This is a genomic window from Microvirga sesbaniae, assembly GCF_025460805.1.
GTDB lineage: Bacteria > Pseudomonadota > Alphaproteobacteria > Rhizobiales > Beijerinckiaceae > Microvirga > Microvirga sesbaniae.
Window position 1 is genome coordinate 169,222 of sequence record NZ_JAMXFJ010000006.1, and the last position, 55,006, is coordinate 224,227.

Annotated in this window: 46 protein-coding genes and 1 tRNA gene (1 of these 47 cut by a window edge); 26 read left to right on the forward strand and 21 right to left on the reverse strand. The window is 67.3% G+C overall.

The window, feature by feature from the left end; translation table 11 throughout:
* From OCW50_RS11620 to OCW50_RS11635, 4 genes are all read left to right on the forward strand, one after another.
* Nucleotides 1-7,251, forward strand: partial view of a peroxidase family protein gene (locus OCW50_RS11620; protein WP_262297610.1) — the 3' portion only. It extends 1,509 nt beyond the left edge of the window; only the last 7,251 of its 8,760 coding nucleotides appear in the window; its start codon lies off the left edge, out of view; it ends in the stop codon at nucleotides 7,249-7,251.
* Nucleotides 7,252-7,405: 154 nt separating this feature from the next.
* Nucleotides 7,406-9,145, forward strand: a complete 1,740-nt coding sequence (locus OCW50_RS11625; RefSeq protein WP_262297611.1) for a type I secretion system permease/ATPase — start codon at nucleotides 7,406-7,408, stop codon at nucleotides 9,143-9,145.
* A gap of 17 nt (nucleotides 9,146-9,162) precedes the next feature.
* Complete coding sequence (locus OCW50_RS11630) at nucleotides 9,163-10,473, forward strand: HlyD family type I secretion periplasmic adaptor subunit (RefSeq protein ID WP_262268274.1); 1,311 nt, start codon at nucleotides 9,163-9,165, stop codon at nucleotides 10,471-10,473.
* 131 nt (nucleotides 10,474-10,604) lie between these two features.
* Complete coding sequence (locus OCW50_RS11635; RefSeq protein WP_262297612.1) at nucleotides 10,605-11,609, forward strand: GGDEF domain-containing protein; 1,005 nt, start codon at nucleotides 10,605-10,607, stop codon at nucleotides 11,607-11,609.
* A 475-nt stretch (nucleotides 11,610-12,084) separates the two neighbouring features.
* On the opposite strand, the gene OCW50_RS11640 is transcribed toward OCW50_RS11635, so the two are convergent.
* The gene (locus tag OCW50_RS11640; protein ID WP_262297613.1) at nucleotides 12,085-13,695 is read right to left on the reverse strand and encodes an amidohydrolase; all 1,611 of its coding nucleotides are present in this window, start codon (nucleotides 13,693-13,695) and stop codon (nucleotides 12,085-12,087) included.
* A 473-nt stretch (nucleotides 13,696-14,168) separates the two neighbouring features.
* On the opposite strand from OCW50_RS11640, the gene OCW50_RS11645 reads away from it, so the two are divergent.
* The gene (locus OCW50_RS11645; RefSeq protein ID WP_262297614.1) at nucleotides 14,169-14,366 is read left to right on the forward strand and encodes a hypothetical protein; all 198 of its coding nucleotides are present in this window, start codon (nucleotides 14,169-14,171) and stop codon (nucleotides 14,364-14,366) included.
* Entirely contained in the window at nucleotides 14,347-14,745 is a 399-nt protein-coding gene (locus OCW50_RS11650; RefSeq protein ID WP_262297615.1) for a response regulator, read from the forward strand. The genes OCW50_RS11645 and OCW50_RS11650 overlap by 20 nt, the downstream gene beginning before the upstream one ends.
* A 290-nt stretch (nucleotides 14,746-15,035) precedes the next feature.
* Here OCW50_RS11650 and OCW50_RS11655 read toward each other — a convergent pair whose 3' ends face one another.
* Complete coding sequence (locus tag OCW50_RS11655) at nucleotides 15,036-16,103, reverse strand: YsnF/AvaK domain-containing protein (RefSeq protein WP_262297616.1); 1,068 nt, start codon at nucleotides 16,101-16,103, stop codon at nucleotides 15,036-15,038.
* Nucleotides 16,104-16,183: 80 nt separating this feature from the next.
* Nucleotides 16,184-16,546 carry a PepSY domain-containing protein gene (locus OCW50_RS11660; protein WP_262297617.1) on the reverse strand — a complete coding sequence of 121 codons (363 nt, stop codon included), beginning with the start codon at nucleotides 16,544-16,546 and terminating at the stop codon, nucleotides 16,184-16,186.
* 342 nt (nucleotides 16,547-16,888) lie between these two features.
* Here OCW50_RS11660 and OCW50_RS11665 point away from each other — a divergent pair, with 342 nt between their 5' ends.
* Entirely contained in the window at nucleotides 16,889-19,294 is a 2,406-nt protein-coding gene (locus OCW50_RS11665; protein ID WP_262297618.1) for a PAS domain-containing sensor histidine kinase, read from the forward strand.
* 669 nt (nucleotides 19,295-19,963) lie between these two features.
* A complete protein-coding gene (locus OCW50_RS11670) occupies nucleotides 19,964-20,596 on the forward strand; it encodes a response regulator transcription factor (protein WP_262297619.1) in 633 nt (210 codons plus the stop codon).
* A gap of 500 nt (nucleotides 20,597-21,096) precedes the next feature.
* Here OCW50_RS11670 and OCW50_RS11675 read toward each other — a convergent pair.
* The 6 genes from OCW50_RS11675 to OCW50_RS11700 form a co-directional block, all read right to left on the reverse strand.
* A tRNA-Gln gene (locus tag OCW50_RS11675) sits at nucleotides 21,097-21,170 on the reverse strand.
* 159 nt (nucleotides 21,171-21,329) lie between these two features.
* Nucleotides 21,330-21,890: a Holliday junction resolvase RuvX gene (gene ruvX / locus OCW50_RS11680; protein WP_262297620.1), complete on the reverse strand. Its 561-nt coding sequence runs from the start codon at nucleotides 21,888-21,890 to the stop codon at nucleotides 21,330-21,332.
* A 64-nt stretch (nucleotides 21,891-21,954) separates the two neighbouring features.
* Entirely contained in the window at nucleotides 21,955-23,091 is a 1,137-nt protein-coding gene (locus tag OCW50_RS11685; protein ID WP_262297621.1) for an ABC transporter ATP-binding protein, read from the reverse strand.
* An 18-nt stretch (nucleotides 23,092-23,109) separates the two neighbouring features.
* Complete coding sequence (locus OCW50_RS11690) at nucleotides 23,110-23,934, reverse strand: carbohydrate ABC transporter permease (protein ID WP_262297622.1); 825 nt, start codon at nucleotides 23,932-23,934, stop codon at nucleotides 23,110-23,112.
* Nucleotides 23,931-24,902, reverse strand: coding sequence for a carbohydrate ABC transporter permease (locus OCW50_RS11695; protein ID WP_373371375.1), 972 nt, complete (start codon nucleotides 24,900-24,902; stop codon nucleotides 23,931-23,933). Before OCW50_RS11695 ends, OCW50_RS11690 begins: the two co-directional genes overlap by 4 nt.
* A gap of 2 nt (nucleotides 24,903-24,904) precedes the next feature.
* Entirely contained in the window at nucleotides 24,905-26,170 is a 1,266-nt protein-coding gene (locus OCW50_RS11700; protein ID WP_262297624.1) for an ABC transporter substrate-binding protein, read from the reverse strand.
* 130 nt (nucleotides 26,171-26,300) lie between these two features.
* Between OCW50_RS11700 and OCW50_RS11705 the strand changes: the two genes are divergently transcribed.
* From OCW50_RS11705 to OCW50_RS11725, 5 genes are all read left to right on the forward strand, one after another.
* Nucleotides 26,301-27,002, forward strand: coding sequence for a metal-dependent hydrolase (locus OCW50_RS11705; RefSeq protein WP_262297625.1), 702 nt, complete (start codon nucleotides 26,301-26,303; stop codon nucleotides 27,000-27,002).
* A gap of 389 nt (nucleotides 27,003-27,391) precedes the next feature.
* Nucleotides 27,392-27,679 (forward strand): Asp-tRNA(Asn)/Glu-tRNA(Gln) amidotransferase subunit GatC, encoded by a 288-nt coding sequence (gatC, locus tag OCW50_RS11710; protein ID WP_262268259.1) that lies wholly within the window; start codon nucleotides 27,392-27,394, stop codon nucleotides 27,677-27,679.
* An 85-nt stretch (nucleotides 27,680-27,764) separates the two neighbouring features.
* Nucleotides 27,765-29,279, forward strand: a complete 1,515-nt coding sequence (gene gatA / locus OCW50_RS11715) for an Asp-tRNA(Asn)/Glu-tRNA(Gln) amidotransferase subunit GatA (RefSeq protein ID WP_262297626.1) — start codon at nucleotides 27,765-27,767, stop codon at nucleotides 29,277-29,279.
* A complete protein-coding gene (locus tag OCW50_RS11720) occupies nucleotides 29,270-29,584 on the forward strand; it encodes a hypothetical protein (protein ID WP_262268257.1) in 315 nt (104 codons plus the stop codon). Before gatA ends, OCW50_RS11720 begins: the two co-directional genes overlap by 10 nt.
* Before the next feature lie 259 nt (nucleotides 29,585-29,843).
* Nucleotides 29,844-30,761: a DMT family transporter gene (locus OCW50_RS11725; RefSeq protein WP_373371378.1), complete on the forward strand. Its 918-nt coding sequence runs from the start codon at nucleotides 29,844-29,846 to the stop codon at nucleotides 30,759-30,761.
* A gap of 144 nt (nucleotides 30,762-30,905) precedes the next feature.
* Here the strand turns inward: OCW50_RS11725 and OCW50_RS11730 are convergent, their stop codons facing one another.
* Nucleotides 30,906-31,433 (reverse strand): hypothetical protein, encoded by a 528-nt coding sequence (locus OCW50_RS11730; RefSeq protein WP_262297628.1) that lies wholly within the window; start codon nucleotides 31,431-31,433, stop codon nucleotides 30,906-30,908.
* 155 nt (nucleotides 31,434-31,588) lie between these two features.
* Nucleotides 31,589-31,909: an LPXTG cell wall anchor domain-containing protein gene (locus tag OCW50_RS11735; protein WP_262268254.1), complete on the reverse strand. Its 321-nt coding sequence runs from the start codon at nucleotides 31,907-31,909 to the stop codon at nucleotides 31,589-31,591.
* A 337-nt stretch (nucleotides 31,910-32,246) separates the two neighbouring features.
* Here OCW50_RS11735 and gatB point away from each other — a divergent pair, with 337 nt between their 5' ends.
* Genes gatB through OCW50_RS11750 form a run of 3 tightly spaced genes read left to right on the forward strand, consistent with a single transcriptional unit; the run spans nucleotide 32,247 to nucleotide 34,911 of the window.
* Nucleotides 32,247-33,722: an Asp-tRNA(Asn)/Glu-tRNA(Gln) amidotransferase subunit GatB gene (gene gatB / locus OCW50_RS11740; RefSeq protein ID WP_262297629.1), complete on the forward strand. Its 1,476-nt coding sequence runs from the start codon at nucleotides 32,247-32,249 to the stop codon at nucleotides 33,720-33,722.
* Between the two features lie 51 nt (nucleotides 33,723-33,773).
* The gene (locus OCW50_RS11745) at nucleotides 33,774-34,433 is read left to right on the forward strand and encodes an SGNH/GDSL hydrolase family protein (protein ID WP_262297630.1); all 660 of its coding nucleotides are present in this window, start codon (nucleotides 33,774-33,776) and stop codon (nucleotides 34,431-34,433) included.
* Nucleotides 34,405-34,911 carry a GNAT family N-acetyltransferase gene (locus OCW50_RS11750; protein ID WP_262297631.1) on the forward strand — a complete coding sequence of 169 codons (507 nt, stop codon included), beginning with the start codon at nucleotides 34,405-34,407 and terminating at the stop codon, nucleotides 34,909-34,911. Before OCW50_RS11745 ends, OCW50_RS11750 begins: the two co-directional genes overlap by 29 nt.
* Nucleotides 34,912-35,567: 656 nt before the next feature.
* On the opposite strand, the gene OCW50_RS11755 is transcribed toward OCW50_RS11750, so the two are convergent.
* The 3 genes from OCW50_RS11755 to OCW50_RS11765 form a co-directional block, all read right to left on the reverse strand.
* Nucleotides 35,568-36,980 (reverse strand): adenylate/guanylate cyclase domain-containing protein, encoded by a 1,413-nt coding sequence (locus tag OCW50_RS11755; protein ID WP_262297632.1) that lies wholly within the window; start codon nucleotides 36,978-36,980, stop codon nucleotides 35,568-35,570.
* Nucleotides 36,981-37,187: 207 nt separating this feature from the next.
* On the reverse strand, nucleotides 37,188-38,003 hold the full coding sequence (locus tag OCW50_RS11760) for a nickel/cobalt efflux transporter (RefSeq protein ID WP_262297633.1): 816 nt from the start codon (nucleotides 38,001-38,003) through the stop codon (nucleotides 37,188-37,190).
* Between the two features lie 12 nt (nucleotides 38,004-38,015).
* The gene (locus tag OCW50_RS11765) at nucleotides 38,016-38,288 is read right to left on the reverse strand and encodes a metal/formaldehyde-sensitive transcriptional repressor (protein ID WP_262297634.1); all 273 of its coding nucleotides are present in this window, start codon (nucleotides 38,286-38,288) and stop codon (nucleotides 38,016-38,018) included.
* A 548-nt stretch (nucleotides 38,289-38,836) separates the two neighbouring features.
* On the opposite strand from OCW50_RS11765, the gene OCW50_RS11770 reads away from it, so the two are divergent.
* Complete coding sequence (locus tag OCW50_RS11770) at nucleotides 38,837-39,478, forward strand: glutathione S-transferase family protein (RefSeq protein ID WP_262297635.1); 642 nt, start codon at nucleotides 38,837-38,839, stop codon at nucleotides 39,476-39,478.
* Nucleotides 39,475-39,933 (forward strand): GNAT family N-acetyltransferase, encoded by a 459-nt coding sequence (locus OCW50_RS11775; RefSeq protein WP_262268247.1) that lies wholly within the window; start codon nucleotides 39,475-39,477, stop codon nucleotides 39,931-39,933. The genes OCW50_RS11770 and OCW50_RS11775 overlap by 4 nt, the downstream gene beginning before the upstream one ends.
* 387 nt (nucleotides 39,934-40,320) lie before the next feature.
* On the opposite strand, the gene OCW50_RS11780 is transcribed toward OCW50_RS11775, so the two are convergent.
* Entirely contained in the window at nucleotides 40,321-40,575 is a 255-nt protein-coding gene (locus tag OCW50_RS11780) for a hypothetical protein (protein ID WP_262268246.1), read from the reverse strand.
* Between the two features lie 187 nt (nucleotides 40,576-40,762).
* Between OCW50_RS11780 and OCW50_RS11785 the strand changes: the two genes are divergently transcribed.
* Nucleotides 40,763-41,470 (forward strand): glutathione S-transferase N-terminal domain-containing protein, encoded by a 708-nt coding sequence (locus tag OCW50_RS11785; RefSeq protein ID WP_262268245.1) that lies wholly within the window; start codon nucleotides 40,763-40,765, stop codon nucleotides 41,468-41,470.
* A 302-nt stretch (nucleotides 41,471-41,772) separates the two neighbouring features.
* Here the strand turns inward: OCW50_RS11785 and OCW50_RS11790 are convergent, their stop codons facing one another.
* On the reverse strand, nucleotides 41,773-42,177 hold the full coding sequence (locus OCW50_RS11790) for a DUF2147 domain-containing protein (RefSeq protein WP_262297636.1): 405 nt from the start codon (nucleotides 42,175-42,177) through the stop codon (nucleotides 41,773-41,775).
* A 167-nt stretch (nucleotides 42,178-42,344) separates the two neighbouring features.
* Between OCW50_RS11790 and ndk the strand changes: the two genes are divergently transcribed.
* The 5 genes from ndk (at nucleotide 42,345) to OCW50_RS11815 (ending at nucleotide 47,706) form a co-directional block, all read left to right on the forward strand.
* Nucleotides 42,345-42,767 (forward strand): nucleoside-diphosphate kinase, encoded by a 423-nt coding sequence (gene ndk, locus OCW50_RS11795; protein ID WP_262297637.1) that lies wholly within the window; start codon nucleotides 42,345-42,347, stop codon nucleotides 42,765-42,767.
* A gap of 83 nt (nucleotides 42,768-42,850) precedes the next feature.
* A complete protein-coding gene (locus tag OCW50_RS11800; RefSeq protein ID WP_262297638.1) occupies nucleotides 42,851-44,953 on the forward strand; it encodes a molybdopterin-containing oxidoreductase family protein in 2,103 nt (700 codons plus the stop codon).
* 129 nt (nucleotides 44,954-45,082) lie between these two features.
* Nucleotides 45,083-45,277 carry a hypothetical protein gene (locus OCW50_RS11805; protein ID WP_262268242.1) on the forward strand — a complete coding sequence of 65 codons (195 nt, stop codon included), beginning with the start codon at nucleotides 45,083-45,085 and terminating at the stop codon, nucleotides 45,275-45,277.
* Between the two features lie 178 nt (nucleotides 45,278-45,455).
* Nucleotides 45,456-45,821 carry a hypothetical protein gene (locus OCW50_RS11810; RefSeq protein ID WP_262297639.1) on the forward strand — a complete coding sequence of 122 codons (366 nt, stop codon included), beginning with the start codon at nucleotides 45,456-45,458 and terminating at the stop codon, nucleotides 45,819-45,821.
* Between the two features lie 616 nt (nucleotides 45,822-46,437).
* Complete coding sequence (locus OCW50_RS11815; protein WP_262297640.1) at nucleotides 46,438-47,706, forward strand: lytic murein transglycosylase; 1,269 nt, start codon at nucleotides 46,438-46,440, stop codon at nucleotides 47,704-47,706.
* Nucleotides 47,707-47,749: 43 nt separating this feature from the next.
* On the opposite strand, the gene purN is transcribed toward OCW50_RS11815, so the two are convergent.
* The 4 genes from purN to OCW50_RS11835 form a co-directional block, all read right to left on the reverse strand.
* Nucleotides 47,750-48,397, reverse strand: coding sequence for a phosphoribosylglycinamide formyltransferase (gene purN, locus OCW50_RS11820; RefSeq protein ID WP_262268239.1), 648 nt, complete (start codon nucleotides 48,395-48,397; stop codon nucleotides 47,750-47,752).
* The gene (gene purM, locus OCW50_RS11825; protein ID WP_262297641.1) at nucleotides 48,397-49,467 is read right to left on the reverse strand and encodes a phosphoribosylformylglycinamidine cyclo-ligase; all 1,071 of its coding nucleotides are present in this window, start codon (nucleotides 49,465-49,467) and stop codon (nucleotides 48,397-48,399) included. The genes purN and purM overlap by 1 nt, the downstream gene beginning before the upstream one ends.
* A gap of 228 nt (nucleotides 49,468-49,695) precedes the next feature.
* The gene (locus OCW50_RS11830; protein ID WP_262297642.1) at nucleotides 49,696-50,790 is read right to left on the reverse strand and encodes an alginate lyase family protein; all 1,095 of its coding nucleotides are present in this window, start codon (nucleotides 50,788-50,790) and stop codon (nucleotides 49,696-49,698) included.
* A 173-nt stretch (nucleotides 50,791-50,963) separates the two neighbouring features.
* The gene (locus OCW50_RS11835; RefSeq protein ID WP_262297643.1) at nucleotides 50,964-52,130 is read right to left on the reverse strand and encodes a tlde1 domain-containing protein; all 1,167 of its coding nucleotides are present in this window, start codon (nucleotides 52,128-52,130) and stop codon (nucleotides 50,964-50,966) included.
* 301 nt (nucleotides 52,131-52,431) lie between these two features.
* Between OCW50_RS11835 and OCW50_RS11840 the strand changes: the two genes are divergently transcribed.
* The gene (locus OCW50_RS11840; protein WP_262297644.1) at nucleotides 52,432-53,052 is read left to right on the forward strand and encodes a class I SAM-dependent methyltransferase; all 621 of its coding nucleotides are present in this window, start codon (nucleotides 52,432-52,434) and stop codon (nucleotides 53,050-53,052) included.
* Between the two features lie 198 nt (nucleotides 53,053-53,250).
* Here OCW50_RS11840 and OCW50_RS11845 read toward each other — a convergent pair whose 3' ends face one another.
* On the reverse strand, nucleotides 53,251-53,403 hold the full coding sequence (locus tag OCW50_RS11845; RefSeq protein ID WP_373371376.1) for a DUF1127 domain-containing protein: 153 nt from the start codon (nucleotides 53,401-53,403) through the stop codon (nucleotides 53,251-53,253).
* A gap of 572 nt (nucleotides 53,404-53,975) precedes the next feature.
* On the opposite strand from OCW50_RS11845, the gene OCW50_RS11850 reads away from it, so the two are divergent.
* Nucleotides 53,976-54,641: a class I SAM-dependent methyltransferase gene (locus OCW50_RS11850; RefSeq protein ID WP_262297645.1), complete on the forward strand. Its 666-nt coding sequence runs from the start codon at nucleotides 53,976-53,978 to the stop codon at nucleotides 54,639-54,641.
* Nucleotides 54,642-55,006 lie beyond the last annotated feature (365 nt).

Consider the following 55,006-nt stretch of genomic DNA (forward strand, 5'->3'; position numbering starts at 1 on the left):
GCGGCCGACGCCAGGACAGCCGTGACGGAAGCGACCACGGCGCTCGCCGGTGCCAACGCGGCGCTTTCCCTCGCTCAGGATCAGGCCGCGGCGGACCAGGCCCTGCTTGACCAGGCGCGAGCCGACCTCCTTTCCGCCCAGCAGGACCTGGCGGACGCGCAGGCGGTGCTGGAGGGGATCACCGAGCAGGGCGCCGCTTACGCGCAGGCGCAGGCCGACGTCGATGCAGCCCGGCAGATCGTGGACGCGAAGCAGTCCGCCTTCGACGCGGCGGAGGCGCGGGTCGAGCTGTCCGACGCGGCGGTGAGTGCCGCGCAGAGCCAGGTGTCCATCAAGAGCACGGCCCTGGCGAATGCCCAGTCCAGCCTCGCCTCGGCGCAGCAGCAGCTGGCCGCAGACCAGCAATCGCATGCAGCCGCCGTGGCGGCGCTTGACGACGCGGAGGATGCTCTGAACGACGCGCACGCCGTGTACGACTTCATGAGCGCCCAGCTCGTGAAAGCGGATGCCGACTACGGTGCCGCCCAGCAGGCCCTGACGGCCGGCCAGACCGCCGAGGCGGACGCCCGCGCGAGCGCGGAAGGATCGGCTGCCACCGTCGGCGCCGCGCAGACCGGCGTGGCGACCGCCACGACGGCCTTGGCCACGGCCGAGGCTGCCCTTGCCGATGCGCAGGGCGCCGCCCAGGGGGTCACGGCAGCGCAGACCGCCCTGTCCAACCTTCTCTCCCAGCTGGGCATCCAGATGGACGGCACCACCGTGCTGATCCCGAACGTCTCGCCCGACATCGGCGACTCGGCCCCCTACAACTCGCTGTTCACCCTGTTCGGCCAGTTCTTCGACCACGGCCTCGACCTGATCGCCAAGGGCGGCAGCGGAACGGTCTACATTCCCCTGTCTCCGGACGATCCGCTCTACAACCCGGCGACGCCTCACACCAACTTCATGGTTCTGACCCGCGCGGCCACGCCAAACGGCGAGAACACGAACCTGACCACCCCGTGGGTCGACCAGAACCAGACCTACACGTCGCATGCCTCGCACCAAGTCTTCCTGCGCGAATACACCACCGGCCCCGACGGCAAGCCGGTCGCCACCGGCCGGCTGCTCGACGGCGACCGGGGCCTCGCCACCTGGGCTGACGTCAAGGAGCAGGCCCGCGTCATGCTCGGCATCGACCTGACCGACGCCCATGTCACGAACGTTCCGCTGCTGCGCACGGATCCCTACGGCAACTTCATCCCGCACCCGCAGACCGGCTATGCCCAGGTGATAGTCGGGATCGGCCCGGACGGCGTCCCGAACACACCGGACGACATCGTGGTCTCGGGCACTCCGGGGTCTCCGGTGAGCCTCGCGAACGCGGTCCTCACCGGCCACGCCTTCCTCGACGACATCGCCCACGCGGCGGTGCCGGTCCTGGCCGGCGGGCTCCTCCAGAAGGACGGCGACGGCGGGATCGGCTACGCCAATGCGGACGGCTCCACGACGGGCCTCGTCAACTCGCGCGGCTCGAACACCGCCTACGACAACGAGCTGCTCGACGCGCACTACATCACGGGCGACGGCCGCGGCAACGAGAATGTGGGCCTGACCGCGATCCACCACGTGTTCCACTCGGAGCACAACCACCTCGTCGACCAGGTCAAGTCCCTGGCGCTCTCCACCGGCGATCTCGCCTTCCTGAACGAGTGGCTGCTCGTTCCGGTCGCCGCGATCCCGACCACCGAGGCCGGCAAGGCCGCCCTCGTGTGGGACGGCGAGCGTCTGTTCCAGGCCGCCCGCTTCACCAACGAGATGGAGTACCAGCACCTCGTCTTCGAGGAATTCGCCCGCAAGATGCAGCCCGACGTGGATGCCTTCGTGTTCGAGCCGTCGGTCGACATCAACCCGGCGATCTTCGCGGAGTTCGCCCAGGCCGTGTACCGCTTCGGCCACTCGATGCTCAACGAGACCATCGACACGATTACGGTCAACGGCCAGCAGGTCTCGATGAAGCTGTTCGACGGCTTCCTCAACCCGCTCGCCTTCGGGGCCACCGACGCGAGCGGCAAAGTGGTGGTGGATCACGAGCAGGCCGCCGGCGCGATCATCCGCGGCATGTCCCGCCAGCACGGCAACGAGATCGACGAGTTCATCACCCACGTGCTGCGCAACCAGCTCGTCGGCATCCCGCTCGACCTCGCGGCCCTCAACATCGCCCGCGGCCGCGATCTCGGCCTGCCGACCCTCAACGAGGCGCGCGCCCAGTTCTACCAGATGGCCGGTCAGGACTCCCAGCTCAAGCCCTACGTGAGCTGGACCGACTTCGCCCTCAACCTCCAGAACTCCCTGTCGATCGTCAACTTCATCGCGGCCTACGGCAAGCATCCGCTGATCGAGGCGGCCACCACCATGGAGGCGAAGCGTGCCGCCGCGACCCTGCTGGTGTTCGGCGGAACTGGGGAGCCGGCCGACCGTCTCGCGTTCCTCAACGGCACGGGTGCCTGGAACGCCGAGAACTCGGGCCTCAACGACATCGATCTCTGGATGGGCGGCCTCGCCGAGAAGAAGATGGATTTCGGCGGCATGCTGGGTTCCACCTTCTCCTTCGTCTTCGAGGCGCAGCTGGAGGCTCTCCAGGATGCCGACCGGTTCTACTACCTGTCGCGCGTTCAGGGCCTCAACCTCCTGAACGAGCTCGAGAACAACTCGATGACCGACATCATCATGCGCAACACCGACCTCGGCGACGAGGGCCGGACCGCGCTCCCGGGCGACATCTTCGCGACCCCCGCCCATACGCTCGAGATGATCGTCTCCAAGCAGGTCGGGGCCGATCCCACCTGGGACAACCCGGTCCTCCAGGCGCTGTCTCCGCTGGTGGTGCGCAAGGATCTGGACGGCGACGGCGACCTCGATGTGCTGATCTACAACGGCACCGATCACGTGGTGATGGGCGGCACGGCCGAGAACGACCTGATCGTGGCCGGCGAGGGCGACGACACGGTCTGGGGCTATGAAGGCAACGACACCATCGAGGCCGGCTACGGCGTCGACATCGTCCATGGCGGCAAGGGTGACGACATCATCACCAATGCCGGCACGGATATCGGCATGACCGACAAGCTGCACGGCGAGGAGGGCAACGACGTCATCCAGGGCGGCAGCGGGCTCGCGCTGCTCTTCGGCAACCAGGGCCAGGACTTCCTGATCGCCGGTCCGGACGGCAAGACGGTCTTCGGCGGCACCGGGAACGACTTCATCCTCGGCGGTGACGGCGGCGACGGCCTGATGGGCAACGAGGGCGACGACTGGATCGAGGGCGGCCCGCGGTTCGACGTCATCTCCGGCGAGAACTCGGAGCTGTTCTTCAACTCCACCATCATCGGTCACGACGTGCTCAACGGCGGCGCCAGCGACACCGACTACGACGGCGAGTCCGGCGACGACATCATGTTCCAGGCCGAGGGCATCCAGCGCAACAACGGCATGGCGGGCTTCGACTGGGCCATCCACAAGGGCGACAGCGTCGCGGCGAATTCCGATCTCGGCATCCCGATCTTCGACAACCAGGAGGCGTTCATCCTGCGTGACCGCTTCGACCTCGTCGAGGGTCTGTCCGGATGGAAGCACAACGACATCCTGACCGGGCGCGTCGCGGCGGTGAACACCAGGGCGGAGGCCACGGGTACGGCCGCCATCCCAGGGCCGGGTAACCCGATCGACTCCTTCTCCAACGACCTGCTGCAGAAGAACGTGTCGCTCATCAACGGTCTGGACAAGCTGGTGGCCCACCTCACCCGCATTCCGGTGGTGGACGCCCAGGGCCGCCCGGTTCTCGACGCCAACGGCAATCCCGAGCTGATCGTGCTCGACACCTCGCAGGCCGCGGACATCATCCTCGGCGGCGGCGGCAGCGACACCATCAAGGGCTTCGCCGGCGACGACATCATCGACGGCGACCAGTGGCTGAACGTGCGGATCCGCATCACGACGCCGACCGGGGTCTACACGGCAGACGGGATGACCGGAAAGGTGTACCTGGAATCCCAGTATGCCTACGGGGCCCCGGTTCAGGGGGCAACCGCCCAGTTCGGCGGCAAGACCCTCGACGCCCTGATGCTCAGCGCGACCCTGAACCCGGGCCAGCTCAGCATCGTCCGCGAGATCGTCGATGGCGATCTGAACGACAGCGCCACCGACGTGGCGGTGTACGGCGACCTGCGGGCCAACTACACCATCACGAGCAACGCGGACGGCAGCATCACGGTCCAGCACGTGACGGTGACGGTCGAGACCGATCCGACCACGGGCAACAACCGGGTCTCGGACGGAACCGACCGCCTCTGGAACATCGAGAAGCTGAAGTTCGCCGACCAGGAGGTCAGCCTCACGCCTCCGAAGCTGTCGCTCCACGCCTTCGATACGGGGAATTACCGCGATGACTTTTCCCCCTCGAACTATCAGGGCACGGATGGAACGGTGAATTGGACCCCGGGCTGGGTGGAAACCGAAGACGACGGCAGCGCCACCAGCTCCAACGGCCAGATCCTCGTGAGCAACGGTTTCCTGCGCTTCGAGGACGGCAATGGCGCAACGATCACCCGGACGGTCAACCTCGCCGGAGCAGAGAGCGCCGTGCTCAGCTTCTCGGCCAACCCGGACAATCTCGAGAACGATGACTACGTCTCCGTGCAGTTCTCTGCCGACGGCATCACCTTCACCGAACTCGACCGGATCACGGGCAATGGCGGGACCGAGACCCTATCCTTCAACCTGACTGGCCCGTTCTCGGCCAACGCGGCCATCCGGTTCGTTGCGACCTCGTTCGAGAACAGCTTCCTCAGCAATGACGTGGTGCAGATCGACAACGTCACGGTCGACTTCGCCAGGCCGGCTTCGGTCCCCACCGTGCACTACGAGACCACGTTCACGGAGGATCAGAGCCAAGTCGCGATCGCCAACAATCCGGGCATCGTCGAGGATACCGGTGTGCTGGTGTCCGCACGGGTCGTGCTGACCAATGCCCAGGCTGGCGACGTGCTGTCGGCACCGACGAACCTGCCAGGCAACATCACCCGCACGATCGACACCTCGGTTCCAGGGCAGATCACGGTGATCCTGACCGGCACGGAGACCGTCGCCAACTACCAGGCTGCCATCCAGGCCATTCGCTTCGAGAACACCTCGGAGAACCCGAGTGCGATTGATCGGATCGTCAACGTGACCGTCAATGACGGCTTCCTGAACAGCAACGTCGCCACCACGACCGTCAACGTCGTTCCCGTCAACGATGCCCCGGTGGTCAGCGGTGACAGCGTGTACACCAACTACACGACTGCCCCGTTCATCATCCCCGAATGGGCATTGCTGGCCAACGACACCGATGCCGAAGGTGCCACTTTGGACGTCACCGCGCTCAGCGCCGTCAATGGCCTGACCGCGTCCCTGGCGACCAATCCCGGCTCTGTCACACTGACAGATACCGGAACGGCTGGCGGCAGCTTCAACTACACTGCATCCGACGGTTCGGGCGCTGCGAATGCAACCGCAACGGGCAGCGTGACGGTCAACCGTGACACGACCGGTGCCATCAACGGCAACGGCAACGACAACATCCTGATCGGCGACGGGAGCAACAGCACCCTCACCGGCGGCCAGGGTGATGACCTGATCTTCGCAGGAGCTGGCAACGATACGGTCACCTGGGGCGTCAGCACGTTCCTGGGGTTCGAGATCGGCAACGATGGCCACGACTTCGTCGACGGCGGTGTCGGAAACGACCACTTCGTCGTCACGGGAAGCAACGCGGCCGAGGCCTTTGTGGTCTATGCCCGCAGCAATGTCCCAGCGGCGCTCGCTGCCGGCCTCAAGCCGGACACGGAGATCGTGATCACCCGCAATGGAAACGTCATTGCGGAACTCGACAACATCGAGGAGATCACCATCAACACCAGCGGCGGCAACGACACCGTGCAAGCCGTCGGCAACTTCGATCCCACGAGCCTAGCTTTCAGCACGATCACGATCAACGGTTCGTCGGACAACAATGTCGTCGACATCTCGCAGCTCACCTCGGCGCACCGGATCGTGTTCCGCACGAACGGCGGCAACGACACCATCGTCGGGACGCTGCGGCCCCAGGACGTGATCGAACTCGAACCCGGCCGTACGCCGGACGAGTACGAGTGGGAGGAGAACGAGGACGGCTCCACCAGTGTCGTCTGCGCAAGCCACAGGATCACCTTCCGGTGCGAGGCGGGACGCAGGCCCGCCCTGGTCGTGGCCTCGGTGACGGCGGATCCGGAAACCCCGGTTCAGCCCGAGACGCCGGCCAATCCGGAGAACCCGGCGCAGCCCGGGACGCCGACCCAGCCTCAGCCGGCCGATCCGGTCCTCCCGGTCGACCCGGTCATCCCGGTCGATCCGGGCGTCCCGGCCAATCCCGGACCCTCGAGCGATCCGATCCCGGCCGCACCGGCTCAACCCGCGGCCCCCGCCAACCTCGTCCTCAAGGGCGGCTCGCGCAGCGAGACGCTCCGGGGCGGCGAAGGCGACGACCGGGTGGAGGGTGGCCGCGGCCACGACAGGCTCTACGGCGGCGACGGTCGCGACGAGCTCCACGGCGGCGACGGCCACGACCGTCTCGACGGCGGCGCCGGCATCGACCGGATGGAAGGCGGCAGAGGCAACGACGTCTACGTGGTCGACGATGCCGGTGACCGGGTGATCGAGCGCAGCGGTCAGGGTGTCGATACCGTCAGGAGCAGCGTGTCCTACTCGCTCAATGGCACCCACGTGGAGAAGCTGATCCTGGCCGGGACGGCCGACATCAACGGCACGGGCAACCGTCTCGACAACGCCCTGTCGGGCAATGCCGGCGACAACGTCCTCAAGGGCGGGGCGGGCCACGACGTGCTCAGGGGCATGGCGGGCGACGACATGCTCCTGGGCGGCTCGGGCCGCGACAAGCTCGCCGGAGGCGCCGGAAACGACGTGCTCCGGGGCGGGTCGGGCGACGACAGGCTGACCGGCGGCTCCGGCCAGGACAGCTTCGTGTTCGAGCGGGGCGGCGGCCGCGACGTGGTCACCGACTTCCGCGCCGATCACGACCGGATCGACGCGAGCCGGCTGTCCGGGGTGGACAAGCTGTCGGACCTGCACCTGACCCAGGTCGGCCAGGACACCGTGATCGAGCACGGCTCCGACATCCTGGTCCTGAAAGGCGTCACCGCGTCCGATCTCGACAACGGCGACTTCATCTTCTGATGCGGCCGACCTGAGATCGCGATGGTCCCGCCGGGCGAATGTCCCCCAATCCTCCCGGCGGGAACCTGAACCCGGATGTCGCCGCCCCCCTGGCGGGGCGCCGCCCCGCTGGCGGCATCCGGGTTCATCCTTCTTCTCTTCCGAGGAAACGGCCATGTCCCTTTCAGCATCCTTTTCATCAGCCAAAAGCCGCATCGGCCTGATGGCCTCCTGCCGCGGCGCCCTGCTGGGGATCGCCCTGCTCAGCGGCCTGATCAACATCCTCTATCTCTCCGGCTCCCTCTACATGATGGAGGTCTACGACCGGGTCCTACCGAGCCGGAGCATCCCGACGCTGCTCGGCCTGTCGGGCATCATCCTGGCCCTGTTCCTGTTCCAGGGCCTGTTCGACATGCTCCGCGGCCGCATCTTCGCCCGCCTCGGGGCGGCGTTCGACGAGGATCTGAGCCAGCGCGTCTTCCGCGGCCAGGTCCTGGCCCCCCTGCGCGACAAGGGCGAAGGGGACGCGCAGCAGCCCCTGCGCGACCTCGACCAGATCCGCGCCTTCCTGGCCGGCGGCGGTCCCTCGGCCCTGTTCGACCTGCCGTGGATTCCGCTCTACCTCTTCATCTGCTTCGCGTTCCATCCGCTGCTCGGCTGGGTCACGGTGGGCGGCGCGTCCGTTCTGGTGGCGATCACGATCCTGACGGATGTGCTGACCCGCAAGGCCACGAAGGCGGCGGTCGGCGCGGCCTCCCTGCGCAACGGCATCGGCGACGGCGCGCGCCGCAACGCCGAGGTGGTGCAGGCGATGGGCATGGCCGGCCGGCTCGGAGCGATGTGGGGGCAGGCCAACGCCCAGTATCTGACCCACCAGCAGGCGGCCTCCGACGTGTCCGGCGGGTTCGGGGCCTTCTCGAAGGTGATGCGCATGGCCCTGCAATCGGGCGTGCTCGGCGTCGGGGCCTATCTGGTCATCAACAACCAGGCGACGGGCGGCATCATGATCGCGTCCTCGATCCTGGTCTCGCGGGCGCTGGCGCCGGTCGAGCTCGCCATCGCGAACTGGAAGGGCTTCGTGTCGGCCCGCCAGGGCTGGTCGCGGCTGCAGGCCGCCCTCGCGGACGACCGCCCGCAGGCGCGGCCGCTCGCGCTTCCGGCGCCCGGCGCCTCCCTGTCGGTCGAGAACGCCGGATCGGGCGCCCCCAAGGGCCAGCGCTTCGCCGTGCAGGACGTTTCGTTCGAACTGAAGGCCGGCATGGGCCTGGGGATCATCGGTCCGAGCGCGTCCGGCAAATCCTCGCTCGCCCGCATGCTGGTCGGCGTGTGGCCGACCTGGCGCGGCAAGGTGCGTCTCGACGGGGCCGCGCTAGAGCAGTGGCTGGCGGAGGACCTCGGCCGGCACATCGGCTACCTGCCGCAGGACGTGGAGCTGTTCGCCGGAACGGTGGCCCAGAACATCGCGCGCTTCCAGGCCGACCCGAAGCCGGAGGACGTGGTGCGGGCCGCCCAGGATGCGAACGTGCACGAGATGATTCTGCGCCTGCCGCAGGGCTATGAAACCCAGGTCGGGGAGGGCGGGGCCGCGCTCTCCGGCGGGCAGCGCCAGCGCATCGGCCTGGCCCGGGCGCTTTACGGCGACCCGTTCCTCGTGGTGCTCGACGAGCCGAACTCCAATCTCGACAACGACGGCGAGCACGCCCTGACCCGGGCGATCCAGGGGGTGCGCGAGCGGGGCGGGATCGTCGTGGTCATCGCGCACCGCCCCAGCGCCCTGGCCGGCGTCGACCACATCCTGGTGCTCGACGAGGGCGCGGTGCGCAAGTTCGGCCCCAAGGAGGAGGTTCTCAGCAGCGTCCTGCGTCCGGTTCCGGCCGGCGCCGTCCATCAACCCAATGCGGCCAGGTCCGCGTAAACCCGGGGAGCAGCGTCATGAGCAGCACCATGAAATCGACCGCCCGCCAGTCCATCCGCCGCCATACCATGCTGGCCCTGGGAGGCGTCGCCCTCCTGGTCGGCGGCCTGGGCGGCTGGGCCTGGACGACGGAACTGTCCGGAGCCGTCGTGGCCCCCGGCACCGTGGTGGTGGACAGCCATGTCAAGAAGGTCCAGCACCCGACGGGCGGCGTGGTCGGGGAGATCCTGGCCCGCGACGGCGACCGGGTCCGGGCCGGGGAGGTGGTCGTCCGTCTCGACGAGACCGTGGCGCGCGCGAACCTCGCGATGGTGGCCAAGAGCATCGACGAGATGATCGCCCGCAAGGCCCGGCTCGAGGCCGAGCGGGACGGGGCCGACGCGATCCGCTTCCCGGAGGATCTCGTCTCCCGCGCCCACGAGCGGGACGTGGCCGACCTGATGGGCGGCGAACGCCGGCTGTTCGACAGCCGGCGCGAGGCGCGCGCCGGCCAGAAGTCGCAGCTGCGGGAGCGGGTCGCGCAGCTGGCCGAGCAGATCGACGGCACCAGGCTGCAGGCATCGGCCAAGGCGGACGAGATCGACCTGATCGCGTCCGAGCTCACCGGGGTTCAGGAATTGTGGAAGAAGAACCTCGTGCCGATCACCCGCGTGACCTCGCTCAAGCGTGAGGAGACGCGGCTGCGCGGCGAGCGCGGACAGCTGATCTCGACGGTGGCGCAGGCCAAGGGCAAGATCAGCGAGACCGAGCTCCAGATCCTCCAGATCGACCAGGACCTGCGCAGCGAGGTCTCCACGGAGCTGCGCGAGGTGCAGGCCAAGATCGCCGAGTTCGTGGAGCGCAGGGTCGCGGCCGAGGACCAGCTGAAGCGCATCGACATCCGGGCGCCCCAGAACGGCATCGTGCACCAGATGGCCGTGCATACGGTCGGCGGCGTGATCGGCCCCGGCGATACCCTGATGCTCGTGATGCCGGAGGGCGACGACCTGTCGATCGAGGTCAAGGTCGCCCCGCAGGACATCGACCAGCTCCGGCAGGGGCTCGACACGGTGCTCCGGCTGTCGGCCTTCAACCAGCGCACGACGCCGGAGATCAAGGGGCACGTCACCCGGATCGCCGCCGACCTCGTGACCGACGAGCGCAGCGGGATGTCCCATTATCCGGTCAGGATCGCCATTCCCGACAGCGAGTACGAGCGCCTCGGGACGGCGAAGCTCCTGCCGGGCATGCCGGTCGAGGGCTTCATTCAGACGGGCTACCGCACGGTGTTCTCCTATCTCACCAAGCCCCTGGCGGACAACCTCAAGCGCGCCTTCCGGGAGGAGTGATCCCCGCAAGGCACGGCTCGGCCCGGAGGAGGCTGTTCCGGCGAGAGGCCCCGCGCCGACCTTGCCAGCCACATGGGCCTCCCTTAAGGTCCGAGGGTGGCCCGGACCGGTCGATCCGGGCAGAAAGCCACATGTCACCCGCGAATTGTCACCCGCGAACTCCCGCCCTTCGGATGCAGCCGTTCCCCTCAGATCCCGATGACGAAACGCTGCGGAGCATCGTGGAGGCGCTCGCCGATTCCGGGCAGGCCGTGTCCCTCTACGATGCCGAGGACAACCTCCGCTACGCCAACGAGACCTATCGGGGCATGTTCCTGCGCGGCTACGAGGGTCCCTTCACGTTCAGCGACATCCTCCGGCATGGCGCTGCGAACGGTTTCGGCGTCAGGATCGACGACGGCGACGTCGAGGCTCTGATCGCCCGGACGCTGCCCCGGCGCAGGACCTCCCGCCGGAAGTCCTTCGAGACGGATCTCCTCGACGGCCGCTGGTTCTGGATCGAGCACACGGTGCTGCCCAACGGATGGGTGATGACGGTCGGGACGGATGTATCCGCCCTGAAGCACAGCGAGAAGTCCCTGCGCCAGGCCCACGACGCGGCGCTCCTGGCCTCGCGGACGGACCTGCTCACCGGCCTGCCGAACCGCCGCTACATCCTCGAACTCCTCGACGAGGCGCTTTCGGCGGGACGGCTCTCCGGCGCCGGCCTGTGCGCGGCCATCATCGACATCGACCGGTTCAAGCTGGTCAACGACACCTATGGCCACGAGGCCGGAGATGCCGTTCTCCGGCACTTCGCGCAGGTCTTCCGCGACAAGCTCCGGCCCGGCGATCACCTCGGACGGATCGGCGGCGAGGAGTTCCTGCTGCTACTGTCGGACGTCCGCCTCAACGATGCGGCCCGGCTGCTTGACGGGATCAGGTCGGGCTTCGCGCCGGCCATGCTGCCCGACCAGGCGACGCGCCGGCCGGTCGCGTTCAGCGCTGGCCTCACCGAGGCCCTGCCGCAGGACGATCGAAGCACGATCCTCTACCGGGCGGACCGGGCCGTCTATGCCGCGAAGGCGGAGGGGCGGAACTGCACGCGGATCGGCCTGGAGTCCGGAACGCTCGCCCCGCCCCCGGCCGGGCCTTAGACCTGTTTCCACTCCCGTGGAACCAGCTCTCTTCTTTGTCGAGCCGCATTTTTTGACGGTGAACCGGATCCACTTCACCGAAAAATGCTCTAGAGCCTCGGACCCGATGCTCCCATCGTGAAGCGGCGCATCGTTGAGTGTGGACCCGCTTTCGTCCGTGGGATGCGCTCGGCGGTTTTCCGATCGCGTCCGCCGGGACAAGCCCGGCACCAACACCCTCCGCACGTCATGGCCGGCCTTGTGCCGGCCATCCCTATACGGTGAGGCGCGGCGCTTCACCGGATCGGGATCACCGGGACGAGCCCGGTGATGACGTGGAGGGTGGCATGAGGCGGTGACAACACCCTGCCACGTCATGGCCCGCTTTCGTCCGCACGATGCACTCGCCCCGGGATCGATGACCGGGCGGCACGCGCCCGGTCCCATTGTCGTCACGGCCGTTCGCGTGCGAGGACTCAAGGAGCCGGAAGGCGCCTCAGTTCTTCGGCTTCTCCAGCACCGGGAACTTGATCCCCAGCTGATCGAGATAGGTCGCGTGCTTGGACGGGTCGTAGTAGTACTTCTTCATCTCGGGACGGTACCGCGCCATGACGTCCGCGTTGATTTGCACCTGGGGCTTGTCCTCGGCCGAGATCATCGAGACGTATGTCTGGTTCTTCTGCTGCTCGTTGGTGAAGTAGCCCTTCGCCTGCGCCAGCAGATCGGGCTGCGCCAGCAGGTCGATGCCCGTCATGGCGATCACCTTCGCGCCGGCGACGACCCCCTTGTGGGCGATCGGGGTCGCCATGGACATGGCGTTCGACCAGTGATGCCCGGGCAGGTTCGGGATGTTCGCCGGATAGTTCAGCGTGATCGTCGGCACGGTCCAGGAGATGTCGCCGATGTCGTCCGAACCGCCGCTCTCCGGCTTGTCGGCGGGCGGCTCGAGTTTCTTCACCGTGGTGGCGAGCCCTTCCTCCTTGCCCTTGACGGTGCGCTGCACCGCTCTGGCAAAGGCCTGTTCGTCCTGGGTCCATTGCGGCATGCCGACCTGCTGGATGTTGGCGTAGGCGGCTTCCGCCATCGGCTTGTTGAAGTGGCGCGGCGCGGCCGTGCCGATGACCTGCCGCGTGACGGTGGTGTCGGTCATCTTCGCGGCGGCTTCCGAGATGGTGTTGGCGATCTCGAAATTCTTGCGGATGTTCTCGAAATCCTGCTCGCGGATGAAGTACCAGACGCTGGCCACCGACGGGACGACGTTCGGCTGGTCGCCGCCATCGGGAATCACGTAGTGGGACCGCTGCTCGGGTCGCAGGTGCTCCCGGCGCATGTTCCACGCGACGTTCATGAGCTCGACCCCGTCGAGGGCGCTGCGACCGCGCCACGGTGCCTGCGCCGAGTGGGCGGACTCGCCGCTGAACGTGTACTCGACCGACACCATGCCGGTGCCGTTCGCTTGGCCCCAGGCGGTCTGGAGGTTGTTGCCGACATGGGTGAAGAGCACCGCATCGACCCCGTTGAACACGCCGTCGCGGACCATGTAGGCCTTGCCGCCGAGAAGCTCCTCGGCGACGCCCGGCCAGAGCATGATCGTTCCCGGGATCTTCTCGCGCTCCATGATGTCCTTCAGCGCAAGCGCCGCCACCACGTTGAGCGCCTGGCCGGAATTGTGACCCTCTCCGTGCCCCGGCGCTCCCTCGATCATGGGTTCGCGGTACGCGACACCAGGCTTCTGAGACGCCTTCGGGATGCAGTCTATGTCGCTTCCGAGCGCGATCACGGGACCTCCAGAGCCCCATTTGGCCACCCATCCGGTGGGAAGGCCCGCGACATTGCGCTGGATTGTGAAGCCGTTCTTCTCGAGAATCTCCGTGATGTACTTCGAGGTCTCGAATTCCTGGAACGCGAGTTCGCCGAAGCTGAAGATCGAATCGTTCATCTCCTGCGCGAGCTTGGCGCGGGATTCGACTCCCTGAATGGCCTGCTTCTTCAACTCTGCGATCCGTTCGACGAGAGCGGCGCTCGGCCCTGCGGTCTGGGCCATGACGGGCGCCGCTGTCGAGACAAGGGCCGTGAGCAAGAGACCGGTTAGCAAACCATGCTTCATGAGATCCTCCGGGGTCTTCGGATGCGGCGGGCAAATCAACCCACAAGGCTCATCCGATCAGATCGGGAGCGTCTCAGCGTCATTGCCGGCGGCAACCCTGCCATGGCGCAATGACATGGCTCCCGATGGAACTTTTCAGAACCTCGCCTCGAGATATCCGTGTTGCGAAGCAACATCGACGGGATATGGTCCGGCTCGACAGGGCCGAACGGGACATCGATCCGGACATCAGCGGGTGATCTGTTGCCCCGGTCGCAACTGCCGCTCGCCATCACCATCTGGCGTGCCTCCTCCACGGGGACGATCCATGCCTTACGACGAAGGGCCCTTGGAAGCATGATTTGGCGCAACTCTTGCTGCCACGCTGAAACCCAGCGCGGGATCAGCGGTTCCCCTCCTTAACGTATGTTATTCCGGCGCGGCCCGTGCGCCGGAACCGCCACCAGGACATGAAAACCCGAAGGAGTGAGCCGATGTCCCACGACGCCCCAGGCGACGCGCGTCTGCCCCATGTCAACGACCTCCATCCGCACGTCGCGACCTTGATCATCGGGCGGGCCGTCGCCGAATCCTACCGGGATGTGATCGATGCGCCGATCCCGGACAGGCTCGTCGCGATCCTGCGCCAAATGGAAACCGGCGAGGCTGATCATGACCGCTCTCCAGCCTGAGCCCCATCTCGCCCTGATCGTCGAGGACGACCCTGAGGTCCGCGCTCTCGCGGCCGTCCTTCTGGATGAGACAGAACTCGAGGTGTTGGAGGTCGAGAGCGCAGAGGCAGCCTTGCAGTGCCTCCAGGAGCGCGGCGGCGAAGTGGCGATGATGTTCGCCGATGTGCGGCTTCCGGGAGAGATGGACGGCGTTCAGCTCGCCAGGGCCACGTGCAAGCTCTGGCCGACGATCCGGATCGTGCTCACCTCCGGAGATCCCGTTGTCCAGGCCGATGATCTGCCGGACTGCGTGACCTTCATGCCCAAGCCCTGGCGTGGCCTCGACGTGTTGGTCCAGGCCGAGAAAGCGATCAATGACCCTCAGCCGCCGGTGACGTGACGAGGCCGCGTCGCGGCCTCACGCCCACCCACCCCGTCATGGCCGGGCTCGTCCCGGCCATCCCGATTGTCTTGAGCGCGGCGCTTTTCCGATCGGGATCACCGGCACAAGGCCGGTGATGACGTGGAGGATTGTGTGTGGCCCGGCACTGAAAACCTCCGCACGTCATGGCCGGGCTCGTCCCGGCCATCCCGATTGTCTCGAGCGCGGCGCTTTTCCGATCGGGATCACCGGCACGAGGCCGGTGATGACGTGGAGGGTGGCGGGACGGCCGGGCTTCCGCTGTCGCTTCAGAGCTTGCGGTCGCCGGGCAGGCCGGTGGTGCCAGTGCCGCGGACGTTGCGGTCGTCCTCCACGTCCACTTCGGTCTTGCGCACGGTGTCGGAAACCGTCTCAGTGCGCTGATCGGCTTGCTTGCGCACCACGACCTCCTCGACCACGCGCGCCTCCTTCGAGACGACGGCTTCTTCGCCGCGCTCCTCGACCTCGATGGTGCGCTCCTGGAACGGATCGCCGCTGATGGCGCCAGCCTGGGTCGTGCCGGAGACCGGGCGGCGCTCCACGTCGACGCGCTCCTCGCGCAGGGTGACCTGCTCCTGCACGGGCCGTTCGACGACACGGGCGTTGATGCGCACGCGGCCGCGATTCACCTCGCGCTTGCCGACATGCAGCTCTTCCTCGGCGACCGGAATCACCTCATCGGTCTGCCGCCCGGCGGAGGACGTGCGGTCCGTCAGCCCGGCGGCGGATGCCGCACCGGCGGCGGGCGCGGCAGAAGCCGTGCCGGCCGTCGTGGCGCCGGCGCCGGTCCAACCCTCGGACCGCCAGGTGGTCTCGCGCTCGTCGAAATCGACCGTGCCCTCGTCGTCGAGGATGTCGACGATCCGGTCCACCTCGGCCTCGGAGGCGCGCACGGTCACCAGGGCGCCGCCGCGGCGGATGCCCTCGGCATAGGCATGGGCGTCGTTCTCGTCGACGCCGGCATCGATCAGCGCACCCGCGACGCCGCCCACGGCGGCTCCGGCGCCGGCGCCCACCAGCGTGGAGACCAGCCACCCGGCCGCCACCACGGGGCCGAGCCCGGGAATGGCCAGCATGCCGAGGCCGGCGAGAAGCCCTGCGCCGCCGCCCGCCAGCGTGCCCACGGTCGCGCCCGTGCCGGCGCCGTCGCCCACATCGTCGTCATGATGGTTGGTGCCGTCGAACGTCCGGCCGGCATGGGACGAGTAACGGTCCCCTTCGTTGCTGGCGACGAGGCTGATGTCGCGGTGCGAAACGCCTGCCGACTCGAGGCGGCGGACCGCCTCGGAGGCGTCCTCGTAATTGTCGAAGAAGGCCGTGATGGTCTTGCTGGTCATGTCTGTTCCACTTCTTGCGAAAAATCCCCGGCGGCCGGCGGCCGGCCGGGTGTCGTCACGAATGCCGGATGGGCTCGCGATTATTGAGCCTGCACGGTGCCCTTGTAGTCGATCGCCACGCTCACGGACTTGCCGTCGCGCTGCGCCTTGCCGCGCCAGATGCCCTGATCGTCCTTGCGCAGCTCGGTAACGTTGCCGAAGCCCTGCGCTTCGAGGCGGGAGCGCGCCTGGGCCTCGGTGAAGCTGTTGGCGCCCGGCTCGACGGCGCCGGTGGTCTGCGGGCTGTCGGCCGGCTTGTGGGTGACGGCAGGATTGGACGAGCCGTTGCCGTTCATCGGCTGCGCGGCCGAGGACCCGGAGCTCTGAGGGTTCGTGGATTGGGCAACGGCGCCGGTGGCCAGGGCCGACAGGACGGCGAGTGTTGCGAAGCCGAGACGGATCAAGGTTCTTCTCCAGTGTTGCAAGCGCGTAGCCTCTCAATGTGCGGAGCCCGGGACGGTTCCGAGTGCCAAGCTCGTGAAGCCCCCTGTCGCGGGCCCGACGCGCGCGGCGACCCCTGTCCGACCGGAGGACAGGCGACCCGGTTGACTGCAGGCCGGCGCCGTTCGGGCTCCGGCCGGGGAGGGATCGACGCCACCGGCCGAATCCGGCCGGCGGTCCCGGCCTTCCTCGGTCCCATGCTCCCTGGGAGTTCATTCCGGGCTTAACCCATGTTAACGTTGCGGCAGGATGCGGTGCCGGATCGCCCCGAGGGCCTCGTCGCCGATCCGGCCGGGAGGCGTGTCATGCATGACGTGAGCCCCATCGGACTGCATGCGCGGCTCCTGCCGCGGCCGCAGCGGATCGCGCATTGGGTCAATGGCGCCGTCACCGGGACGGCCCTGATGTCGTTCCTGGTCGCGGCCGTGGTTCTGCTCTGGCAGGCCCAGCACGAGAGGCACGACCTGATCCACCGGGGGCTCGCGGCCGCGGCGGCCGCTGCCGTCATGGTGGAGCGCGAGACGCAGGCCCTCGGCAATACGCTCAGAGGCCTGTCGCGATCGCCGCTGCTCGAGGCGGACGATCTCGCGTCCTTCCGACGCCAGCTCGCCGCGACGCCGCGCCCGGAGGGCTCCCGCTTCATCCTCTGGACGGCGCGGGGCCAGCTTCTCAATACGGGCGTTCCCGCCGGCGCGCCCATGCCCCCCGTGCCGGACGAGCCGGGGGCGGAGGAGCGGATGGCGCGGCTGCGGCAGGCCGGGCTCCTCCTGTCGGAGCGGCTGCGCAGCCCCGTCGATGGGCGGTGGATCGTCGCCGTGAGCCTGTGGCTCGGCCATCCCGCGGACGGACCCGACCGCGCGCTCACCCTGGTGGTGCCCGAAGAGCATCTCGCCGCGGCCGTGCAGGACGCGGTGGCCGCCGACGGCTGGCGCACGCTCATCCTGGACCGCAGGCTCCAGCCGCTGGCGGGGCCGGCGCTGCCGCCGGACGTGGTCGAGCGGCTGTCCGGCCGGGAGCCGGGCGGGCACTTCACGGCCGGCGCCGGCGACGGCCGGACGATCGGGGCCTTCTCCCGGTCGGGCGCGTCGGGCTATACCGCTCTGGCGCTCGCCCCGGCGGCCCTTGCCGAGGGCCCGGTCCGCCAGGCCCTTCATCGCATCGCCCTGGCCGGGTCCGTGCTGCTCCTGTTCGGGATCGCTTCGGCCGCCGCGCTGATGCGCCGGGTCGGCCCGGTCGATGCGCTCCGGGCCGACGCGGCGGCGACCAGGGGCGAGCTTGCCGCGGCGAACGCCCGGCTCAACGCGATCCTGGAGAGCGTGAGCGACTGCCATTTCACCCTCGACCGCAGCTACCGGATCACCAACGTGAACGCGGCGGCCATGCGGTGGTGGGGGCTCCCCCGCGGCCCGGCATCGGGATGGTCCTACTTCGCCCTGGTGGGGCACGACGCGGCGATCGACGAGGCCCTGAAGCAGGCCATCGAGCACCGCAGGGAGTTCCGCGGCGAGCTGCCATCGCTCTACCACCCGGGCCGCACCATCGATTACCGGGTCTATCCCTCGGCGGAGGGCGCCAGCATCTTCTTCAGCGACGTCACGGAGCGCAACGCGGCCCTTCTCGCCATCCGGGAGGAGCGCGAACTCCTGCAATCGTCCCTGGATGCGCTGTCGGCGCACGTCGCCTTCCTGGACGAGCGCGGCACGATCCTCGCGGTCAACGCGGCCTGGCGGCGGTTCGCCCGGGACAACGGACTCGGCGACCCGGCGCACGGGATCGGGGCGAGCTATCTCGCCGCCTGCGCGGCCGAGGCGCCGATCCTCAGGGGCATGGAGGCCCTGATCGCCGGCACGGACGCGCAGTTCCGCACCGTCTATCGCTGCGACTCCCCCGAGGGCCGCCGCTGGTTTCAGCTTCGGGCGAACCGCTTCCTGGCGGGCGGGAAGGTCCGGATCATCGTGGCCCACGAGGACATCACCGACGTGATCGACGCGCGGGTGGCCATGGGCGAGATGTCGGAACGCCTGCTCACGCTCCAGGAGGAGGAGCGCCAGCGCATCGCGGCCGAGCTGCACGATTCCACCGCGCAGCATCTGGTGGCGGCGGGCCTGCACCTGATGCAGGTCGACCCCTTCGTCGAGCGTTCGGCCGGCAAGCGGATCATCGACGAGATCGACCGCTCCCTCGAAACGGCCCTGAAGGAGCTCCGGGTCTTCACATACCTGATGCATCCCCGCGAACTGGCGACCGAGGGGCTGGCCGGCGCCGTGCGCTCGTTCGCGGCCGGCTTTTCCGACCGGACGGCGCTCCCCGTCGCGGTGCGGGTGGCCGAGCGGATCGACGGCCTGCCGCTCGACCTCCAGCGGACCCTGCTGCGCCTGGCCCAGGAAGCCCTGACCAATGTGCATCGCCACGCGGGGGCGAGCCGGGTCGTCGTGGCGCTGCGCATGACGTCCGGCGGCGTGATCCTGTGCATCGGCGACGACGGGCGCGGCATGCGGCGGGCACTGTCCTCGGGCCACCAGACCCTGGGCGTCGGCATTCCCGGCATGCGGATCCGGCTGCACCAGTTCGGCGGCAGCCTGCGCATCCGGAGCAGCCGGCGGGGCACGGTCGTGCGGGCCTTCGTCCCGCATGAGGGCTGGACCGTCATCGGCCGCGACGCGCCGCGGGAGACGGGTCCGGCCTGGCCGGCACGACGGGCGGAAGACTAGAGCGTCGGACCCGAAAGGGGACCCGCTTTCGGTCCGATGCTCCACTCTTGACCGGCGCATCGTCCGGGACCGTGTCTTGACCGCTCGGCCGGATGGGCACCCTCCCACGTCATCACCGGGCTCGTCCCGGTGATGACGTGGGAGGGTGTTCGCACCGACCCTTGCCACCTTCTCCACGTCATCACCGGCCTTGTGCCGGTGATCCCGATCCGGTGAAGCGCCGCGCCTCACCGGATCGGGATGGCCGGCACAAGGCCGGCCATGACGTGCGGAGGATGGCAGGAAGGGCGGAGGGTGCCATGACGGGGGAGGGTGTTCGCACCGCCTCATGCCGCCGTCTCCACGTCATCACCGGGCTCGTCCCGGTGATCCCGCTTGTCTGAAGCGCCGCACCTCACCAGATCGGGATGGCCGGCACAAACCCGGCATGACGTGGGACGGTGGAGCGCGATCCGTGAGTGGCGCGGGCCCGGAGCATCGGACGTGACAAGGGGACCCAGGTTTGGGATCGATGCTCCACTCTCGGCTGGCGCATCGTTCGGGCTACGAGCGCACCCGGCCGGGTTCGCACGATGCGCTAGGTGTTTTCCTCATGCCCTTCGGGGTTTTCCCCAGGTGCCGTGGTGGTGGTTTCGCGCTATGGAGGGATGTTCGCAGGAGAGCGGTGCCATGGTGCGGATCCTGATCGCCGACGACCACGACGTGGTCCGTTCCGGGCTCCACACGATCCTGAGCGCCCAGCCGGGCTGGGAGGTTGTGGCCGAGGCCGAGAACGGCCGCCAGGCCGTCCAGCTTGCCGGCGAGACGCAGCCGGACGTGGCCATCCTCGATTATCAGCTCCCGCTTCTCAACGGCGTCGACGCCACGCGCGAGATCCGCGCCGCCCAGCACCAGACCGAGGTGCTGATCTTCACCATGCACGAGAGCGAGCCCCTGCTGCGGGAACTGCTTCAGGCCGGCGCGCGGGGCTACCTGCTCAAGTCCGATGCCCGCAGGTTTCTGATCGCCGCGGTGGAGTCGCTCTCCCACCACAAGCCGTTCTTCACGGGAAAGATCTCCGAGACGCTTCTGAACGCCTATCTGGCGCAGGGCCACGCGGCCGACGGCGCCCTGACCACCCGCGAGCGAAGCGTGGTCCAGCTGATCGCCGAGGGGCACAGCAACAAGGAGGTGGCCCAGATCCTGGGGGTCAATCTCAAGACCGTGGAAAGCCACCGGGCCGCGGCCATGCGCAAGGTCAACGTCAACTCCACCGCCACCCTGGTGCGCTACGCGATCCGCAACAAGCTCGTCGAACCGTAAGCGGTTCGCCCGAAGCCGGCCGGGGCTTCATTCCCGAGGGGTTCGGGTCTCTCGTCGCTCGCGGCACGGAGCAGGCGAAAGAATGGCCGGACCACCATGGGCAACGGAACCCTTGCACCTGGCAGGTCGAATTCGGCAGGTCGAATTTGGCAGGTCGAATTTGGCAGGTCGAATCCGGGAGGCCGACTCCCGGCGTCCTGCGCTTTGCTGTGAGCCGCCAATGAACCGTCCTGCACGGGCGGCTCAAACCGAGCGGGGATCCACCACAAGCCGCGATCGCGGCGCCGGCCAATCGGACGAGAGGGTCTCGGCAGCGTTCTGGACGGCCGTGGAGCGGAATTCATTCCACCGAGGGCCTGTCGGTCCGCGTCATATCCTTAGGAGGGTTCGAACCTGGAACATGATGCGCTCAGCAGCCCGAGAGCCGGCATCCAGGACTCTCACCTGCAGGACTCTCACCTGGATGTGAGGGGACGCTCTTAAGTCTTTGAAAGAAGAGATGGCTGGGGGACCTGGATTCGAACCAAGACTAACGGAGTCAGAGTCCGCTGTTCTACCATTAAACTATCCCCCACCATAAGCACTTGAAAAACCTCAGCTTTTCGCGTTCGGTTTACAAGATTTCAGGCGAAGTTTACAAGATCGCCTCGGCGGTGACGGTCAGATAGGGGGCTTTTGACGCGTCGTCAAGCCTTCAAATCGATCCTGGCCGAGCCATCCCCTGGGCAACCCCTTACGGGTCGAGCGAGCCGCCTTCCGGCCCCGCGTCCAGGTCGAGGTCCGACCGGAGGCGCGATTCGTCCTCCGCGGCCTCGGCATCGGCGGCGATGCGCTCGTAGCGGTCGAGAGCCCCTTGAAGGATGTAGGCGGCGGCCATCTTGTCGACCGCATCGGCCCGCTTGGCCCGGGAGGCGTCCGCGTCGAGGAGGGTGCGGGTCACCACCATGGTGGACATCCGCTCGTCCCAGAACAGGACCGGCAGGGGCAGGATGGGCTTCATGTTGCGCACGAAGGCACGGGTCGCCTGCGAACGGGGACCCTCCGTGCCGTCCATGTTGAGCGGCAGGCCGAAGACCAGCCCGCCGACCTCGTAGCGGGCGGCGAGATCCTTGATGCGGCCGACATCCGGGGTGAACTTCACCCGCTTGATCGTCTCGAGCGGCGTCGCGATCCGCCGCTCCACGTCGGAGAGGGCAAGGCCGATGGTCTTGGTGCCCAGATCGAATCCCATGAGGCGGGCCCGTGGCGCCAGCCCGTCGATGAAGGCGACCAGTTCGTCGTCGCGTGAGATCATGGACCGTCTCCTCGTCGAGCCTGCCGGATCCAGCCAGTACAGGGGAAGTCGCTCCGCGTCGAGATCAGGCTGCGCGGCTGGCCGGATCGGGAGACGATGGGGCGGGACTTGCGCTGTCGGCGCGGGACCGCAGGGCCTCTCCCGATTGCGTGAACAGGTGGCAGGATTCCCGGTCGAGCTCGAGGCTCACCGTGGCCCCGACCGCATGCCGCGCGTCGCCCGGCTCGCGCAATGTCAGGCGGCGGCCCTGGCCCACATCCACGTAGAGGAGATGGTTCTCGCCGAGCTCCTCCACCAGCTCGACCCGTCCCGTGAACGAACCCTGACCGCTCACGCGCACATGGTCGGGCCTCACCCCGAGCGTGACGGGATCGCCCGGCCGGACGCCCTCGGGCGACAGGGGGAGGGCGAGGGTGCCGCCGCTCGGCAGCGAGACCGTCACCTCGTCCGGCCCGACACCCGCGACCGGGCAGGGGATGAAGTTCATCTGCGGCGAGCCGATGAAGCCGGCCACGAACAGGTTGGCCGGACGGTGATAGAGCTCGAGCGGCGTGCCGACCTGCTCGATCCGTCCCGCATTGAGCACCACGATCCGGTCGGCGAGCGTCATGGCCTCCACCTGATCGTGCGTCACGTAGATCATCGTGGCACGGGTGTCCGTGTGGAGCTTGGCGATCTCGATCCGCGTCTGGACGCGCAGCGCCGCGTCGAGGTTCGAGAGCGGCTCATCGAAGAGAAACACCTTCGGATCGCGCACGATGGCGCGCCCGATGGCGACGCGCTGGCGCTGGCCGCCGGAGAGCTGCCTCGGCTTGCGGTCGAGCAGGGCATCGATCTGGAGCAGGCGCGCAGCCTCCCGCACCTTGGTGTCGATCTCGGATTTCGAGGACTTCGCCAGTTCCAGACCGAAGGCCATGTTGTCGTAGACGCTCATGTGCGGATAGAGCGCGTAGGACTGGAACACCATGGCGATCCCGCGCTTGGCCGGCACACGGTCGTTCACGCGCTCGCCGCCGATGAAGAGATCGCCCGCCGTGATGTCCTCGAGGCCCGCGATGAGCCGCAAAAGGGTCGATTTTCCGCAGCCGGACGGGCCGACGAAGACCACGAACTCGCCGTCGCCGATATGGAGATCGACGCCGTGCACGACCTTCACCCGGCCGAAGGATTTCTGCAGGTTCGCGAGGACGACGTCGGCCATTGTTTGGATTTCCTTGAACTAGCCCTTCACCGCGCCCGCCGTCAGCCCGGCCACGATCTTGCGCTGGAACACGAGCACCAGGGCGATGATCGGGATGGTCACGACGACCGACCCGGCCATGATGGTCCCCCAGGGCAGCTCGTAGGCGGTCGAGCCGCTCATGAGGGCGATGGCGGGCGGCACCGTGCGGCGCTCGTTGGTGAGCGTGAAGGTGAGGGCGAAAAGAAACTCGTTCCACGACACGATGAAGGCCAGGAGCCCCGTGGTCACAGCGGCCGGGGCCATGAGCGGCAGGAACACGCGCCGCACCACGATCCACGGCGTCGCCCCGTCCACGAAAGCCGCCTCCTCGATTTCCTTCGGCAGCTCGCGCATGAAGGTGGTGAGCACCCAGACCGTGAAGGGCAGGGTGAGCATGAGATTGGCCAGGATGAGGCCTGGCAGCGTGTTGTAGAGGCCGAAAGCCCGGATCAGCTCGAACATGCCGGCGAGCACCGCCACCTGAGGGAACATCGACACGGCGAGGATCGTCATGAGCAGCAGCGAGCGGCCGCGAAAGGCGATGCGTCCGAACGCGTAGGCGGCCGTGATTCCCAGGCCCAGGGAGAGGGCGACGACCGAGCCCGACACCAGGACCGAGTTCAGGATGTTCCGGCCGAAGGGCTGGCGCTCGAACACCGCCACGTAGTTCGAGAGGTCGAAGCGCTCCGGCCGGTAGGCGATCGTGAACAGGTCGCTCCCGGAGCGAAAGGACGAGACGACCGCGTAATAGAACGGGAACAGGGCGAACAGCGCGATGGCGATCACGAGCAGCCAGAATCCGGCCCGGGCGAGACGCTTCATCGCGGGTCCTCCCCGAGCCGCACGCGCCCGGCCGCGAGCGTGATCACCACCACGAGGGCGATGATGAGGAAGATCAGGGTCGCGGCGGCGGAGCCGAGCCCCACCTCCTGGAAGTCCACGAGCTGCTGGCGCGCATAGACCGACATGGAGGCCGTCTCCTTGGCGTTCGAGGTGAGGACGTAGATCAGGTCGAACACCCGCAGGGCATCGAGGGAGCGGAAGATCACCGCGACCAGGAGCGCCGGCTTGATGAGCGGCAGGGTCACGCGGACAAACACCCGGACGGGCGAGACGCCATCCACCTTCGCGGCCTCGTAAATGTCCTGCGGCAGCATCTGGAGAGCCGCCAGGATGAGCAGGGCCATGAAGGAGGTATGTTTCCAGACATCCACCATCACGGCGGCCCACAGGGCCGTGTCGGCATTCGCCGTCCAGGGCACCGGGGCGGCGATCAGGCCGAGGCGCAGGAGGAGGTCGTTGATGACGCCGAACTGGTCGTGCAGCATCCAGTTCCACATCTTGGCCGACACGATGGTGGGGATCGCCCATGGGATCAGGATGATAGCCCGCATCAGGCCGCGGCCCGGGAACGCGGCGTTCAGGATCAGGGCCACCACCATCCCGAGCACGGTCTCCAGGGAGACGGACACGGCGGTGAACCACAGGGTGTTCCAGACGGAATGCCACCAGTCGGGTTCGGCCAGGATCCCGAACCACCCGCCGTCATCATGGGCCAGGTAGTTCTCGAGGCCGATGAACGCGTAGTCGCCCAGCGCATCGAGGCTGGCATCCGTGAAGCTGAACCAGATCGTCCGGGCCAGGGGCCAGCCCGCGATGAGCGCGACCACGATCAGGCTCGGGGCGATGAAGAGCCAGGCCGCCCTGATGCGTGAGCGCGTGAGGGAGGAGCGGCGTCCCCGACCCGTCACCTGCACAGGCGCGCCGGCTCCGGCGACGGCACCGCTCATGATCATTGCCAGCCGTTGCGCTTGATCCGCTTGAGGTCCCGGTCGAGGCGGCTGAGCGCCTGCGCGGGATCGGATTTCTTCGACAGCACCTGGTGGACCGCGTTGAAGAATTCGGTCGACACCTTGTTGTAGTTCTGTCCCGTCGCGGTGGCAGGGCGCGCGACCGCATTGCTGAACACGTCCACGAGGTCGCCGATGAACGGATTGGCCCGGGCGATATCCGTATCGCTGTAGAGCGACACGATGGTCGGATTGAAGGAGCCCTCGACGGCCCGGCGCTTCTGCTCGGCCTCGCCCGTCAGGTACATCACCAGATCCGTCGCGGTGTCCCGGTTCTTCGAGTATTTCGACACGGCGAGAAGCTGGCCGCCGAGCGTGCCCGCATGGCGCCCGTCGGCGCCCCCTTTCGGCAGGGGCGCGATGCCGACCTTGTCCTTGATGGCGCTGTCGCCGCCCTGCGCCAGCGCCCAGGCATAGGGCCAGTTGCGCATGAACGCGGCGTTGCCGGCCTGGAAGATGCCGCGGGCTTCCTCCTCGGTGTAGTTGAGCACGCCCTCGGGGGTGATCGTCCCGACCCAGCCGGCGGCCGTCTTCAGGGCCTCGGCGGCCTTCGGGTTCTCGATGGTGACCTCGCCCTTCTCGTCCACGATGGTTCCGCCGTTGTGCGAGGCGACCCATTCGAGCGCGTTGGTCGTCAGCCCTTCATAGGCGCGGCCCTGCCAGGTGTAGCCCCAGAACTCGCCCTTGCCCTCCTTGCGCTCGCCGTCCTGGATGAGGCGCGCGGTCTCGGTGAGGTCCGCCCAGGTCTCGGGCACGGGCCGCTTGTATTTGTCCAAAAGGTCCTTGCGGTAGTAGAGCAGGCCCGCATCGGCGAACCAGGGGATGGCCATGAGCTTGCCCTCGACGCGGCTCGTCTCGACCATGGCAGGAAGATGGTCGCCGATGACGGCTTGCCCCTTGGCGGTCAGGTCGAGCAGGTGGTTGCCCAGGGTGCCCGTCCAGACCACGTCGATCTGGAACACGTCGATGTCGCCAGCGCCGGCCGCGAGAAGCTGCTGGAAGAGCGCCAGACGCTCCGTCGCGGAGTTGGGTGTCGAGACGATCTTGACCGTGTTGCCGGTCCTGGCCGCCCAGGCGTCGACACCCTGCTTGCAGATCTCGTATTCCTTGCCCAGGGCGCTGCACGAGATCGAGATCTCCACCGCCCGGGCGCTCGTGGTGGCGAGAAGCCCCGCGGCGGCTGCGAGGCTGGCGATGAGGCGGGACATGGCTATCCTCCTGCAGACTTGATGTTTATTGCTTAGCTTCTTAAAGCCCCACTGGCGGATTTGTTCCTGTGGAACGTGGTCAGGCGCCGCTTCCGCTCCATCTCATCATGCCGAAAACGAGGGTCAACCCATGAAAATCACCTGGTTCGGTCATTCCGCCTTCCGTCTCGACTTCGCCGGCAAGGCCGTGCTCATCGATCCGTTCTTCACCGGCAATCCGGCCTTCGAGGGCGACCGGGCGACAATCACCGAGGGGATTTCCCACGTCCTGCTCACCCACGGCCATGGGGACCATGTGGGGGATACGGCCGAGATCGCGAAGGCGACCGGCGCCAAGGTGGTGACCAACTTCGAACTCTGCATGTATCTGGCCAAGCAGGGCGTCGAGAACGTCGACCCCATGAACACCGGCGGCACGACCGATCAGGGCGGCTTCACGGTCACGCTCGTCCGGGCGGACCATTCCGCCGGCCTGGTGGAGATGGACGTGAACTTCCCGCTCGGCAGTGCCAACGGGATCGTCGTGAAGGCGCCCGGTGAGCCCACGATCTACCACATGGGCGACACCGACATCTTCGGCGACATGGCGCTGATTGCCGAGATCCATCAGCCGGACGTGGTGATCGTGCCCATCGGCGACCGCTTCACCATGGGGCCGGAGGTCGCGGCGCTCGCGGTCGAGCGCTATTTCGGCGGCGCCAAGGCGGCCATCCCCTGCCACTACGCCTCCTTCCCGCCGCTCGTCCCCAACGCGGACCGTTTCGTGGCGGCGCTGGACGGCAAGGGCATCCAGGTCGTGGTGCCCCACAAGACCGTGGGCGTCACGGTCTAGGAATGCCCCGTCAGGCCATCACCGGGCTTGTCCCGGTGATCCCGCTTCCGAGAGGCGCCGTGCTTCTCCGGATCGGGATGGCCGGGACAAGCCCGGCCATGACGTGAGAGGGTGTTGTCGCCGGCCCATCCCACCTTCTCCACGTCATCACCGGGCTCGTCCCGGTGATCCCGCTTCCGTAGGGCGCCGTGCTTCTCCCGATCGGGATGGCCGGCACAAGGCCGGCTATGACGGCGGAGGGTGGCAGGACCGGGAGCGTCCGGCCTGGGCTCTCGGCCGGGTTCGGCCGGCCCGGCCGGCGCAGGGACGTCCCGCATATCCAACGTTGCCCCGCGAGGCGGGCGGGTGCTATAGGCCGGCCATCAGATTTCCAAAGGGTATGACCATTCATGTCGGTCGATGAGAAAACGGTCCGCCGCATCGCCCATCTGGCGCGCATTGCCGTGACGGATGCGGAGGTGCCTCATCTCCAGGGGGAGCTCAACGCGATTCTCTCCTTCGTCGAGCAGCTCAACGAGGTGAACGTGGAGGGCGTCGAGCCGATGACCTCGGTCACGCCCATGGTCATGAAGAAGCGCCAGGACGGCGTGACCGATGGCGGGATCCCGCAGAAGATCGTCCAGAACGCTCCCGCTACGGAAGACAACTTCTTCCTGGTGCCGAAGGTGGTCGAGTAGGGCGCGCCCTCCCACCGATCCTGAAATGATGGCGTGGACGGCCCGGACAGCCCGGCCGCAGCGTCGAGACAAGAGATCCAGTCCCGTGACCGAACTGACCCATCTCACGATCGCCGAAGCCCGCGACGGCCTGAAGGCCAAGACGTTTTCCGCGTCGGAGCTCGCGCAGGCCCATCTCGCCGCCATGGAGAAGGCGAGGGCGCTCAATGCCTATCTGATCGAGACGCCCGAGAAGGCGCTCGCCATGGCCAAGGCCTCGGACGAGAAGATCGCCAAGGGCGAGGGCGGTGCGCTCGAGGGCATCCCGCTCGGCATCAAGGATCTGTTCTGCACCGAGGGCGTGACCACGACGGCCGGCTCCCGGATCCTCGGCAATTTCAATCCGCCCTATGAGTCGACGGTCACCCGGAACCTCTGGAACGACGGCGCGGTGATGCTCGGCAAGCTCAACCTGGACGAGTTCGCCATGGGCTCCTCCAACGAGACCAGCGCCTTCGGGCCGGTGGTGTCGCCCTGGCGGCGCGAAGGCTCCAACGTGAGCGCCGGCACATCCGGGGCGATCGAGGGCACTCATCTGGTGCCCGGCGGCTCCTCGGGCGGCTCCGCGGCGGCCGTCGCGGCTCGCCTGTGCCTGGGTGCAACCGCGACCGATACGGGCGGATCGATCCGCCAGCCGGCGGCCTTCACCGGAACCGTCGGCATCAAGCCGACCTACGGGCGCGTGTCCCGGTGGGGCACCGTGGCCTTCGCGTCGTCGCTCGATCAGGCCGGCCCGATCACCCGGTCCGTCCGGGATTCCGCCATCATGCTGCGCTCCATGGCCGGCCCCGACCCCAAGGACACGACCTGCGTCGACCTGCCGGTTCCGGATTTCGAGGCTGCGGTGTCCCGGGGCGTCAAGGGCCTCAGGATCGGCATTCCGAAGGAATACCGGGTCGACGGCATGTCGCCCGAGATCGAGCAGCTCTGGCACCAGGGCGCCGAATGGCTGCGCGCCGCCGGGGCCGAGATCGTCGAGGTGTCGCTGCCGCACACCAAGTACGCGCTGCCCGCCTATTACATCGTGGCGCCGGCCGAGGCCTCGTCGAATCTCGCCCGCTACGACGGCGTGCGCTACGGCCTGCGGGAGAACGGCCGGGACATCGTGGATCTCTACGAGAAGACCCGCGCGGCGGGCTTCGGCCGCGAGGTCAAGCGCCGCATCATGATCGGCACCTACGTGCTCTCGGCGGGCTATTACGACGCCTATTACGTCCGGGCCCAGAAGCTGCGCACCCTGATCAAGCGCGACTTCGAGGAGGTCTACGCTCGGGGCGTGCACGCGATTCTGACCCCGGCCACGCCGTCCGCCGCCTTCGGCATCGGCGAGAAGGGCTCGGGCGATCCGGTCGAGATGTACCTCAACGACATCTTCACCGTGACGGTGAACATGGCGGGCCTGCCGGGCATCGCCGTCCCGGCCGGGCTCGATGGCCAGGGGCTGCCGCTCGGGCTCCAGCTCATCGGCCGGGCCTTCGACGAGGAAACCCTCTTCGCGGCCGGTCAGGTGATCGAGGATTCCGCCGGGCGCCTGACGCTGCCGCAGGCCTGGTGGGCGTAAAGCGCGTGCATCCCACGGTTCCCGTCATTCACCTCTGGGACTGGCTGCCCGCCGCCTTCGATCCCGTCCTGATCCTCGTCGCGGTCTGGCTCGGCTGGAGGGCCGACCAGTTCGGCAAGGTGCTGATCGTCGGCATGGCGGCGCTGGCCATCTCGGCTCTCGTCTCATGGGTGATCAGCAGCCTGGGGCTGCCGTGGATCGCTCCGGTGCGCTCCGACGCCCTGACCCTGTTCCCGGTCCGGTTCGTCGCCGCGCTGCTCTGGGCGAGCGCCGCGTTTGCGGCCAGGCGCGTGGCGAGGCGCTAAAGCATCGGACGTGAAAAGTGGACTTGCACTTTTGGGATCCATCCGATGCTTTCTTCTTGGATGAGAGCATCGGTCAGAACGGACCCAGCGGGCCGCGCCAGCGAAAACCGGATCCACTTTTCCGTCCGATGCTCTAAGCAGACCGGGCGCCTGAGCCTCGATAGTTCGACCGGCGCCGAAGCGTCATGACGCGACATCGGTCTGGACCTGTGTCAGATTCGTGCTGCTTTCCCCTGCGATGCACGGATCTCCCTTCATGATGACGGACCCCGCCAAGCCCCATCACGCCGTCGAACTCACGCTCCTGCTCGTCCTCGCGACCCTGTGGGCCTCGTCCTACACCTTCATCAAGATCGGGATCGACACGATCCCGCCCGTCACCCTGATCGCCGCCCGCACGCTGATCGCGGGAGGGATCCTCGTGCTGGCCATGCGTTGGCGCGGGATCCGCCTGCCGCGGGATGGGGCGAGCTGGCGCAACTTCGCCGTTCAGGCATGCCTCAACAGCGTCATCCCCTTCACGCTGATCGCCTGGGCGGAGAAATCCATCGACGCGGGTCTGGCCGTCATTCTCAACGCGATGACTCCGGTCTTCACGTTCCTGATCACCTGGCTCTGGTCCCGGCACGAGGCGACGCCGCTCCGGACGCTCGCCGGCATCGTCCTGGGTCTCGGCGGCACCTGCATCATCGTCGGGGGCCAAGCCTTCACCCATGTCGGCCAGGAACTGGCCGCTCAACTCGCCGTCGTGCTGGCCACGATCTGCTACGCGGGAGCGGCCATCTTCGGCCGGACGTTCAAGAACCTCGACCCCATGGCGCCCGCGACCGGGTCGCTCCTGTCCGGAGCCGTGATCCTGCTGCCCCTGAGTCTGATCGTCGACCGTCCATGGACGCTGGCGCCGTCGGGAGCCTCGATCCTGGCGCTGGTCGGACTGGCCGTGCTCTCGACCGCCCTGGCCTTCACGATCTATTTCCGCCTGATCCGGACCCTCGGCTCGGTGGGCACCACGGCCCAGGCCTATCTGCGGGCACCCATCGGGATCGCCATCGGGGCGTATGTCCTGGGGGAGACCCTCAGCGAAGCGGCCTGGATCGGCCTGCTCTGCATCCTGGCCGGCGTGGCCTTCATGACCGTGCCGGACAAGATCCGGAAGGCAGCCGTTCAGGCCGCGTGAGGTCTGTCTCTAGAGCATCGGACCCAAAAGTGGACCCACTTTTGGGATCGAATCCGATGCTCATTCCTTAAAAGCGCGCATCGTTCGGTACGGACCCAGCGGGCCACGCCAGTGAAAACCGAGTCCACTTTTCCGCACGATGCGCTAGGTTTCCGCGAGGCCGGCGCCCGACCCCGCCGGGCTGCCGAGCGCCGTGGCGATCTCCGCCAGCGTGGCTTTTTCGGCATCGCTCACGGCCACGCCGCCGAAACCCAGGAAGCCGCCTTCCTTACCGGCCTCAGCGGACTTGCGCGCCACGCTGAACAGCCAGGCTTTGAATGGAGCCGCCTCGTCGGGCGCTTTGGCGTCGAGCAGCCCGGACACGGCGTGGAGCTCCTCGACGGCTTTGCGCTTGATGTCGGCGAACTGGCTGCCCTTGAACTGGGCCTGGAAGGATTCCCGTACGGCGTTGCGGGTCTCGGTGTTGGCGATGTCATCGGCGACCGCCTTCACGAGCGGGGTGGCCTGCGCGTCCTGCTTCGCCTCCAGAAGCGCCCAGCCGCTCGACATGGATTCCTGGAGCAGGCTCCAGAGACCGCCAGGATCCGCCGCCGTGATGGCCATGCTGGCGACGACGGGGCTCGCGACGACGCGGGACCATTCCTCCGGGGTGAAGTTCGATTTGCCGGTCATGCGGGTTGTCCTCCAGGGAGCAGGGCGGCGATTTTTCAAGCCTAACCGCCGTCGCTTCCGCTTGGTTCCTCGGGAACGGGAGAGGCGCCTGAACGGAAAATGGGCCTGACCCGGAGGTCAGACCCATCATGCGCAGTGTTACGCGGGACGCGAGCTTACTGCGGATTGGCGGGGGCCGACGGGGAGGACGGGGTCGCCGGAGCTGCGGGCGCAGCCGGGGCCGCCGGAGAGGTCGGCGTGGCCGGAGCGGTCGCGCCGGTGCTCGGCGAAGACCGTTCCGTCTGGGTGCCGGTGCTGCCGGTGGTGCTCGGTTCGTTGCTGCCGCCATCATAGAAGAGGAAGGCCAGGAGGCCCAGCGCGACAACAAGACCGCCGATCACATAAGCAAGAGTGTTCGAACCCCGGCCCGTGTTATCGTAGACATTGGTCTCGCGATTGTAGACGTTCGGTTCGCGATCCATAGGATCCATAGCCATTTTGAAACTCCTTGACCGTTTTACCTCCCGAACAACGCGTCATGTGGGATCGGGTTTCACCCGAGCGTGGCAATTATTTTCGGAATCTGTGCATAAATTGTTGCTAATCTTAACGTTAGGTTAGGCATTCTGAACGCCCGTTCATCCGGAAAGGGGTTGACCCTTTCAAGGGGCGCTCGTACTCCGGGGCGAGCATCGCGCGGGAAAGCGGACCCGGTTTTCCGTGCTGAACGATGCCCTCATTGATGGAGGAAGCATCGGATGGGTCCCAGGAAGTGCGAATTCACTTTTCGGGTCCGATGCTTTGGCGAAAGCGAGAGATAGAGGCGCAAGGTCCATGAACGCTCCGGTCAACCCGAAGAAGCTCATCAAAGGCGCGACAGGCGATTGGGAAATCGTCGTCGGCATGGAGATCCATGCCCAGGTGACGAGCCAGGCCAAGCTGTTCTCCGGTGCCTCGACGGCTTTCGGCGGCGACCCGAACAGCCACGTTTCCCTGGTGGACGCCGCCATGCCCGGCATGCTGCCCGTGATCAACGAGGAATGCGTCCGTCAGGCGATCCGGACCGGACTCGGGCTCAAGGCCGAGATCAACCTGCGCAGCACCTTCGACCGCAAGAACTACTTCTATCCTGATCTGCCGCAGGGCTATCAGATCAGCCAGTACAAGAGCCCGATCGTGGGCGAGGGCGAGGTGATCGTGGACGTGCCCGAGACGGGCGAGACCATCACGGTGCGCATCGAGCGCCTGCATCTCGAGCAGGACGCCGGCAAGTCGATCCACGACCTTCATCCCACCCTGAGCTTCGTCGACCTGAACCGTTCGGGCGTGGCCCTGATGGAGATCGTCTCGAAGCCGGACCTGCGCTCGGCCGACGAGGCGCGCGCCTACGTGACCAAGCTGCGCACGATCCTGCGCTATCTCGGCACCTGCGACGGCGACATGGACAAGGGCAACCTGCGCGCGGACGTGAACGTGTCGGTCCGCCGCCCCGGCGAGGAGTTGGGCACCCGCTGCGAGATCAAGAACGTCAACTCCATCCGGTTCATCGGCCAGGCCATCGAGGTCGAGGCGCGTCGTCAGATCGCGATCCTGGAGGATGGCGGCGTCATCGAGCAGGAGACCCGCCTGTACGATCCGGGCAAGGGCGAGACCCGCTCCATGCGCTCGAAGGAAGAGGCGCACGATTACCGCTACTTCCCCGATCCGGACCTCCTGCCGCTGGAGTTCGACCAGGCTTACGTGGACGATCTCGCCCAGCATCTGCCGGAACTGCCGGACGAGAAGAAGGCCCGCTTCATGGCCGATTACGGCCTGCCGAGCTACGATGCCGGCGTGCTCGTGGCCGAACGCGCCTCCGCCGACTTCTACGAGGAGGTTGCCAAGGGCCGCGACGGCAAGGCCGCGGCCAACTGGGTGATCAACGAGCTGTTCGGCCGCCTCAACAAGGAAGGCAAGGACATCACGGAATCGCCGGTCTCGGCCGCGCAGCTCGGCGCGATCATCGAGCTCATCGGCGAGAACGTGATCTCCGGAAAGATCGCCAAGGACCTGTTCGAGATCGTCTTCACGGAAGGCGGCGATCCGCGCGAGATCGTGGAACAGCGCGGCATGAAGCAGGTGACCGACATGGGAGCCATCGAGAAGGCGGTCGACGAGATCATCACGGCCAACCCGGACAAGGTCGAGCAGGCCAAGGCGAAGCCGACGCTGCTCGGCTGGTTCGTCGGCCAGACCATGAAGGCCACGGGGGGCAAGGCCAACCCGCAGGCCCTCAACGAGATCCTGAAGCAGAAGCTCGGGATCGAGTAGGGTCACGCCCGGCGGATCCGATCCGCCGGGATCGTCCTCGGCGCCGGCCTCGTGACCTCGCAGCCCAACCCGTTCGCCCCGCACTGGCTGATCCGCGACATCGTGATCAGCGCCCATAAGGCTGCGGTCGGACCGGGCGGGCTCCTCTTCATCGGCGATTCCATCGTCGAAGGATTCTACTGGAACCGACTCGGCGCACTCCCGGTGCTCAATGCGGGCTTTTCCGGCATCTGGACGGAGGCGCTCGAGCCGCGGGTGCCGCTTCTCCTCGAATCGGCAAGGCCCCGCATCGCGGTGCTGCTGGTCGGCACCAACGATGCGAAGAAGGACTGCACCGAGAGTTCCCTCGCTGGGGCCGTGGAGCACTTCGAGCGGATCGTCGGGTCCTTCGACGCTGCGCAGGTTCCCGTGATCGTGCTGACGCCACCGCCCATCGAGCAGGCCAAGCGCCTGACGGGCTTCTATTCTCCCGACGCCATGGCGTCGCTGAGCCGAAGCATGGTGGCGATCGCAGAGGGACGCGCGGCCGCCGTCATCGATCTGCAGAACGCCTTTGCCGACGGACATGGAGCCGCGCGGGCAGGGATGACGACCGACGGCATCCACCTGTCGATTGAGGCCTATCGTTGGCTGCACGACATGCTCGACACCACAATCGCCACAATCAATGCGGAGAGGGGCCATGACCGAAGCGGCACGACACATCCATGACCAGCCGGTGATCCGACCCGTCGTGGATGCCGACTCGCAGGATCTCTTCGGTCTCCTGGCGCTTTGCTACTCGGAGTATCCAGGCTGCTTCGTCGACCCGCACGACGACCTGCCGGACCTGCGCGCGCCGGGTGCGTCCTATGCCGCGACCGATGGAGCGTTCTGGGCGATCGAGGACGGGCGCGGCCGGGTGTGCGCCTGCGTGGCCGTCGATTTCCCGGAGCGCGGCACGGCGGAACTGCACCGGCTCTATGTGCGATCCGACCGGCGCGGACAGGGGCTCGGCTCCCTGCTCGTGCGCCACGCCGAACGCCATGCCCGCGCCCATGGCGCGAACCGCCTGGTCCTGTGGTCCGATACGCGGTTCACCACCGCGCACAGGCTCTACAGGCGATCGGGCTACACGCAGATCGACGGCCAGCGCCAGCTCGCCGATATCTCGAGATCGGTGGAATACCGGTTCGAGAAGGAACTTTAGCGCATCGGATGGATCCCAAAAGTGCAAGTCCACTTTTCACGTCCGATGCTTTAGGCTCCGCGTCTGGCAAAACCGTTCGATTTGGAGTAATCTGCTCCAGCGGCCGGTCTCCCGGCTGCCTTTTCATCAACCTCAGCCCAAGGAGGCGTCACATGGCCAATATTCTTGCTCCATGCCCCAACGCCGCCCTCCTTTCCTTCGACAAAGCTGCAGGTTTCGATGAAGCAGATTACGCTATCTCTCGTCTGGCTCACCGTTCGCATTGATCTGATCCCGAACGTCCGCGAGCGCGGCCCGGTCCCCCGGAAAACCCATCCTCCGTCCGAGCTGCGGGCATCCCTTCGCGCGAGGCTCAGTCCGCATTTGCTGAGAGACATCGGCGAGGATGTGAGCGGGCGCGACTGATGATGACCGGAAAACGACGTCGTCACCGGCCTTGTGCCGGTGACCCCGCCTGCTCGGATCCCCGCGCCTCTCCGATCGGGATCGCCGTGACAAGCCCGGTCATGACGCGGAGGCTGTCAGGCCCGATCCACCCGGGAGGGAAGCAGGGTATCCCCTGACGAACTCCGGTGTGAATCGCCGCCCGGCCGCCCACTCTCCGGCTGGACATGACACCGTCCGATCCCGACATTGCGCAGGACCGAGCCGGCCGCTCACGGAATCTCGTAGACCAGGAACTCGTCGTTGATGCCGCGCAGCGCCGTCTTCTGAAGAGTGGGCCGCAGGCCCTTGAGTTCGATGATCTGCGAGGCTTCCCGGTTCTCGACCACCGAGTCGGTCGCAAAGATCGCGCGCGATACGGCAAGCCCCTGGACGCGGGAGGCGATGTTCACCGTTTGGCCGAAATAATCCTGGCGGTCGTTCAGGGTCACGGCGAGGCATGGGCCTTCGTGGATGCCGATCTTGAGCAGCAGGTCCTCGCTGCCGCGCTGCTCGTTGAGGCTGCGCATGGCCTCGCGCATGCGCAGGGCCGCCGAAATCGCATGATCCGGCGTGGGGAACGTCGCCATGACCGCGTCTCCGATGGTCTTGACCACGGCACCGCCATCGGCAGCGACGATCTCGTTGAGCACGCGGAAATGCTCACGCACGAGATCATAGGCCACGAGGTCGCCGACGCGTTCATAGAGTTCCGTCGAGCCTTTCAGGTCCGTGAACAGGAAGGTCAGGCTGGTGATCTTCAGGCGCTGATCGATGTCGAGCGTGTCGGTGCGGTAGAGATCGCGGAAGGTCTGGTTCGTCAGCAGGCGCTTCGCCGTGAGGAAGGGGCGCCTTTGCGCCAGCAGGTGGTGCAGTTCGTGACCCGCCACCCAGACGGCCGGCAGGACGCGCCGGTTCGTGCGGTTCTCGAGAGAGATCCGCAACGGACCCGGCTGCATGACCAGGGTCTCGTTTTGCGGATGGCTCTCGTTGAGGACGAACGACAGGCTCTGGCGCTCGCGGGTCGGCTCGCCCTTGACGTCGATGAAATGGGCCGCATGGGTGACCGGATCCATGACGATGACGAATTCCGCGGGAAGCTGCAGGGACAGGATGGCACGCTCGCCGGGCGGGAGCTCGACGGCATCGAGGACGATCTCGTCGATCAGGCGATCGAAATTCTCCGGCAGGTCGACCCCCGATCCCCAGAAGATCTGCCGCATGTACTCGTCCATCGGGAGCGTATCCGGGTCATGGGCGGCGATCTTCCGGACGCGCGGGTTCACGGTGAACGTGACCTCCACCATCTCGTCGAGCGTCGGCTCATATCCGGCGGCGCAGAGGGCGCAGCTGTATTCGCTCCGATTGATCGACTTGAGGCTCATGCCCGACTCGAGCACCCCGCCGCATCCGGGGCAGAGCACGTTCCAGGACATCTCGAACACCCCGAGCCGCGCCGCGTGGAGGAACGCCGCGATGACGCGATCCTCGTCGAGGCCGTGCCTCGCCGCGAAGGCGAGCGCGTTGATGCGGTTCAGCTCGTGATCCGGCGCCTCACGGATCAGGCGCTCGAATGCCGCAACGACATCCGTGTCGACCTCGGCGGATTGCCGAAGGATCGCGAGGAATCTCTCGTCTTCGCTCATGCGGCAGCCTCCTTCGAGGTGCAGGACCGGCTCCGCCCATGCGATGACGTCAAGGCTCGGAACGCGCAGCCGATAGCCCGATCCTCGGGCTCCATGATAGCAAAGCTGGGGCCAACAGGCACGTAATCAAGGAGCGGCGCGATGGGGCTTCCGCGGCCTGTCGCTCCTTCGTCGGTCCACGCCGAGGCTGGGCATCACGGGACACCGTCACGCCAGAAGGCCAAGCTTCCACAGACCCTGGAGAGCGATGGTGCTCCCGATGACGAAGACGAGCCCGGCCGAGATATAGGGCAGCCGCTCCCCCCATTCCTCCAGGCCGGACCATCGCGTCCGGAGGGCGCGCGTTCCCCAGGCGGCCACGATCCCCACCGTCACCAAGGTGATCGCGAGGCCGACGCTGAAGGCCGCCACCATGCCGATCCCGAGCGTGAACGCCCTGAGTTGGAGGCAGATGAGCAGCACCGCAATCGCTGCCGGGCAGGGGAGGAGCCCGCCGGTGAAGCCGAACCAGGCGATATCGAAATTCGTCACGTGCCGGTTGCCGCCGAAGCGCTCCCGAACCTCGCGTGCATGGGCTTCGGCATGGGCGTCGAGATGCTTATGGTCGCCATGATGCGCATCGTGGGAATGATCGTGCCCATGATGGTGGCCATGATCGTGCCCATGGTGATGGTGGTGATGCGCGGCCCTCAGCATCCAGAAAATACGGAACGAAAGGGCCATGATCAGCAGCCCCGAGAGCAGAACGAGCCACGGCTCCGCCCGGTCGAGGATCAGCCTGTCCCCCAGGTACAGACCGAGGAGCGCCAACGCCCATACGACGATGGTGTGACCGATGGCGGCCGAGATGCCGAGCAGGGTCGCCTGGGCGGGTGTGCCCCGAACGGCCACGATGAAGGCTGCCATCATGGACTTGGAATGGCCGGGCTCCAGGGCATGCAGGGCGCCGAGCAGGATCGCGGCCGGCAGATAAAGCCAGGGATTGGCCGCACCGGCCTGAATGAGTTGAGCGATATCAGGCATGAAAAGGTCTCGTTATTTCAAATAGGTCCGGACTACGTCGATCAGTTCGTCGGCCCCGCGCATCCGGTCGGATTCCTGCGAGGGCTCCACCACGTGATGCTGGATGTGATCTTCGATCAGTTCCGCCGTAAGGCCGCTGATCGCCCCTCGCACGGACGCGACGAGCTGAAGAACGTCGGCGCAGCCGAGTTCGTTCTCGAGAGCCCGTTCGATGGCCTCGACCTGGCCGCGGATGCGGCGCACGCGAGCGAGCAGCTTGGCTTTGGCTTGAACCGTATGGGACATGTGGACTCCCTCGCCCGATAATATAGGGGGGTACCCTATCCATGTCGAGGCGGTTCACGCCGGAGCCCGTCAGCGCGCCAGGAAGGGCCGGCCTTGTGCCGGCCATCCCGATCCGGTGAGGCGCGGCGCTTCTCAGAAGCGGGATCACCGGGACGAGCCCGGTGATGACGTGGCGGGTGGCACGGGCCCGTTGATGACGTGGACACGGTGGTGCGGACCGGTGCCGACACCCCGTCATGGCACCCTCCGCCCTTCCCGCCACCCTCCGCCCGTCATGGCCGGCCTTGTGCCGGCCATCCCGATTGTCTTGAGCACGGCGCCTCTCGGAATCGGGATCACCGGCACAAGCCCGGTGATGACGTGGAGAAGATGGTCAAGGGCCCGGTGAGGACGGGGTGCCATCCGGCCGAGCGATCAAGACAGGGTCCCGGACGATGCGCCCCTTGAGGCGGGGAGCATCGGATCCGATCCCGAAAGTGGATTCCACTTTTCACGTCCGATGCTCTAGGGTCCCCGACCACAGATATGTCTTCATGGGGGATCGCATCATGCCGGCACGGTTCGAACTGCATGGGTTTGGCTATTCGGGGCCGACCTACAAGGTGGCTCTCACCCTGTCGCTGATGCAGGAGCCGTTCGATTACGTGCATGTGAACATGATGGAAGGAGAGCACAAGCAGCCTCCCCACCTGTCCCGGCAGCGCTACGGCCAGGTTCCCCTTCTGGTCGACCGCAACAACGGGCGGCACCTGTGCCAGTCGGCCGCGATCCTGGAATATCTCGCCGACCTGACGGGCCGGTTCGGCGGCGCGACTCTCGACGAGCGCCTGCAGGTGCGCGAATGGATGTACTGGGATTTCGACCGTCTCGCGGCGCCATTGTACAGGGCGCGCGTGGTCAGGGCGGGCTTTCGTCAGGCGCCCCCCGACGTGGTCGAGGATTGCATCGTGGCGGCCAAGGCCGCCCTGGGGGTCCTGGAGCGTCATCTTGCGGGCCGCGCGTGGCTGGTCGGGGAGGGCGTGACCATCGCCGATATCGACGTCTATGGGGTCGTCGCCTTTGCGGGCGAAGCCGGCATCGACGCGGCGGATTATCCCCAGGTCGGCGCATGGGCGAAGCGGATCGAGGCTCTGCCGGGCTTCCACGCCCGTGCCGAGCTCCTGCCTATGGAATCGCGGGCGGCCGCATGAGCGCTCTGTCGATCAGGGAGGCGCGGGCGGCGGATCTCGAAGCGATCATTCGCCTGCACGAGGAAGACGAGCTGGGCTCCCATGGCGACGTCTGGTCGCCCGAGACCCGGCCCGCCTATGAGGCCGCCTTCGCGGCCATTCGGCAAAGCGCCGACAACCGGCTGTTCGTGGCCGTCGATGGCGATGAGGTCGTCGGCACCTTCCAGCTCACCTTCATCCCCAACCTCACCGGTCGCGGCGCCCTGCGCGTCAAGGTGGAGAGCGTCAAGGTGAAGGCTGCGCGGCGCTCGGGCGGCATCGGCGCCCGCATGATGGCGTTCGCCGAGGACCATGCCCGGTCCCATGGGGCGGCCGCCATGGAGCTGACCTCCAACAAGACCCGCAAGGATGCGCACCGGTTCTACGAGCGCATCGGCTTCGTCCGCAGCCATGAGGGGTTCAAGAAGAAGGTGTGATCGTCACCGGGTCCGCCCGTCATCGCGGGCCTCGCGCCGGCGATCCCGATGCGGTGGGGTGCGGCGTTCGTCCGATCGGGATCACCGGGACAAGCCCGGTGATGACGTGGCGGGTGGTGTGAGCGGGTGATGACACCCTCCCGCGTCGCGGCACCCTCGGCCCGGTGACAACACCCTCCCCACGTCATGGCCGGGCTTGTCCCGGCCATCCCGATGCGGAAAAGCGCCGCGCCTCGAACAATCGGGATCAGCGGGACAAGCCCGGTGACGCCATGGAGGGTGGTGCGGGGCGGTGCGACCAGGACAGGGGCCCGAACGATGCGCCGCTTCAGGAACTGAGCATCGGATCCGATCCCAGACCCGGGTCCACGCTTCACGTCCGATGCTCTAAGCCTTCATCCCGCCCTTGAGGCGCGTGTTGCACTCGCTCCAGAACTTCGGCCACTTGGCGTCCTTGGCAAGCTTGCCGCCGGCCTTGGCCTCCTTCCACTCCGCGCTGCATTTGCTCATGCGCTCGCGGGCGGCCATCTGGGCGGCCGTCGGCTCCTTCTTCGGCTTCATCTCGGCGGCCGCCTGGGCGGCGCCGGCCATGGACAGGGCCATTGCGGCCGCGAGAGCGAAACTCAGTCTTCGGTTTATCATGGGACATCCTCTCGAGCGCCGTCAGGCGCAGGCAGCATCTCATGATGAAACAATGAAACATGCAAGCGCCTGAAGGCAGCCCTGCGCCCTTTCCACCGAATTTCATTGCACACGAGGGTGCGAGTTCCGATCTTATGTCTTAACGTCCCGTCACCGACCCGTGTCGTCACGCAAGGAGAGGCTTTCCATGGCGGCTGCCGCGCAGAACCCGATCGATCTCTACTACTGGCCGACCCCGAACGGGTGGAAGATCACCATCATGCTCGAGGAATGCGGGCTCCCCTATGCAATCCATCCGATCAACATCGGGAAGGGCGACCAGTTCGCCCCTGAGTTCCTGGCGATCTCTCCCAATAACAAGATGCCGGCGATCGTCGATCCGGACGGCCCCGGCGGCCAGCCGATCTCCGTGTTCGAGTCCGGGGCGATCCTGCAATATCTCGGACGCAAGACGGGCCGGTTCTATCCGCAGGACGAGCGCGGGCGGGTCGAAGTCGATCAATGGCTCTTCTGGCAGATGGGCGGGTTCGGCCCCATGCTCGGCCAGACGCACCATTTCCGCATCTACGCGCCGGAGAAGGTGCCCTATGCCATCGACCGCTACACCAACGAGACCAACCGCCTCTACGGCGTTCTGAACAAGCGCCTCGAGGATCGGGAGTTCGTGGCAGGCGAATATTCCATCGCCGACATGGCCATCGCCCCCTGGGCGAAGCTGTGGGACCGCCAGGGGCAGAATATCGACGAGTTCCCGCATGCGAAGCGCTGGCTCGAGACCGTGCTCGCCCGCCCGGCGGTTCAGCGCGGGATCAAGGTGAGCTCCGATGACCGCGAGAAGACCGACCTGACCGACCCCAAGGTTCAGGCCGTGCTGTTCGGCCAGAGGGCGCGCTAGGGTCCTCGAGCATCGGCCGGGAGAAGTGGACCCAGGTTTGGGCCCGAGGCTCACATCCTTGAGGGGCGCATCGTCCGATCACGTTCACCGGGACAAGCCCGGCGATGACGCCGGCAGGAGCCTGCCTCACCTCGTCCCGCCCTGGGCGACACCCTCCGCACGTCATGGCCGGCCTTGTGCCGGCCATCCCGATTGTTTGAAGCGCGGCGCTTTACCGGATCGGGATCACCGGCACAAGGCCGGTGATGACGTGAGAGGGGAGCAGGACGGGCGGTGCGGCCCGCTGTCGTCCGCACGAGGCGCTACTTCGTCTTCGTCCAGGTCTGCGACCGGCAGATCAGCCCACCGAGGACGCAGCCGGAAAGCTGAAGGGTGGTGGGGCTCATGACCTTGAGCTTGCCCGTATAGGTCTTGCCGTCCTGCGGGTTGTAGAGCTGGCCGACATAGCCGTCCGCCTCCGGCTTGACGTCCCAGATCATCCGGACTCCCACGATGTTTCGGTCCCGCAGCTTCGGATCCGCATTGTTCGTGTCCTTCTCGTAGGTCGAGGACACGATGGTGCCGCAATAGCCCGCGTCGCACCTGGCGATCCTCACCCGGGTATCGCCGCTCTGGGTCAGCCAGGTCCCGCTCGGGTCGGCCGACTGGGCCTGGGCCGGGACGCTCAACAGGGCAAGGCCGAAAGCGGCCAGGATCGCGTGCTTCATGGGAGACTTCCTCTGTGCCGGTGTTCGCCGGGCCATTCCTCCAGAAGAGTAGGGGAGGCGGTCAAGCTTTCCAAGCCGGCGGGGCAAAAGGCGCTTGAGGCCCGGGGGGCTGGTCGCTATAAGCGCCGCACTTCATCCATTCCCATCTCAGATCAAAGCGAGTTGCCATGGCCATCGAGCGTACCTTCTCCATCATCAAGCCCGACGCGACCGAGCGGAACCTCACCGGCGCCATCAACGCCGTCATCGAGAACGCCGGCCTGCGCATCGTCGCGCAGAAGCGCATCCTCATGAGCCGCCGCGAGGCCGAGACCTTCTACGCGGTCCACAAGGAGCGCCCCTTCTTCGGCGAGCTCGTGGACTTCATGATCTCGGCTCCGGTCGTCGTTCAGGTTCTCGAGGGCGAGAACGCGGTGCTGCGCTACCGCGAGATCATGGGCGCCACGAACCCGGAGAGCGCCGCCGAGGGCACGATCCGCAAGCTCTACGCCAAGTCCATCGGCGAAAACTCGGTCCACGGGTCGGACAGCCAGGACAACGCCAAGATCGAGATTGCCCAGTTCTTTTCGGGCAACGAGATCGTCGGCTAAGCTTTCATGGCATAGCCAGCATGGTCAGGCCGCCCCCGGGCGGCCTTTTCATTTCGCGGCTCTTCGACCATCATGCGCCCGCCATGAACCAAGCTCCCCGCATCGAACGCCGCGCCTCCGTCTGCCCGCACGACTGCCCGTCCGTCTGCTCCCTCGAGGTCGAGGTGATCGACGGGCGCTCGATCGGCCGGGTCCACGGCGCGAAAAGCAACAGCTACACGGCGGGCGTCATCTGCGCGAAGGTGGCCCGCTATGCGGAGCGCATCCACAATCCGGACCGGCTGCTCCATCCGCTGCGGCGCACCGGCCCGAAGGGCTCGGGGCAGTTCGAGCGCATCTCGTGGGACAAGGCCCTCGACATCGTGGCCGAAAAATTCCTCGAAGCCGAGCGGGAGTTCGGCTCGGAATCCGTCTGGCCCTATTACTATGCGGGCACCATGGGCTACGTGATGCGCGACGGCATCAACCGCCTGCGCCACGTCAAGAAATACTCGGGCCAGTACTCCACCATCTGCACGGCCATGAGCTGGACCGGCTACGTGGCCGGCACGGGCCATCTGCGGGGCGCCGACCCGCGCGAGATGGCGGTCTCCGACTGCATCGTGATCTGGGGCACGAACCCGGTTCATACCCAGGTCAACGTGATGACCCACGCCATGAGGGCCCGCAAGGAGCGCGGCGCCAAGATCGTGGCCGTCGACATCTACCAGAACGCCACCATGAAGCAGGCCGACATGGCGCTGCTCGTGAAGCCGGGGACGGACGGGGCGCTGGCCTGCGCGGTGATGCATGTGCTGTTCCGTGATGGGCTCGCGGACTGGGACTATCTCGAGCGCTACACCGACCATCCGCGCGAGCTCGAAGAGCATCTGCGCACGCGGGATCCGGCGTGGGCGTCCGCCATCACGGGCCTGTCGGTGGAGGATATCGAGGCCTTCGCCAGGCTCGTGGGCACGACCAAACGCACTTACTTCCGCCTCGGCTTCGGCTTCGCTCGCCAGCGCAACGGCGTGGTCAACATGCATGCCGCCCTGTCGATCCCCGCGGTCACCGGCGCATGGCGCTACGAGGGCGGTGGCGCCCTGCATTCGAACAGCGGCATCTTCCATTGGAACAAGGCCCTGATCGAAGGCCACGACGCCATCGACAAGAGCATCCGCATCCTCGACCAGTCGCAGATCGGCCGGGTTCTCACCGGCGAACCGCAGGCGCTCTACGATGGACCGCCGGTCAAAGCCATGCTGATCCAGAACACGAATCCGGTCTCGGTCGCGCCCGAGCAGGAGCTGGTGAAGCAGGGCTTCGCCCGCGAGGATCTTTTCGTCTGCGTCCACGAGCAGTTCATGACCGAGACGGCCCTGATGGCCGATATCGTCCTGCCCGCGACCATGTTCATGGAGCACGACGACCTCTATTCCGGCGGCGGGCACCAGCACTTCCAGGTCGGACCCCGGCTCATCGACCCGCCGGGCGAGTGCCGCTCCAACCACGAGGTGTTCCGCGGGCTGGCGGCGCGCCTGGGCGCGGAGCACCGCGGCTTCGCCATGGAGCCGCGCGAGATCATCGACTGGACGCTGCGGAACTCCGGCTGGGGCGATCTCCAAACCCTGGAGGCGCACGTCCATTTCGACGCCCAGCCGCCCTTCGAGGAGGCGCATTTCCTCAACGGTTTCGGGTATCCGGACGGCAAATTCCGCTTCAAGCCCGATTGGACGAACGTCCCGTCCTACAACAACGGCGCCATGGGGCCATGGGCCAGCATGCCGGCCTTCCCGGACCATTGGGGCGTGATCGAGGCGGCGACGGGCGAGCATCCGTTCCGGCTCGCCACGAGCCCGGCGCGGAACTTCCTCAATTCGAGCTTCAACGAAACCCCGACTTCCCTGGAGAAGGAGCGGCGGCCCGAGGTGATGATCCATCCGGGCGACGCGGAGCCGCAGGGCATCGCAGACGGCGATTGGGTGAAGCTCAGGAACCACCGCGGCGAGGTCTATCTGCGCGCCCGGCTCTTCGACGGAGTCCGGCGCGGCGTCCTCATCGCCGAGGGCATCTGGCCCAACGCCGCCCATCCTTTCGGACGCGGCATCAACACGCTCACCGGCGGCGATCAGGTGGCCCCCTACGGCGGGGCCGCCTTCCACGACAACCGGGTCGCTTTGGAAAAGGCCACGCCTGACATTGGGTGATCCGACCAACGTCTTATTTCATGTAACTGTGTAACGAAAGATCATGGTCAGGCTTCGGACATCTTGTTCGAGGCTCGCGTGAGGGCCCGTTCCGCCCCATGCGATCATCCAGACCATGAGGAGTGGGGCATGCTTGAAGTGATGGCGACCGATGGTCGCTCGCATCAGGATCGCGATGCGGTTTCATTGGAGATGGAGGACCGGGCCGCCCTCGCGATGGAGGAGGCCGTTGCCCCGGTCGTTCTGAATGCCGAAGACCTCGCATGGGCGGCCGGCGGTCTCCTGACCAGGAAAGTGAACGAGTACGAAGGGCAGCACCGGTAAGGATCGGCTGCGACAACCTTGAAAGCGTCGGGAACGGCACGCCGGTGCCGTTCCCTCTTCGCCGGTCCCGACCCAGCCTGGTCAGACCTTCTTAAGCCTATCCGCAGCTGCCCCTTGATCCCGAACGGCCAAGCCTATTCTTAAAGCCGAACGTGATTTCGTCTCTGGGGAACCATCCATGACCTCGATCCTTCGCGCCCTGCTCGTGACCACGGCTGTTTCCGTCGGTGCGGCATCGGCCTTTGCGGCCGCCTCCAACACGCCCACGCAATACCAGGTCGATCCGGCGCTCAAGACCGAGAATGTCGGCCAGCTGCGCGTCCGGGTGAGTCAGGCCTGCGCGATCACCCAAGCTCGCCTCCAGAGTGGCGCCAGCGAGGCATCGCTGGCACGCAGCTGCGATTGCTATGCGGGTCGCACCATGCGGTCCCTGAGCCCCACGGAACTCCAAGCCTACCGGGATACGGGCCTGTTCAACGATACCGCCCGCGAGAAGGCGCTCACCGCTCTCGACGCGTGCCGGTTGCCGCGGCCGCAGATGTAAGAGGCGCCGAGGATCCTGGCACCGGAGCCGACGCCGGGCTTCTGCCGGTCTCGGCCCGTGGGCGAGCTCATCGGACCATCGGGATGGCCGGCACAGGGCCGGCCATGACGCCGGAGGGTGTTCGCACCGGGTCACACACACCACGTCATCACCGGCCTTGTGCCGGTGATCCCGCTTCCGCAGGGCGCCGCGCTTCACCGGATCGGGATGGCCGGCGAGAGGCGGGTGATGACTGGCCGGCCATGACGTGGGTGGGTAGCAGGAAGGGCGGAGGGTGGCCATGCGTGGGAGGGTGTCGGTACCGGCCCTGACCACCTTCTTCACGTCATCACCGGGCTTGTCCCGGTGATCCCGGTCGGAAGAGCGCCGCACCCCACCGCATCGGGATGGCCGGCACAGAGCCGGCCATGACGTGGGAGGGTGGCAGGACCGGACCACACACGCACCACGTCATCACCCGCCCACGCCAACCCTCGACGTCGTCACCGGCCTTGTGCCGGTGATCTCGATCGGAAGGCCGCCGAGCGTATCCTGCGGACGATACCCGCTTCAGGATGTGAGCATCGGACCCGAAAGGGGGTCCACTTTTCACGGCCGACGCTCTAGTCTTCTGGCCATGCCTGCATTCGCCAGCCTGTCCCGCGTCTCGGCCGTCGCTCTCGCCGCCCTGGTGGCGTGCGCCGCTCCGGTGCCGGGGGGCTCGATGCTGCGGGCGCAGGATCTCCGCGCCACGACGGAACGGCAGTTCCGGAACTGGCTGGACGGGACGGTCTGGCCCGATGCGCAGAAGCAGGGCGTCTCCCGAGAGACCTTCGAGCGCAACCTGTCGGCGACGGGGCTCGACTGGGCTCTCCCGGAGCTTCTGCCGCCGGGGCAGGCGGCGCCCTCCGATGACCTGCGCCAGGCGGAGTTCCAGAGCCCCGGCCGGTATTTCCCCGAATCCCAGCTCGCTGCCCTGGCCAAGGACGGCCGTGCGCTGCTGCAGCGTTGGGGATCCGCTCTCGACGACATCGAGCGTCGGTACGGCGTGCCACGGGAGATCGTGGTCGCGATCTGGGGGCGGGAGTCGCATTTCGGCCGCGTCCGGGCAAAACACCAGGCCCTGCGGGTTCTGGCCACGCAGGCTTTCATGGGGCGCCGGAAGGCGCTGTATTATCCGGAGCTTCTCGCCGCCCTGGTGATCCTCGAGGAGGATCATTTTTCCGGCGAGACCCTGCTGTCGTCCTGGGCCGGAGCCCTGGGACAGCCGCAGCTTCTTCCCTCGAAATTCCTGCGCTACGCGGTCGACGCCGACGCCGACGGCCGTCGGGACGTCTGGGACTCGGTGCCGGACAGCCTGGCCTCGATTGCGAACTACCTGCGCGAGCATGGCTGGAAGCCGGGTCCCGGCTGGGGCTTCGAGGCGAGCCTGCCGCAGGCCGTCTCCTGCACGCTGGAGGGGCCGCGACAGGGCAGGCCGATGCAGGACTGGCTCCGGCTCGGACTGACGCCCGCCGCGGGGGCCCCGCCCCCGTGGAGCGGCGACACGACGGCCTTCCTGGTCATGCCGGCAGGCCGCCTCGGGCCTGCCTTCCTGGTGTCGGAGAACTTCTACGTCCTCAAGCAGTACAACGAGTCCGACCTCTACGCCCTCTTCATCGGCCATCTGGCCGACCGCATGCGCGGCGCGTCGGCCTTCGCCGGACGGTGGCGGCCGATCGATTCCCTGCGGCGCGGCGATATCCAGACGATGCAGGAGAGGCTGAAGGGCCAGGGCTATGATGTCGGCAAGGTCGACGGCCTGATCGGCTTCGCCACCCGCACGGCGATCGGCCAATGGCAGGGCAAAGGTCGCCGCGACGAGACCTGCTTTCCCGATGCCGCCCTCGTCGAGGCTTTGCGCTGAGCGCGATCGCGGCAACCGACCGAAGGCCGGGAGCGGATGGGCTTCAGGCCGGCGAATGGAGCGCGCCGCTCGCGTCCCATGCGTGCGAGAACACCACGCGCCCGTTCTCAAGCCGTGCCGTTCCATCGCAGATCAGGCGCAGGGCCCGCGGATAGAGCCGGTGTTCCTGCTCGATCACGCGGGCCGCGAGGCTCTCCTCGGTGTCGCCCGGCACGACCGGCACCGCCGCCTGGGCGATGATCGGTCCGGCGTCGAGTTCCGGCACCACGAAATGGACCGTGCAGCCGTGCACGAGCACGCCGTCCTCGAGGGCCCGGCGGTGGGTCCGGGTGCCGCGATAAAGGGGCAGCAGGGACGGGTGGACATTGACCATGCGGCCAGCCCAGCGCTCCACGAACCCGTCCGTCAGAACCCGCATGAACCCGGCGAGGCAGACGAAGGCGATGCCGTGCGACGCGAGGGCGGCATCCATCGCGTGCTCGAAAGCCTCGCGGCTGGCATGGGCCTTGTGGTCGATCACGCAGGTGGCGATCCCGGCCTCCCGCGCGCGCTCGAGTCCGGCCGCGTCCGGGCGGTTCGACAGGACGAGGGCGATCTCGGCGGGGAAATCCGCCGCGCGGGCGGCCTCGATCAGGGAGGCCATGTTCGAGCCGCGGCCCGAGATCAGGATGGCGACGCGGCGGCGTGTCATCAGAGCGCCAGGCGCCCCACGGTCCCGACGCGCTCGCCGCCGGCATGGGCCACGGTTTCGCCGATCCGAACCGGAGCCTCGCCGGCCTTGCGCAGCCGCTCCATCACGGCCTCCGCCCGGTCGGCCGCGGCCACGACGATCATTCCGACGCCGCAGTTGAAGGTTCGCAGCATCTCGGCCTCGGCCACGCCGCCGGCCCTGGCGAGCCAACCGAACACGGGCGGGACGGCGATCGCGTCGAGGTCGAGGCGCACGCCGACGCCGTCCGGCAGGACGCGGGGAATGTTGTCCGGGAAGCCGCCGCCGGTGATGTGGCAGAGGGCGTTGATGCCGTCGCCGCCCTTCAGGACCTCCAGCAGGGCCTTCACGTAGATCCGGGTCGGCTCCAGCAGGGCCTGGGCGAGGCTCCGGCCCTGCGCGAAGGGGGCGGGCGCATCCCAGGCGAGGCCGGACTGCTCGACGATCCGGCGCACGAGGGAGAAGCCGTTGGAATGGACGCCCGAGGAGGGCAGCCCGATGAGCACGTCGCCGACGCGCACATCCCCGGGCAGGAGCGTGCCGCGCTCGGCGGCGCCGACCGCGAAGCCTGCCAGGTCGTAATCGCCTTTCGCATAGAGCCCCGGCATCTCGGCGGTCTCGCCGCCGATCAGCGCGCAGCCGGCCTGGAGGCAGCCCTCGGCGATGCCCCTGACGATATGGACGCCGACCTCGGGAGAGAGCTTGCCGGTGGCGAAATAGTCGAGGAAGAACAGGGGCTCGGCCCCCTGCACGATGATGTCGTTCACGCACATGGCCACGAGGTCGATGCCGATGGTGTCGTGGAGGCCCGTGTCGATGGCGATCTTGACCTTGGTGCCGACGCCGTCATTGGCCGCGACGAGGATCGGGTCCTTGAACCCTGCGGCCCTGAGGTCGAAGAGCCCGCCGAAGCCGCCGATCTCCGCGTCGGCGCCGGGCCGCCGCGTCGAGCGCACCAGGGGCTTGATCTGGTCGACCATGGCGTTGCCCGCGTCGATGTCGACGCCCGCTTGGGCATAGGTCAGGCCGTTCGTCTGCTTCTCGGTCGTCATGGCTCACCCCGTGTTGGCTCGGGCAGTAAGACGAGAGAGACCGGGAGGCAAGGGGATTTGAGCGACGATGAGGGATCGGACGGGTGCAATCGACGGGCTCGTCCGGGTGATCCCGCTCCCGTAGGGCGCCGCGCTTTTCCGATCGGGATGGCCGGCACAAGGCCGGCCATGACGTGGCGGGTGTCAGTTCCGGGCTCGTCCCGGTGATCCCGATTCTTGGAACGCCGCTCAATCCTCGTCGTGGAACAGCAGCGTCGTGTTGCCGCCGATCCCGCTCGACGCGACCGGGCGTTTCGCGCTCAGGATCGCCTCCGCCTTCGGCGAGGGGTGGCGGTTCTCGTGGATCTCGAGCCAGGCGATGCGGTGCGGCGGCACGGTGCCGTCGCCGGAATAGGGCTCCTGCGGAGTGCCCGTGGCCTTCTCGAAGAAGGACGGGTCGTCCAGGGACTCCACCACCCGGTTCACGAGGCGCGACAGGGCGCCCCCGTGCTCGGCATAGAGGTCGACGCCCTGGGCGTGCGCGAGCTCCGCGGTGGCGACCAGGGGCTCGGCGGCGAAGACATGGTAGTCGCGGGCGCGCTTGCCGCGGTTCATCTCGAGCGGAAGCGTCCCGTCGGGCGTGACCTGGGCGAGGCCGATCCGGGCGCTGTCGAGGCCCCACTCGGTCAGCCGCCTGTCGCCGCTGGCGATCCCGGCGGCCGTGGCGCTCAGGCCCGCCCAGTAGCGGTGGTTGTTCCGGCCGGAGACGCCCTTGCCCACGTCCTTCGCGTCGGCGACCTGCCGGCCCAGGGCCTTGAGCCAGGCCTCGACGCGCTTCTTCTGCTCCTCGTCCAGGCCCGGAGCCTGGCGGACCTGGAGATAGGCCAGGGCGAAGCCGGCGAGCGCCTGGCCCAGATTGAAATGCGCCTGCCGGGAGCGCAGGTCGGCCATGGCCTTCGCCGAAGCCCAATGATCGAGCCAGGTGAGGGCACAGGCGGCCGCGGCCGTGTTCTTCGGGCTGGATTTCACATAGGCGTTGGCGATCCGCGCCAGGGTCTTGCCATAGGCGCGCAGGGGCTCGACGGCTTCGGAATAGGCCTCCTCGGCCTCCTCGTCGATGGTCGCGCGCCGGGCGTCGTCCTGCCGGTACTTGCTCTGGGTGTCGAGGGTGATCACCGGCGCGTCCGGCGCGTCGCATTCGTATTTCGGCTTGGCCTGCACGGCGTCCTTCGCCGGCGCCGGGACGAGATAGCCGGCGCCCTGGGCCCGCGCCGGTGCGCCGCCCAGGAGCAGACCGAGAAGGGCCGTGACGGCGAGCACGGGTCGAAGCACAGGACGCGACACAGCCCATTCCACCATCATTCGCAATCCCCCGTCGCGCCGTCCCCGGTCGGCGGGGCCGATCATGAACTAGGTGCGGGACCGCGCAATGCCAGACGGCCGAACCTTCGGAGGTAGGCGGTCCATTGGGGGTAGGCCGGCCCGGCCGCCGGTGACGACGGGTGCGCCCGTCGCGGTCAAATGGCGCGGTCGGAGCGCCGGGCCGTGCGGCTTCGATAGGCCAGGTGCGGCAGCAGATCCTGCCCGCGCCCGGCGGTGACGACCAGGCGCTTCACCTCGCCGCGAAGATAGGCCTGCAGGAAGCGGTCGTAGTTCCTGAACGACACGCAGCCGTTCGAGTCGCCGCGCGGGCCGAGCATGTAGGTGTGGGCCAGGATGCCGTCGCGCCCGTAGATGGCGCCGCTGCCGCCGACCGGCGTGAGCCGAAGCGCGCGGACGCCGTGAAAGAGCGCCTCGCGTTCGGTGACCATGTAGGTGCCCGGGGGCGTCGGGCCCCTCATCCGCACGTTCACGTGGCGCGGGTTGTCCATCATGTCGCCGAGGCCCGAATGCGCCTCCAGCCTCTCGCCGTTGGGCATGATCACCACCTGGGCGCTGATGTCGTAGACGGCGGTGCCCCCGCCGCCGGTCTCGGGCGCGGGGACGAAGCGCGAGGTCGGCGCGATGCTGCCGGTGCTGCCGCCGTCGATGGACGCGTAGCTGAGCGCGTCCGCGGGCGGGGAGGCGGGCTTGATGCCGAAGAATTTCTCGATGAAGGAGCGGTTGTCGGCCTGCTGGCCGACCGGGGCGGCGGCGGCGGCCGCGACCCGTTGCGTCATCGGGGGGCGGACCGGCGCATTCGCCATCTGCGGGGCCGGGGCGGGTCTGGCCGGGAACAGGTCGGCCGGGCGCGGCACCGGCAGCGGCACGGGCGCGGAGAGAGGCATCGGCTGGAGGGCTTCCGCCATCGCCTGGACCGGAGCCGGCTGGGCGGGCGCCACGGGCACCACGGGCGCCGGGGAGGCGACCGGCGCAAGGCTCGCCTGGCGCTGCACCGGCGCCGCGAGCTCGGCCGGCAGCGGGGCGTTGCGCGCGAAGCGATGCGCCTCGGCGCCGATCAGCGGCGTCGGGCTGACCAGCGCCGGATCGAGGCTCGCCACGGCGGCTTCCCGAACCGCCGCAGGAGCGGCGACGGTGCTCACGGGCGCGGCCACCGGCGCGTCGTTCTGGCGGGTGAAATCGACGAAGTAGGCGAGAGGGCTCATCGAGATCGCCACGAGAGCCGCCGTCGGCAGAAGATTGCGCCGCTTTCTGCGCGGGCCGCGCGGGGCGCGACCGCCCGACGGATAGGAGGAATGCAACATGGCGAACTCTACGCAACAACTCGATGGCGCATGATCGGCGTCGAGCCCGGGATGGCGGCGTAACGGGCGCCGGACGGGTCGGGGCGTTCATGCGTGAAGCAATATCTTCACGAGTCGGATTAGACGACGGCTTGGTTAAATTAGGGATAACCGGGTGCGCTTCTGTCGAAGGAATGTGGCGCCCTTCTGCCCAATTCGCGGCGGCGAGACGGCGTGCGCTGGCTCACAGATCGCCGCGCGGGCAAGGGATATGGATGGGAAAAGGGTTGCCTTTTCCAACCGTTCAAGGGGAGACCTCGGCATGGGGTTCTACGCACGTCACATCGGCCCGCGCTTCGTCAGCTGCCTGTGCGGGATGGAGGGCATCACGGCCGAGCGCGAGAAGGTCGTTCCGCAGGCCTCGGGCGTGGTGCTGGAGATCGGGATCGGTCCGGGACTGAACCTGCCGCTCTACGACCCGGCCCGCGTGACGCGGGTGATCGGGGTCGATCCCATGGCGGAGTTCCTGAACCTGGGCCGCGAGCGCCGCCGCCACTCGCCGGTTCCCCTGGAGGTCATCCGGGCCCCGGCCGAGGCGCTGCCGCTCGCGGACGGCCTCATCGATACGGCGGTGATCACCTACACCCTGTGCTCGGTGGAGGATCCGGCCCAGGCGCTGCGCGAGGTGCGACGCGTGCTCAAGCCCGATGGCCGCGTGCTGTTTCTGGAGCACGGCCTGTCGAGCGATGCCGGCGTGGCGACCTGGCAGCACCGGCTCAATCCGATCTGGCGCCGGCTCGCGGTCGGCTGCAACCTGACCCGTCCGGTCCAGCAGCTTCTCGACGAGGCCGGGTTCACGATCCGGCGCATCGAGCACTACTACCTCGACGGCGCGCCGCGGCCGGTCGGCTTCCTGTGCCAGGGCGTCGCGCAGGCCGCCTAGAGCATTTTTCGGCGAAGGGGATCCGGTTCGCCGTTGAAAATGCGGCAAGCCAAAGAAGAGAGATGATCCCACGCGAGTGGATACAGCTCTCGCGCGATCCCGTGCCCGGGGATCGGCCCCCGGGTCCCATGCTCTCATTCAGGAAGAAAGCATCGGATGGATCTCAAAAGTGCAAGTCCACTTTTCACGTCCGATGCTTTAGCGGGCAGCCTGGCGGGCGACGACCCGGATGTCGCGGCGGCCGAGGCCGAGATCCGCGAGTTCGCGGTCGTTGAGCGCTTCTAGTTCGCGGAAGGTCTGGCGGTAGCGGCGCCAGGAGGCGAGGCGGGCGAGGATCATGGAGGTGATCATGGATAGGTCTCCTTAAGGGGTGATCCGGGGCTCGGGACTACCAGTCGAGCCCGGGGTGACGGCGGGCGGCTTCGCGCTGCATCTGGCGGGCTTCCGACACGATGCTGCGGAAGAGGCGAAGCAAGCTGACGATGATCATCATGGTCTCCTGAAAGAGGATCCGGGCGGCTTGGCATTAAGGTCGAGCCCTGAACCCGTGTCTCATACTTTGGTATAGGTAATATGACCGCTTTTGTGCGCTGCAAAAGACCGGTTATCGGCATAATCGATATGCACCTTCCGCATGTCACAAAGGTAAATGCTTTATTGCTATGCGCCTTGCGCCTGTTCAGGAGGCGAAATGCCCCCGGGACGGGCATTCCGGCGCGCCCGGCTCCCACCCGTCCGCCGCGGGCTCTCTGAACCTTGTCGGCAGGAACGCTGTTGTTCCCCTGGCACATCATGCGGACCCGGCGGGTCGCCGACGCAGCCCTTCGGGTCCGCGCCGTAGGATGTGCCGCTCAGGGGTGTGAGCAGCGGGTCCGATGCTCTCGGGCACGATGCCCACCCGACAATGACGAGCGAGGCCCCGAATGACACAGGTCCGAGACGCGCTGGTGAGCCGGATGTGGCGCGGTCAGGATCCGTTCCGGAATTTCCCGGCCCGGCTGTACCGGCAGGACCAGCAGGGCTGGGGCTCGCAGCACCCCTATCTGACGGACGCGATCGAGACGCTGCGGCCCTCGGTGGTGGTCGAGGTCGGGGTCTGGAAGGGCGGTTCCGTCATCTCGCTCGCCTCGACCATGAAGGCCCTGGGGCTCGACGGGGTGGTGATCGCGGTCGATACCTGGCTCGGCGCCTGGGACCACTGGAACAACGACGAGTGGTTCGCGCACCTGAACTTCATCAACGGCTATCCGGCGCTCTACCACACCTTCGCGGCCAATATCGTCGGGGAGGGGCTGCAGGATTACGTGCTGCCCCTGCCGCTCGACTCGGTGAATGCCGTGCACGTGCTGAAGCACAACGACGTGCGGCCGGACGTGGTCCATATCGACGGCGGCCACGACGTGCACGCGGTCACGTCGGACCTGCGCGAATGGTGGCCGATGATCCGGCCCGGCGGCGTGCTCATCGGCGACGACTATCCGCACTGGCCCGGCGTCAAGGAGGCCTTCGACTCGTTCTTCGCCCCCGAGGGCAAGGTCCCGTTCGAGTTCGATCCGCCGAAATGCCGGATCTTCAAGGATCCGGCCTGATCGGCCGGGACCGGAGCATCGGACGGGAAAAGTGGGAACCGGTTTTGCGTGCAAAGATGCGTTCGATCGAATGCTTGCAGCATCGGACGTGAACAGTGGCACCACGTTTCCCGTCCGATGCTCACATCCTTAAGCGGCGCATCGTTCGGGCCCCTGTCCTGATCGCTCGGCCGGATGGTCACCCCGTCGTCATCACCGGCCCGTCCAATCCACCACCACGTCATGGCCGGCCTTGTGCCGGTGATCCCGATGGTCTGAAGCGCCGCGCCTCACCGCATCGGGATGGCCGGCGAGAGCAGGGTGATGACCGGCCGGCCATGACGGGAGAGCGTTTCCGATCGGACAAGCACACCGCTCAACTCCAC

Excerpts from the sequence above, each read along its gene's own strand:
- OCW50_RS11695 (WP_373371375.1), bottom strand. The coding sequence starts at position 24,902 with ATGAGCGGTGCCGTCGCCGGAGCCGGCGCGCCTGTGCAGGTGACGGGT.
- purM (WP_262297641.1), bottom strand. The coding sequence starts at position 49,467 with ATGACGACCGAGAAGCAGACGAACGGCCTGACCTATGCCCAAGCGGGC.
- gatC (WP_262268259.1), top strand. The coding sequence starts at position 27,392 with ATGTCGGTCGATGAGAAAACGGTCCGCCGCATCGCCCATCTGGCGCGC.
- OCW50_RS11815 (WP_262297640.1), top strand. The coding sequence starts at position 46,438 with ATGCCTGCATTCGCCAGCCTGTCCCGCGTCTCGGCCGTCGCTCTCGCC.
- OCW50_RS11645 (WP_262297614.1), top strand. The coding sequence starts at position 14,169 with ATGTCCCACGACGCCCCAGGCGACGCGCGTCTGCCCCATGTCAACGAC.
- purN (WP_262268239.1), bottom strand. The coding sequence starts at position 48,397 with ATGACACGCCGCCGCGTCGCCATCCTGATCTCGGGCCGCGGCTCGAAC.
- OCW50_RS11810 (WP_262297639.1), top strand. The coding sequence starts at position 45,456 with ATGACCTCGATCCTTCGCGCCCTGCTCGTGACCACGGCTGTTTCCGTC.
- OCW50_RS11840 (WP_262297644.1), top strand. The coding sequence starts at position 52,432 with ATGGGGTTCTACGCACGTCACATCGGCCCGCGCTTCGTCAGCTGCCTG.
- OCW50_RS11750 (WP_262297631.1), top strand. The coding sequence starts at position 34,405 with ATGACCGAAGCGGCACGACACATCCATGACCAGCCGGTGATCCGACCC.
- OCW50_RS11775 (WP_262268247.1), top strand. The coding sequence starts at position 39,475 with ATGAGCGCTCTGTCGATCAGGGAGGCGCGGGCGGCGGATCTCGAAGCG.
- OCW50_RS11770 (WP_262297635.1), top strand. The coding sequence starts at position 38,837 with ATGCCGGCACGGTTCGAACTGCATGGGTTTGGCTATTCGGGGCCGACC.
- OCW50_RS11790 (WP_262297636.1), bottom strand. The coding sequence starts at position 42,177 with ATGAAGCACGCGATCCTGGCCGCTTTCGGCCTTGCCCTGTTGAGCGTC.
- OCW50_RS11755 (WP_262297632.1), bottom strand. The coding sequence starts at position 36,980 with ATGAGCGAAGACGAGAGATTCCTCGCGATCCTTCGGCAATCCGCCGAG.
- ndk (WP_262297637.1), top strand. The coding sequence starts at position 42,345 with ATGGCCATCGAGCGTACCTTCTCCATCATCAAGCCCGACGCGACCGAG.
- OCW50_RS11705 (WP_262297625.1), top strand. The coding sequence starts at position 26,301 with ATGAAAATCACCTGGTTCGGTCATTCCGCCTTCCGTCTCGACTTCGCC.
- OCW50_RS11690 (WP_262297622.1), bottom strand. The coding sequence starts at position 23,934 with ATGAAGCGTCTCGCCCGGGCCGGATTCTGGCTGCTCGTGATCGCCATC.
- OCW50_RS11760 (WP_262297633.1), bottom strand. The coding sequence starts at position 38,003 with ATGCCTGATATCGCTCAACTCATTCAGGCCGGTGCGGCCAATCCCTGG.
- OCW50_RS11650 (WP_262297615.1), top strand. The coding sequence starts at position 14,347 with ATGACCGCTCTCCAGCCTGAGCCCCATCTCGCCCTGATCGTCGAGGAC.
- OCW50_RS11780 (WP_262268246.1), bottom strand. The coding sequence starts at position 40,575 with ATGATAAACCGAAGACTGAGTTTCGCTCTCGCGGCCGCAATGGCCCTG.
- OCW50_RS11655 (WP_262297616.1), bottom strand. The coding sequence starts at position 16,103 with ATGACCAGCAAGACCATCACGGCCTTCTTCGACAATTACGAGGACGCC.
- OCW50_RS11625 (WP_262297611.1), top strand. The coding sequence starts at position 7,406 with ATGTCCCTTTCAGCATCCTTTTCATCAGCCAAAAGCCGCATCGGCCTG.
- OCW50_RS11725 (WP_373371378.1), top strand. The coding sequence starts at position 29,844 with ATGACGGACCCCGCCAAGCCCCATCACGCCGTCGAACTCACGCTCCTG.
- OCW50_RS11665 (WP_262297618.1), top strand. The coding sequence starts at position 16,889 with ATGCATGACGTGAGCCCCATCGGACTGCATGCGCGGCTCCTGCCGCGG.
- ruvX (WP_262297620.1), bottom strand. The coding sequence starts at position 21,890 with ATGATCTCACGCGACGACGAACTGGTCGCCTTCATCGACGGGCTGGCG.
- OCW50_RS11735 (WP_262268254.1), bottom strand. The coding sequence starts at position 31,909 with ATGGCTATGGATCCTATGGATCGCGAACCGAACGTCTACAATCGCGAG.
- OCW50_RS11635 (WP_262297612.1), top strand. The coding sequence starts at position 10,605 with ATGTCACCCGCGAATTGTCACCCGCGAACTCCCGCCCTTCGGATGCAG.
- OCW50_RS11670 (WP_262297619.1), top strand. The coding sequence starts at position 19,964 with ATGGTGCGGATCCTGATCGCCGACGACCACGACGTGGTCCGTTCCGGG.
- OCW50_RS11640 (WP_262297613.1), bottom strand. The coding sequence starts at position 13,695 with ATGAAGCATGGTTTGCTAACCGGTCTCTTGCTCACGGCCCTTGTCTCG.
- OCW50_RS11785 (WP_262268245.1), top strand. The coding sequence starts at position 40,763 with ATGGCGGCTGCCGCGCAGAACCCGATCGATCTCTACTACTGGCCGACC.
- OCW50_RS11850 (WP_262297645.1), top strand. The coding sequence starts at position 53,976 with ATGACACAGGTCCGAGACGCGCTGGTGAGCCGGATGTGGCGCGGTCAG.
- gatB (WP_262297629.1), top strand. The coding sequence starts at position 32,247 with ATGAACGCTCCGGTCAACCCGAAGAAGCTCATCAAAGGCGCGACAGGC.
- OCW50_RS11800 (WP_262297638.1), top strand. The coding sequence starts at position 42,851 with ATGAACCAAGCTCCCCGCATCGAACGCCGCGCCTCCGTCTGCCCGCAC.
- OCW50_RS11845 (WP_373371376.1), bottom strand. The coding sequence starts at position 53,403 with ATGATCACCTCCATGATCCTCGCCCGCCTCGCCTCCTGGCGCCGCTAC.
- OCW50_RS11685 (WP_262297621.1), bottom strand. The coding sequence starts at position 23,091 with ATGGCCGACGTCGTCCTCGCGAACCTGCAGAAATCCTTCGGCCGGGTG.
- OCW50_RS11805 (WP_262268242.1), top strand. The coding sequence starts at position 45,083 with ATGCTTGAAGTGATGGCGACCGATGGTCGCTCGCATCAGGATCGCGAT.
- OCW50_RS11700 (WP_262297624.1), bottom strand. The coding sequence starts at position 26,170 with ATGTCCCGCCTCATCGCCAGCCTCGCAGCCGCCGCGGGGCTTCTCGCC.
- OCW50_RS11730 (WP_262297628.1), bottom strand. The coding sequence starts at position 31,433 with ATGACCGGCAAATCGAACTTCACCCCGGAGGAATGGTCCCGCGTCGTC.
- OCW50_RS11765 (WP_262297634.1), bottom strand. The coding sequence starts at position 38,288 with ATGTCCCATACGGTTCAAGCCAAAGCCAAGCTGCTCGCTCGCGTGCGC.
- OCW50_RS11835 (WP_262297643.1), bottom strand. The coding sequence starts at position 52,130 with ATGTTGCATTCCTCCTATCCGTCGGGCGGTCGCGCCCCGCGCGGCCCG.
- OCW50_RS11630 (WP_262268274.1), top strand. The coding sequence starts at position 9,163 with ATGAGCAGCACCATGAAATCGACCGCCCGCCAGTCCATCCGCCGCCAT.